Origin of the sequence: Butyrivibrio sp. VCB2001 (assembly GCF_000423965.1) — a bacterium.
Classification (GTDB): Bacteria; Bacillota; Clostridia; order Lachnospirales; family Lachnospiraceae; genus Butyrivibrio.
In genome coordinates this window covers 1-49,467 of the sequence record NZ_AUIZ01000023.1, presented here as the reverse complement: position 1 = coordinate 49,467, position 49,467 = coordinate 1, and the positions used below count along the sequence as shown (strand labels likewise).

General features: G+C 42.5%; 67 protein-coding genes, 7 tRNA genes and 1 pseudogene. 3 read left to right on the top strand and 72 right to left on the bottom strand.

The window, feature by feature from the left end:
• Positions 1-394: 394 nt before the first annotated feature.
• The 13 genes from G589_RS0116220 to thpR all read right to left on the bottom strand — a co-directional run bounded on the left by G589_RS0116220 (position 395) and on the right by thpR (position 7,206).
• On the bottom strand, positions 395-694 hold the full coding sequence (locus G589_RS0116220; protein ID WP_026522872.1) for a hypothetical protein: 300 nt from the start codon (positions 692-694) through the stop codon (positions 395-397).
• A complete protein-coding gene (locus tag G589_RS0116215) occupies positions 691-1,233 on the bottom strand; it encodes a TIGR00730 family Rossman fold protein (RefSeq protein ID WP_026522871.1) in 543 nt (180 codons plus the stop codon). The genes G589_RS0116220 and G589_RS0116215 overlap by 4 nt, the downstream gene beginning before the upstream one ends.
• Before the next feature lie 131 nt (positions 1,234-1,364).
• Positions 1,365-1,709: a phenylpyruvate tautomerase MIF-related protein gene (locus G589_RS0116210; protein WP_026522870.1), complete on the bottom strand. Its 345-nt coding sequence runs from the start codon at positions 1,707-1,709 to the stop codon at positions 1,365-1,367.
• Complete coding sequence (locus G589_RS0116205; protein ID WP_155832568.1) at positions 1,679-2,449, bottom strand: hypothetical protein; 771 nt, start codon at positions 2,447-2,449, stop codon at positions 1,679-1,681. The genes G589_RS0116210 and G589_RS0116205 overlap by 31 nt, the downstream gene beginning before the upstream one ends.
• Positions 2,450-2,663: 214 nt before the next feature.
• Positions 2,664-3,125 (bottom strand): HD domain-containing protein, encoded by a 462-nt coding sequence (locus G589_RS0116195; RefSeq protein WP_026522868.1) that lies wholly within the window; start codon positions 3,123-3,125, stop codon positions 2,664-2,666.
• Positions 3,126-3,172: 47 nt separating this feature from the next.
• Positions 3,173-3,769, bottom strand: a complete 597-nt coding sequence (locus tag G589_RS0116190) for a class I SAM-dependent methyltransferase (RefSeq protein ID WP_035776413.1) — start codon at positions 3,767-3,769, stop codon at positions 3,173-3,175.
• Between the two features lie 271 nt (positions 3,770-4,040).
• Complete coding sequence (locus tag G589_RS0116185) at positions 4,041-4,379, bottom strand: hypothetical protein (protein WP_026519909.1); 339 nt, start codon at positions 4,377-4,379, stop codon at positions 4,041-4,043.
• Positions 4,380-4,401: 22 nt separating this feature from the next.
• Positions 4,402-5,001 carry a DUF1349 domain-containing protein gene (locus G589_RS0116180; protein WP_026522866.1) on the bottom strand — a complete coding sequence of 200 codons (600 nt, stop codon included), beginning with the start codon at positions 4,999-5,001 and terminating at the stop codon, positions 4,402-4,404.
• Positions 5,002-5,004: 3 nt separating this feature from the next.
• On the bottom strand, positions 5,005-5,292 hold the full coding sequence (locus G589_RS0116175; RefSeq protein ID WP_026522865.1) for a hypothetical protein: 288 nt from the start codon (positions 5,290-5,292) through the stop codon (positions 5,005-5,007).
• Between the two features lie 3 nt (positions 5,293-5,295).
• Entirely contained in the window at positions 5,296-5,766 is a 471-nt protein-coding gene (locus G589_RS0116170) for a MazG nucleotide pyrophosphohydrolase domain-containing protein (protein WP_026522864.1), read from the bottom strand.
• A gap of 2 nt (positions 5,767-5,768) precedes the next feature.
• Positions 5,769-6,110 (bottom strand): arsenate reductase family protein, encoded by a 342-nt coding sequence (locus tag G589_RS0116165; protein ID WP_026522863.1) that lies wholly within the window; start codon positions 6,108-6,110, stop codon positions 5,769-5,771.
• Between the two features lie 11 nt (positions 6,111-6,121).
• The gene (locus G589_RS0116160; RefSeq protein ID WP_022770689.1) at positions 6,122-6,685 is read right to left on the bottom strand and encodes a rhomboid family intramembrane serine protease; all 564 of its coding nucleotides are present in this window, start codon (positions 6,683-6,685) and stop codon (positions 6,122-6,124) included.
• Positions 6,686-6,693: 8 nt separating this feature from the next.
• A complete protein-coding gene (gene thpR, locus G589_RS0116155; protein WP_026522862.1) occupies positions 6,694-7,206 on the bottom strand; it encodes an RNA 2',3'-cyclic phosphodiesterase in 513 nt (170 codons plus the stop codon).
• Between the two features lie 598 nt (positions 7,207-7,804).
• Between thpR and G589_RS20370 the strand changes: the two genes are divergently transcribed.
• Positions 7,805-8,248 (top strand): isochorismatase family cysteine hydrolase, encoded by a 444-nt coding sequence (locus G589_RS20370; RefSeq protein WP_051192481.1) that lies wholly within the window; start codon positions 7,805-7,807, stop codon positions 8,246-8,248.
• Between the two features lie 7 nt (positions 8,249-8,255).
• Here the strand turns inward: G589_RS20370 and G589_RS0116140 are convergent, their stop codons facing one another.
• The 16 genes from G589_RS0116140 to G589_RS0116065 form a co-directional block, all read right to left on the bottom strand.
• A complete protein-coding gene (locus tag G589_RS0116140; RefSeq protein WP_026522860.1) occupies positions 8,256-8,666 on the bottom strand; it encodes a peptide deformylase in 411 nt (136 codons plus the stop codon).
• 60 nt (positions 8,667-8,726) lie between these two features.
• On the bottom strand, positions 8,727-8,954 hold the full coding sequence (locus G589_RS0116135; protein ID WP_026522859.1) for a DUF6485 family protein: 228 nt from the start codon (positions 8,952-8,954) through the stop codon (positions 8,727-8,729).
• A 12-nt stretch (positions 8,955-8,966) separates the two neighbouring features.
• Entirely contained in the window at positions 8,967-9,287 is a 321-nt protein-coding gene (locus tag G589_RS0116130; protein ID WP_026522858.1) for a rhodanese-like domain-containing protein, read from the bottom strand.
• A gap of 14 nt (positions 9,288-9,301) precedes the next feature.
• Entirely contained in the window at positions 9,302-9,964 is a 663-nt protein-coding gene (locus G589_RS0116125; protein ID WP_242826467.1) for a hypothetical protein, read from the bottom strand.
• A 6-nt stretch (positions 9,965-9,970) separates the two neighbouring features.
• Positions 9,971-10,423 carry a rhodanese-like domain-containing protein gene (locus G589_RS0116120; protein WP_330366744.1) on the bottom strand — a complete coding sequence of 151 codons (453 nt, stop codon included), beginning with the start codon at positions 10,421-10,423 and terminating at the stop codon, positions 9,971-9,973.
• Positions 10,424-10,651: 228 nt separating this feature from the next.
• Complete coding sequence (locus G589_RS0116115; protein WP_026522855.1) at positions 10,652-11,035, bottom strand: VOC family protein; 384 nt, start codon at positions 11,033-11,035, stop codon at positions 10,652-10,654.
• Positions 11,035-11,823 carry an SDR family oxidoreductase gene (locus G589_RS0116110; protein ID WP_026522854.1) on the bottom strand — a complete coding sequence of 263 codons (789 nt, stop codon included), beginning with the start codon at positions 11,821-11,823 and terminating at the stop codon, positions 11,035-11,037. Before G589_RS0116110 ends, G589_RS0116115 begins: the two co-directional genes overlap by 1 nt.
• Positions 11,824-11,825: 2 nt before the next feature.
• Positions 11,826-12,740, bottom strand: a complete 915-nt coding sequence (locus G589_RS0116105; protein WP_026522853.1) for a nucleotidyl transferase AbiEii/AbiGii toxin family protein — start codon at positions 12,738-12,740, stop codon at positions 11,826-11,828.
• Entirely contained in the window at positions 12,727-13,344 is a 618-nt protein-coding gene (locus tag G589_RS0116100) for a hypothetical protein (RefSeq protein ID WP_026522852.1), read from the bottom strand. The genes G589_RS0116105 and G589_RS0116100 overlap by 14 nt, the downstream gene beginning before the upstream one ends.
• Before the next feature lie 113 nt (positions 13,345-13,457).
• Complete coding sequence (locus G589_RS0116095; protein WP_022770929.1) at positions 13,458-13,766, bottom strand: glutaredoxin; 309 nt, start codon at positions 13,764-13,766, stop codon at positions 13,458-13,460.
• Positions 13,767-13,772: 6 nt separating this feature from the next.
• Positions 13,773-14,558 carry a GNAT family N-acetyltransferase gene (locus tag G589_RS22300; RefSeq protein ID WP_242826465.1) on the bottom strand — a complete coding sequence of 262 codons (786 nt, stop codon included), beginning with the start codon at positions 14,556-14,558 and terminating at the stop codon, positions 13,773-13,775.
• Positions 14,524-15,240 (bottom strand): suppressor of fused domain protein, encoded by a 717-nt coding sequence (locus G589_RS0116085; protein WP_026522851.1) that lies wholly within the window; start codon positions 15,238-15,240, stop codon positions 14,524-14,526. The genes G589_RS22300 and G589_RS0116085 overlap by 35 nt, the downstream gene beginning before the upstream one ends.
• Before the next feature lie 109 nt (positions 15,241-15,349).
• Complete coding sequence (locus G589_RS21445; RefSeq protein ID WP_051192480.1) at positions 15,350-15,748, bottom strand: flavodoxin family protein; 399 nt, start codon at positions 15,746-15,748, stop codon at positions 15,350-15,352.
• 14 nt (positions 15,749-15,762) lie between these two features.
• The gene (locus G589_RS22020; RefSeq protein ID WP_022770933.1) at positions 15,763-15,918 is read right to left on the bottom strand and encodes a hypothetical protein; all 156 of its coding nucleotides are present in this window, start codon (positions 15,916-15,918) and stop codon (positions 15,763-15,765) included.
• Between the two features lie 149 nt (positions 15,919-16,067).
• Entirely contained in the window at positions 16,068-16,445 is a 378-nt protein-coding gene (locus G589_RS0116070) for a zinc ribbon domain-containing protein (RefSeq protein ID WP_026522850.1), read from the bottom strand.
• Between the two features lie 871 nt (positions 16,446-17,316).
• Positions 17,317-19,074, bottom strand: coding sequence for an EAL domain-containing protein (locus G589_RS0116065; RefSeq protein WP_196811900.1), 1,758 nt, complete (start codon positions 19,072-19,074; stop codon positions 17,317-17,319).
• 203 nt (positions 19,075-19,277) lie between these two features.
• On the opposite strand from G589_RS0116065, the gene G589_RS21440 reads away from it, so the two are divergent.
• Positions 19,278-20,069 carry an immunity protein Imm33 domain-containing protein gene (locus tag G589_RS21440; protein WP_051192478.1) on the top strand — a complete coding sequence of 264 codons (792 nt, stop codon included), beginning with the start codon at positions 19,278-19,280 and terminating at the stop codon, positions 20,067-20,069.
• Here the strand turns inward: G589_RS21440 and G589_RS0116055 are convergent.
• The 16 genes from G589_RS0116055 to G589_RS22015 all read right to left on the bottom strand — a co-directional run bounded on the left by G589_RS0116055 (position 20,064) and on the right by G589_RS22015 (position 28,030).
• Positions 20,064-20,792, bottom strand: a complete 729-nt coding sequence (locus tag G589_RS0116055; protein WP_026522848.1) for an AAA family ATPase — start codon at positions 20,790-20,792, stop codon at positions 20,064-20,066. The two genes, G589_RS21440 and G589_RS0116055, sit on opposite strands and share 6 nt — an antisense overlap.
• A gap of 23 nt (positions 20,793-20,815) precedes the next feature.
• Positions 20,816-21,124 (bottom strand): TIGR04076 family protein, encoded by a 309-nt coding sequence (locus tag G589_RS0116050; protein ID WP_026522847.1) that lies wholly within the window; start codon positions 21,122-21,124, stop codon positions 20,816-20,818.
• A gap of 1 nt (position 21,125) precedes the next feature.
• On the bottom strand, positions 21,126-21,311 hold the full coding sequence (locus G589_RS0116045; RefSeq protein WP_026522846.1) for a hypothetical protein: 186 nt from the start codon (positions 21,309-21,311) through the stop codon (positions 21,126-21,128).
• A 488-nt stretch (positions 21,312-21,799) separates the two neighbouring features.
• On the bottom strand, positions 21,800-22,351 hold the full coding sequence (locus G589_RS0116040) for a flavin reductase family protein (protein WP_026522845.1): 552 nt from the start codon (positions 22,349-22,351) through the stop codon (positions 21,800-21,802).
• On the bottom strand, positions 22,348-22,953 hold the full coding sequence (locus G589_RS0116035) for a sce7726 family protein (RefSeq protein WP_035776425.1): 606 nt from the start codon (positions 22,951-22,953) through the stop codon (positions 22,348-22,350). The genes G589_RS0116040 and G589_RS0116035 overlap by 4 nt, the downstream gene beginning before the upstream one ends.
• A gap of 379 nt (positions 22,954-23,332) precedes the next feature.
• A tRNA-Asn gene (locus tag G589_RS0116030) sits at positions 23,333-23,405 on the bottom strand.
• Positions 23,406-23,409: 4 nt separating this feature from the next.
• Positions 23,410-23,482, bottom strand: a tRNA-Gln gene (locus tag G589_RS0116025).
• A 4-nt stretch (positions 23,483-23,486) separates the two neighbouring features.
• Positions 23,487-23,559, bottom strand: a tRNA-Lys gene (locus G589_RS0116020).
• 4 nt (positions 23,560-23,563) lie between these two features.
• Positions 23,564-23,635: transfer RNA gene (locus G589_RS0116015), tRNA-Cys, on the bottom strand.
• Positions 23,636-23,857, bottom strand: a complete 222-nt coding sequence (locus G589_RS20350) for a helix-turn-helix domain-containing protein (protein WP_051192477.1) — start codon at positions 23,855-23,857, stop codon at positions 23,636-23,638.
• 344 nt (positions 23,858-24,201) lie between these two features.
• Positions 24,202-24,286: transfer RNA gene (locus G589_RS0116000), tRNA-Ser, on the bottom strand.
• Positions 24,287-24,306: 20 nt separating this feature from the next.
• Positions 24,307-24,388: transfer RNA gene (locus G589_RS0115995), tRNA-Tyr, on the bottom strand.
• A gap of 51 nt (positions 24,389-24,439) precedes the next feature.
• Complete coding sequence (locus G589_RS0115990; RefSeq protein WP_026519933.1) at positions 24,440-24,694, bottom strand: helix-turn-helix domain-containing protein; 255 nt, start codon at positions 24,692-24,694, stop codon at positions 24,440-24,442.
• A 382-nt stretch (positions 24,695-25,076) separates the two neighbouring features.
• Entirely contained in the window at positions 25,077-26,294 is a 1,218-nt protein-coding gene (locus G589_RS0115985) for an RNA-splicing ligase RtcB (RefSeq protein WP_026522843.1), read from the bottom strand.
• 54 nt (positions 26,295-26,348) lie between these two features.
• Entirely contained in the window at positions 26,349-27,818 is a 1,470-nt protein-coding gene (locus G589_RS0115980) for a DUF2828 family protein (protein WP_026522842.1), read from the bottom strand.
• 149 nt (positions 27,819-27,967) lie between these two features.
• Positions 27,968-28,030 (bottom strand) — tRNA-His (locus G589_RS22015).
• 165 nt (positions 28,031-28,195) lie between these two features.
• On the opposite strand from G589_RS22015, the gene G589_RS0115975 reads away from it, so the two are divergent.
• The gene (locus G589_RS0115975) at positions 28,196-29,182 is read left to right on the top strand and encodes a WYL domain-containing protein (RefSeq protein ID WP_026522841.1); all 987 of its coding nucleotides are present in this window, start codon (positions 28,196-28,198) and stop codon (positions 29,180-29,182) included.
• On the opposite strand, the gene G589_RS0115970 is transcribed toward G589_RS0115975, so the two are convergent.
• The 27 genes and pseudogenes from G589_RS0115970 to G589_RS0115830 form a co-directional block, all read right to left on the bottom strand.
• Positions 29,163-29,738 (bottom strand): SGNH/GDSL hydrolase family protein, encoded by a 576-nt coding sequence (locus tag G589_RS0115970; protein WP_026522840.1) that lies wholly within the window; start codon positions 29,736-29,738, stop codon positions 29,163-29,165. The genes G589_RS0115975 and G589_RS0115970 overlap by 20 nt on opposite strands.
• Before the next feature lie 12 nt (positions 29,739-29,750).
• Positions 29,751-30,497 (bottom strand): MmcQ/YjbR family DNA-binding protein, encoded by a 747-nt coding sequence (locus tag G589_RS0115965; RefSeq protein WP_026522839.1) that lies wholly within the window; start codon positions 30,495-30,497, stop codon positions 29,751-29,753.
• Positions 30,498-30,511: 14 nt separating this feature from the next.
• Positions 30,512-30,793 carry a Dabb family protein gene (locus tag G589_RS0115960; RefSeq protein WP_026522838.1) on the bottom strand — a complete coding sequence of 94 codons (282 nt, stop codon included), beginning with the start codon at positions 30,791-30,793 and terminating at the stop codon, positions 30,512-30,514.
• Between the two features lies 1 nt (position 30,794).
• Positions 30,795-31,226 carry a hypothetical protein gene (locus G589_RS0115955; RefSeq protein WP_026522837.1) on the bottom strand — a complete coding sequence of 144 codons (432 nt, stop codon included), beginning with the start codon at positions 31,224-31,226 and terminating at the stop codon, positions 30,795-30,797.
• A gap of 80 nt (positions 31,227-31,306) precedes the next feature.
• The gene (locus tag G589_RS20345) at positions 31,307-31,726 is read right to left on the bottom strand and encodes an HIRAN domain-containing protein (protein ID WP_051192475.1); all 420 of its coding nucleotides are present in this window, start codon (positions 31,724-31,726) and stop codon (positions 31,307-31,309) included.
• A gap of 10 nt (positions 31,727-31,736) precedes the next feature.
• The gene (locus G589_RS0115945) at positions 31,737-32,777 is read right to left on the bottom strand and encodes a hypothetical protein (protein ID WP_026522836.1); all 1,041 of its coding nucleotides are present in this window, start codon (positions 32,775-32,777) and stop codon (positions 31,737-31,739) included.
• A gap of 16 nt (positions 32,778-32,793) precedes the next feature.
• Positions 32,794-33,174 (bottom strand): hypothetical protein, encoded by a 381-nt coding sequence (locus G589_RS0115940; RefSeq protein ID WP_026522835.1) that lies wholly within the window; start codon positions 33,172-33,174, stop codon positions 32,794-32,796.
• 106 nt (positions 33,175-33,280) lie between these two features.
• The gene (locus G589_RS0115935; RefSeq protein ID WP_035776405.1) at positions 33,281-33,940 is read right to left on the bottom strand and encodes a YczE/YyaS/YitT family protein; all 660 of its coding nucleotides are present in this window, start codon (positions 33,938-33,940) and stop codon (positions 33,281-33,283) included.
• Between the two features lie 224 nt (positions 33,941-34,164).
• The gene (locus tag G589_RS0115930; protein ID WP_026522833.1) at positions 34,165-34,383 is read right to left on the bottom strand and encodes a hypothetical protein; all 219 of its coding nucleotides are present in this window, start codon (positions 34,381-34,383) and stop codon (positions 34,165-34,167) included.
• 94 nt (positions 34,384-34,477) lie between these two features.
• Positions 34,478-34,804 carry a helix-turn-helix domain-containing protein gene (locus tag G589_RS20340; RefSeq protein ID WP_035776404.1) on the bottom strand — a complete coding sequence of 109 codons (327 nt, stop codon included), beginning with the start codon at positions 34,802-34,804 and terminating at the stop codon, positions 34,478-34,480.
• A gap of 99 nt (positions 34,805-34,903) precedes the next feature.
• Positions 34,904-35,737 carry a hypothetical protein gene (locus G589_RS0115920; protein ID WP_026522832.1) on the bottom strand — a complete coding sequence of 278 codons (834 nt, stop codon included), beginning with the start codon at positions 35,735-35,737 and terminating at the stop codon, positions 34,904-34,906.
• Between the two features lie 40 nt (positions 35,738-35,777).
• Positions 35,778-36,134, bottom strand: a complete 357-nt coding sequence (locus G589_RS0115915; protein ID WP_026522831.1) for a hypothetical protein — start codon at positions 36,132-36,134, stop codon at positions 35,778-35,780.
• 337 nt (positions 36,135-36,471) lie between these two features.
• Entirely contained in the window at positions 36,472-36,897 is a 426-nt protein-coding gene (locus tag G589_RS0115910) for an 8-oxo-dGTP diphosphatase (RefSeq protein ID WP_051192483.1), read from the bottom strand.
• A gap of 96 nt (positions 36,898-36,993) precedes the next feature.
• Complete coding sequence (locus G589_RS22295; protein WP_051192473.1) at positions 36,994-38,352, bottom strand: DNA cytosine methyltransferase; 1,359 nt, start codon at positions 38,350-38,352, stop codon at positions 36,994-36,996.
• A gap of 6 nt (positions 38,353-38,358) precedes the next feature.
• Complete coding sequence (locus G589_RS0115900) at positions 38,359-39,087, bottom strand: hypothetical protein (RefSeq protein WP_026522829.1); 729 nt, start codon at positions 39,085-39,087, stop codon at positions 38,359-38,361.
• Positions 39,068-39,991: a restriction endonuclease gene (locus tag G589_RS0115895; RefSeq protein WP_035776401.1), complete on the bottom strand. Its 924-nt coding sequence runs from the start codon at positions 39,989-39,991 to the stop codon at positions 39,068-39,070. The genes G589_RS0115900 and G589_RS0115895 overlap by 20 nt, the downstream gene beginning before the upstream one ends.
• Positions 39,975-40,202: a helix-turn-helix domain-containing protein gene (locus G589_RS0115890; protein ID WP_026522827.1), complete on the bottom strand. Its 228-nt coding sequence runs from the start codon at positions 40,200-40,202 to the stop codon at positions 39,975-39,977. Before G589_RS0115890 ends, G589_RS0115895 begins: the two co-directional genes overlap by 17 nt.
• Before the next feature lie 767 nt (positions 40,203-40,969).
• Positions 40,970-41,572: a hypothetical protein gene (locus tag G589_RS0115880; protein WP_026522826.1), complete on the bottom strand. Its 603-nt coding sequence runs from the start codon at positions 41,570-41,572 to the stop codon at positions 40,970-40,972.
• Positions 41,573-41,785: 213 nt separating this feature from the next.
• Positions 41,786-42,805 (bottom strand): zinc-ribbon domain-containing protein, encoded by a 1,020-nt coding sequence (locus tag G589_RS21435; protein WP_155832567.1) that lies wholly within the window; start codon positions 42,803-42,805, stop codon positions 41,786-41,788.
• A 71-nt stretch (positions 42,806-42,876) separates the two neighbouring features.
• Complete coding sequence (locus G589_RS0115870; RefSeq protein WP_035776398.1) at positions 42,877-43,584, bottom strand: hypothetical protein; 708 nt, start codon at positions 43,582-43,584, stop codon at positions 42,877-42,879.
• Positions 43,585-43,883: 299 nt separating this feature from the next.
• Entirely contained in the window at positions 43,884-45,008 is a 1,125-nt protein-coding gene (locus G589_RS0115860; RefSeq protein ID WP_026522822.1) for a hypothetical protein, read from the bottom strand.
• A 262-nt stretch (positions 45,009-45,270) separates the two neighbouring features.
• Positions 45,271-45,723, bottom strand: coding sequence for a hypothetical protein (locus G589_RS0115855; protein ID WP_026522821.1), 453 nt, complete (start codon positions 45,721-45,723; stop codon positions 45,271-45,273).
• A 32-nt stretch (positions 45,724-45,755) separates the two neighbouring features.
• Positions 45,756-45,941, bottom strand: coding sequence for a hypothetical protein (locus G589_RS0115850; protein ID WP_026522820.1), 186 nt, complete (start codon positions 45,939-45,941; stop codon positions 45,756-45,758).
• A 15-nt stretch (positions 45,942-45,956) separates the two neighbouring features.
• A complete protein-coding gene (locus G589_RS0115845; protein ID WP_026522819.1) occupies positions 45,957-47,159 on the bottom strand; it encodes a hypothetical protein in 1,203 nt (400 codons plus the stop codon).
• A gap of 153 nt (positions 47,160-47,312) precedes the next feature.
• Complete coding sequence (locus G589_RS0115840; protein ID WP_026522818.1) at positions 47,313-48,353, bottom strand: Fic family protein; 1,041 nt, start codon at positions 48,351-48,353, stop codon at positions 47,313-47,315.
• Positions 48,354-48,461: 108 nt separating this feature from the next.
• Positions 48,462-48,782 (bottom strand): nucleotide pyrophosphohydrolase, encoded by a 321-nt coding sequence (locus G589_RS0115835; protein ID WP_026522817.1) that lies wholly within the window; start codon positions 48,780-48,782, stop codon positions 48,462-48,464.
• Positions 48,783-48,786: 4 nt separating this feature from the next.
• Positions 48,787-49,116 (bottom strand): annotated as a pseudogene (locus tag G589_RS0115830) (DNA/RNA helicase domain-containing protein); the annotation flags it as partial.
• Positions 49,117-49,467 lie beyond the last annotated feature (351 nt).

Below are 49,467 nucleotides of genomic sequence, written 5' to 3'. Positions count from 1 at the left end.
ATACCTATGATTGCTAGTATAAGTTTTTCAATTGGTATTTTTCTGCTCCTAACAAAATCCTTTCCCGGAGAAACACAGAACTGATCGATGGACTTGCAAACGCTGTGTATCTCCTTTAGTAAAATATCTCTAACTTGTTTTGATTTCACGTGCACCTCCTTGAATTTAGACTTTTGCCTCTAATTTCAAGGGCCGCTTTCGCTACCTCTAAAAATAAATCTGTAGCGAAAGCGGCCGCACTTTTATGCTTACATGTCAACTGTTTTTAGAAAAAAAGACCCCTACATCATTTTCAGATGTAGAGATCTTTATAGTGTCATCTTAACTTAATGACATTGACTCCGTCCCCGGGGCTCATTTTTGATCCCTAGGGACGGAGTCAGGGGCTCATTTTTTACTCTTCGTCTTCTGTACCAAGACCGTAATACAGCATCTCGTTGTACTTGGCGTTGGCTTCCTCGGCGGCTTTCTTGTTGTGCCAGGCATCCACGTCGCTGCAGATGGCGAGCATCTCATCCACAACGAGCTCCGCTGTTCTGGGCTTGACGTTGTACAGATAAGCCATCATTCGGTCCATGGCCTTGGGGCTTCCAAGCTGCCTTGCGATTTGATCTCCAAGCTCTCCCGGAAAGCCCAGCTGCTCTATGGCTGCCACAAGTTCATCGTGCTTTCTTGTCCACTCTCTTTCAATCATTTCTTTTCACCACACAAAAATCCTGATATTTCCTGCAAATCGCCGGATATGAGCACGTCGGAAAAGAGCTCTTTTCTCCCGAACTCTGCATTAAGAATATTATCAATAACCGCTCTGAAAGGCTCGTAGTATCCATCAGTATTGTAGAAGACTATCGGTGCCTTAATTATGCCAAGGCTTGATAAAGACATCACTTCCGTAATCTCATCAAGAGTTCCGATCCCTCCGGGCAGCGCAACAAAGGCATCTGAGAGTTCGATCATCTTGTTCTTGCGCTCTGCCATAGTCTTTGTCTCTATGAGCTCCGTCAAGCCAGTATGTTTCCTTGCCTGAATCATGGCAACTTCCGGAATGACTCCGATAACCTTGCCTCCGGCTTCAATGGCCGCGTTGGATACAGCTCCCATGAGCCCTTTGCTGGCACCACCATAAACAAGCGTGTGGCCATTCTCCCCTATCCACTTTCCAAAAGCCCCGGCAGTTTCCATAAACTCAGGATTATTCCCACTGCTGGAGCCACAATATACTGCGATGTTCATCTCTTATACCTCTCTCCTCATGGTTCATCCAAAATGAGCCCTTGACTCCGTCCCCAGGGCTCAAAAATGAGCCACTGACTCCGTCCCCAGGGCTCAAAAATGAGCCACTGACTCCGTCCCTAGGGCTCATTTTAGAAGTTAGACCCGTTCCAGCCCCAGTCGTCTGAACCGAAGTAGCGGATATACATGTGATCAGGCGCAACACCAAGAATATCTCCGTAGATTCCGGTGAGTTCAGTTGTCATCTTATCATAAGCATTCCTTGGCGCTCCTCCAAAAGTCTTAACATCTACGAATGCGATGGGCTGAGAATCATCGCCCCTGAAGTACATAGGTACGTCACCTTCAATCGCAACCATGAGCCAGCTCTCGCTCTTTCCCGGAAGGATTGAGATAGCCTGTCCAAGGCGCTCCTTGAGCTGTGTTTCCTTTTCCTTTGATACTGTTACGTTAGTTTTTGTTGAGATGAATGGCATGATTTTTCCTCCTTCTTATGTTCTGATCTTATTTTGCTTAAAGCCTCTCCAAACTTTAGCCATCCTACGATTGTCAGACTCAGATAAACAATCAGAATAATCGCCAAAATATAAAGAGAATTTATAAGTAGATTTGCAAAAGAAAAAGCGAATCCAGCAAATGCATCTTGGTACTTACCACCTTTGAGTACAGATGGAAAAGAGACAACATACTGGACACAAATATAGAATGCAAATAACGGGCATCCGAAGTTGAGCAAAAAGATCTTAAATAACCTATTTATAAGATCATTGTTATACAATACTACTCCAACCGCCGCTAATATCAATGCAACTAAATATAAAACTATTATATAGTTATATACTTTGGAGACTAAAAGCGGAACGATGAGCAGCACCAAAAAGATAAGCGTGCATAGCAAAACCCCAACCACAGATCTCGCATTCTTAAAATGCGGTTCCAAAAAAGGTGGCCACTCTCCTTTCTTATAAGGATTTTCCATTCGATTTGGGTCAAGAATAATATCAACCACACACGTAAGCAGAAGTATTATTATTCCTATAAGAATGGTTATAGGCATGATTGACATCTGCTCCTCGTTTAATGAAGCCACACGCAGCGAAAAAGTTGCAATCCATACATTTGCTGCAATAACAAACAACGAATCCCAAAAAGTCTTGTTCACTTTTCTGACAAACCCCAAAACAATCCCCTTTATCACATTCAAAACTTTCATCATTATCCCCGTCACATTTTATTCACATCATTTTAAGGTTCGTTTTAAGTTGGCCATGTATTATAAAACCATCAAGAAGAGCAAAACTTCTTGTACCCCCACACTTTTCATAAACTTTCATAACACACTGCCCTTCGGACACAGGTCCGGAGGGTCCTCCCTAAAACAACGCCGCAGCACCTCTCCTGATAAAAAAGTGCTACGGCTTAATTATACATCAGAGCCCAAGCTCCTTGCACAGAGCATCATATCTTTTCTGCTCTTTTTCCTTAACAGGTTTGAATGAATCTTTGAAACAATGGTCGATGACATCAGCATCCTTTAAAAGCTCATCCATCGGACCATCTACTGCTGCCTTGTCATCATGATGATAGATGGCCGAGCAGATGATCTCGGTCTCATCAGGAGTTGTCAGTCCCAGTTTATCCAGCACCTTCCTCGCCAGCTCAGCCCCCAGATGCGCGTGATCATCGTATGATCCGCTCTTGTAAGCATGAAGATCATGGAGCATTCCCGCCATGGCAGCCAGCTCCGGATCAAGGCCACGCTTTTGGGCCAGTATCTGCGCCGCCAGAGACACACCATACAAGTGCGCGATCGCGCCGGTGCGCTTATCGACGTCATCAATCTTGTTTATCTTCTTGTCCACGTATTCTCTCAGTTCTTTTAATCTGCTCATGTTACCCCTCCATTTATATTGAATCCATGCTCTCGCAGAACAACTTATTACCGCGACACACCGATCACGCTGACCCAGTACTCCGTCTCTCTTCCGGGCCTCGAGTCCGGTCCGACCGTGTTACTCACTATTTCAAATCCCGCATTCTCAAAAAGCGGAACCACGCTCTTCTCATTAAAATCACTAAACAGCCTCTCGCCCCTCACCTTCGTTCCCTCTCCATACTTGAAGGACGCATACATTGCGCCACCGGGTTTCAGCGCCTTTCGCATCCTGCCCATAACTTCCGGCAACTCCTCCACCGGCACATGAAGGAGCGAAGCGCTCGCCCATATTCCATCAAACTCTTTTTCAAAAGAGATTTCCTCAAAGCGAAGGTCCAGCACCTCCCTGCCAATGTACTCAGACGCCCTGATCCGCATCTCCCTCGACGCATCGAAAGCGACAACGTCATACCCCGCATCCAGAAACGCCTTGCTGTCTCTCCCGCTTCCGCAGCCGGCATCAAGTATCTTACCGCCGCCTTGAACATACGCCAGGAACGCCTCCCTGTCCTCCGCCATATCAGCATTCACCGATCCGGTAAAAAAGCTGTCGGCGTTTTTGTTGTAGTACTCTACGTTATTGTCAACGTCTTTTCCCATTATCATGTCCCCAAGTCATGTACTATACTTATATATTTTAGCACCTTAACAAAGAAAAATCCCCCAAAGCGCCATGCCTTGGGGGATTAAAATTACTTGTCTTTTTTCTTTTTTTCCTGCTTTGCCTTAGCAATAAGCTCTTTCATTCCCATAACCATTGCTGTCATATTGTTTCCCCTTTCATAATACTCAGTAGTTTTCTCATCAAAAACAATATTAGCAATAGTTCTATCACATTTCTGTCACACTCAAAGCTCCTCGGGATATCTCCTCAGGATAACTCCTCGAGATATCTGACCTTCTTGCCATGGGCCAGTGCATAGTCTATCTCGGACCTAGTGCTGTCGCCGATATAGCCGCCGACATTGATGACAAAGATCTCATCTGACATGTCGATCTTGCGCTTGTGTATGTCGTCCAGCATCTCTTTTGTCTTGGTCAGTGTCCCCTCGTCCATGTTCTCCCAAACTTCCGAATCGCCGGAATGCCCGAACAGACCTACGCTTATCACGATGTTGCCTTCCAGGGTCAGTTTCTTTTGCATCTCCATGAACTGATCCTTAAAGCGAGTGCTTCCGCACAGTGTTATTACCGGATATTTCCCCTGCATTTCAAATTCCTCCCCCAATCTATCAGTCAGGCTGCTGCCCGTCGTGAGCCAGCCACTTGCATTCTGTCATCTCCATGTCAGTGAATTCTGCAGTAAAAGAGCTGTCTTCAGGCGAACATGCATAGATACCAAAGCTGATCTTGCCTGCCCCTTCAATCACGTGGCAAACCCTCATCTGCTTCCATCTTGCGCCGTCTTCCGAGCACTCGATGCAGTAATCATCTTCCCTTCTGCTGAGCCTGTACCACATCTGCTTGACGTCAGCCGGGATCTCGGTTGTCGCCCAGTCCGAGTAGCCGTGGTTGGTCACAACGCTTCCCAAATGCTGGAAGTCGTCATTCTCAAACTCAATGGAACCCTTCACCCAGTTCTCGCTGTCCAGATACATGACAACTCCGCACTGATCAAACCTGTGATGACTCTCCTCAAAGGAAGTCTTCACCACAAAGCTGAAGAACTTCTCCTCAGTCTCCATCTGGAACACCGGCGCATTGTCATTCCTGAAATGATAGTAAGTGCGCTGCCAAAGATCCGTATGAGGCATCGTAGTGATCCGGACCTTGCCATCAGCCGCTTCCCACTCTGCCGGCTCTCTTGTCCACTTAAACAAACTAAGGTCCATAAGCTATCTCCTTCCACCTATTGCCTTCAGCATTTCCATGGCCTTCTCATAAGACTCTTTCATCGAGGCAGGGTCGTTGGTCGCAATTCCCTTCTCCACTGCCTTTGCAAGCAAAGCCTTATCATCACTGATAAAGAGCACGTCGCCCTCACCACCTTCGATGACCTGCGCAGCCTTCTCAGCATCCACTCTTTCAACTTCTGCATGATGCCTCTCGCTCAGCATCGACAGCTGCCTTGTAAGAACCTCATCTTCTTTTTCCGAAAGACACAAATAAATTTTTGAATACATACTCTAAAATCCTTTTCTTTCCTTGGCTTTCTCTATCAGCTCTTTTGCCTCATTAAACGCTTCCGGGAGGTAGTCAGCCTGCCACTCTTTGCCTTCTTTCTCCTTGCGCTTGATCTCCGCCCAGGCGTCATGAAGCTCTTTTTCCGAAGCAAACTTCATGTCCCCGAACACATGTGGGTGCCTGCGGACCATCTTGTCAGAAATGGCCTTCGCAACGTCATCAAATGTGAAAAGACCTTCCTCCTCCGCCATCACAGCATGGAACATGATCTGCAGTAAAAGATCTCCCAGCTCCTCTTTCAGATTGTCCGGATCGCCGGTCTTCTCAAGAATGTTAATGCCGCCGATGACCTCCGCTGCCTCCTCGATGCATCCGGGCTTTAGGGACACATGGGTCTGCGCCATGTCCCAGGGACAGCCGTCCTCGCTGCGAAGCTTTTCCACAATTGTTTTAAGTCTTTCAATCTCGCTCATACTCACTCCCACTTCTTCCAAACTTCCGGCTGATAGCCAAGTGTCGACTGCCTGCCGTTTCTCACCACCGGGGTCTTTATCACCTGCTGGTTTTCAAGAAGCTTCTCGAGCTTGTCCTCGTCGGCGATGTACTGAATGAGAGCCACAGTGTCTTTATCCTTGGCATCCGGATCTATCATGTTCATGATCCCGCCGTTGGCACTTGCGACAGAGGTCAGCTCGCCCTTGCTCATGCCCTTTTCTTTCATGTCGATGAATTGGAATTTTATGCCGCGCTCCTTAAAGAATCGCTCAGCTTTCTTGGTGTCATTGCACTTTTTTGTTCCGAAAATCTGTATGTTCATGCGTCAGCTCCTCATTTCTTGTTAAGTCTGTAGCCCACAACTGCGCCGACAACGCCGCCTAGAATGTGCGACAGATTTGAGATGTCATCCTGCAGGAAAACGCCTTCATAAACCTGCTGCCCGATGAAGACTATCGCCACCAGAATGAAGGTCAGCGGAATCTCACCGTTCTTGAAGCTTGTAAAAGAAGTCAGCAGTATGAATGCAAACACCACGCCACTTGCTCCGCACAGCGCCACGTTCCAGAACAGAACATAGTTCACAACTCCCGTAACCACCGCAGTTATGAGGATCACCCAAAGAATCCTCTTTGAGCCGTACTTCTCTTCGAGCATCGGCCCCAGCAGCAGAATATATGAAGCATTCCCGATGTAATGCCCCCATCCGCCATGTCCCAGAACATGAGTAAAGAACCTCACGTAAGTCAAGGGATTCGTCAGCGATGAATGGTAAGTCATGAACAACAGCTCATTGCTCTTGCCCATGGTCAGGATGCCCAGGATCAGCACCGCCAGGCTTATGAATATGAACCCCAGCACAACCGGGGAATTAAATGTGATCTTCAGCTTTTTCATCTATCCTCCTAAAACGCGCCAACGTATCCAACTTCCGTATATACCATGCCATGCCTTCCGCGCTCAGATTTCATCACGGAAATCCCATTTACCCGCATGGATTCACTGTCTCCGAACTCAGGCAAAAGAGCTTTTCCTTTCACGCACTCAGCTCTTCTTATCAAAGTCACATGAGGCAGGAACTTCTTTCGGTCAAAAGGAATCTCCTCATCCAAAAGAGCCTTTCTAAGGCGCTTTACGTAGTCTCTTAAATTCTCATTCTCCTCAAAATTTGCAAAAATCATATCCTTAAAGGGCTGATATCCGCTCATCTTGATGGAGAATGACCTCAGCGGAACCTTCCGCATCACTTCCACAATCTGTTCCGGATCGTCGTACTCTCCTATGAAAGCAAGGGTCATATGCAGGTTCTCACGGGGAGTGTAGCTGCCTCTAACATCGCTCCGGCGCAGGTCATCCTGGATCTCGCTTAGGGCGTCCAGCATGTCTTCGGTGAAGGTGATTGCTATGAAAAGTCTCATTTGTGACCTCCTTGTGGGTGCGGGGGTTCGGGTTCTGCTATTTTGATGGCTATTTGGGCCTTCGGATCCAGGGTTTCTGCTATTTCGGTGGCCGGTTCGGCCTCCGGAGCCGGGGTTTTGTTATTCCGGTGCTTTTTTCGCCATCCGGAGCCGGGGTTTTGCATCACACGCCCCGATATATGTCTTCTTGGTTGGAAACGTTTTTTCGACCACCCCACAATTTCCCTCTATACAAAAAATAGTTGGAAATTTCAAAAAGTGATTTTGGGAATTAATCTTCAATTGCATCACATGACATCCGTAGGCCGGTAGTTGTGATGCAGGGAAAGCGCTAGGCATGAAGTTTTTTGAACCATGGCCCTTGAAGAGCCTTTGTAATTTCCAACTATTTTTTCATATGGAAATTTTTGTGATGCATTTTAAAAACACGTTCCAACCAACGAGGCTGTATATAATGTCTTGTGATGTACTTTTACACCTCAAACCACTACAAACGCCCCAACCAAGCATTACATTAAGCCCACACGTTATATTTTACTATTAATCACATACAAATTCATCGCCCGCGAACTATAATGATAATATGAAAGCCTTGTTAGTGATTGATATCCAAGAAAAATACCTGCCCTATTATGACGCTGATCTCCTCACAAGAATCAACGCCAGAATTTCTGCGGCTCAAAAAGATAGCGAGCCTATATTCTATTTCCGTAACATTGGAATTCAAGGCGATAATGACAGCTATGCTCTGGCCAGTGATCTTCACATAGTTTCAGAACACATCTATGAAAAGAGATTCCCCAGCGCCTTCACAAATGACTCTTTTGTAAAAAAGCTGGCGAACCTGAATATAACTGAACTTGAAATAATAGGTGTTGATGGCAACAGCTGCGTGAAAAAGACATGCCTGGACGCTGCCAATGCAGGTTACAAAGTAACTCTTAACCTGAATTACACAGCTGCCAGGAATGAAAAGATATTTGAAAAAACACTTAAAGAGCTATCTGACGTCGGTGTGATACTCATAAGCTCCAACTCATAAATACTTCTCAAATCAGTATCCCATCGAAATGATCGATCTCATGCTGAATTATCTGAGCAGTAAAATCCTTGTACTTCCCATGCTGAGGCTTAAAGTCCTGATCAAGATAGTCCACCTCAATCTCTTTATACCTGGTGCAAGGCCTTACGCCCTCAAGAGACAGACAGCTTTCTTCGGTTTTGTACTCACCGCTCTTCTTTGTAATCACCGGATTTACCATAGCGAACTGGAACGGTCCCATAGCCACAACGATGATTCTTTTCTTAACACCAATCATGTTCGCTGCCATGCCAACACAGTGCTCCCGGTTAGCTCTCAGCGTATCAAGAAGATCCTGAATAACCTGCTTATCCGCCTCTGTCGCAGGCTCTGACTTTTGCTGCAGGAACATCGGATCTCTAACAATCTTTTTAACCATCAGACTTCATTCTCCTTATCCATAGAGACCTCCTATCGTTATATGCTTGTTTCTAATTCCTTACAGCTTCCCGTCCTTTTTCGCTACCTCAACCAGCGCAGCAAAGTCCTCGTAGTACCAGTCCTTGGTCGGCTTCTCATGATCTATAGTGTTAAAGAAGCACCCGGGTATCTCTTTCCGAGTCAGGTTCTTCAATATGCACAAACTGCACCCCTGATCATGATTCACCGGATGGTTCGGGCAATCAGTAGCTGTGCATGTACAAAATTCTTTTGGATCCTTCGTCATAGTCTTCTCCCCTTATCTTTCTATCGCACCCTTGTATGATGCGATTCCGCCAATACTCTTTGCGTTGCTATATCCCATTGTTTTCATTTTGCCAACAGCCTGAACGCTCCTTGTTCCTCTCAGGCAGTACACAAAGACCTGCGCATTATGGTCTTCAATGGTTTTCTCAACATCCTCAATTCTCCCAAGAGGCACGTTAATACTCCCGGGAATGTGGCCTTCATTGTACTCATCTTCATTCCTGACATCGAGAAGAACTGCGCCGTCTATGCTCTTCATATTCTCAATCTCAGCGTTTATATCTGTCTTCTTAAATACATCAAACAGTCCCATTCGTCCTCCTCATCTCACGCCATCCAATACGTCCCGTCAGCCGCCTGATAAATAGAACCCACCTCTTCGGAAACAGTATTTCCCTCAAAGTCCTTAACTATCACCTTGTCATAAAACTTGTACTCATCAGTCGCGCAATCATTCTCATCATCCCAACCCTCTTCAATCCAGGCTTCCAGGATGACACGGTCATCTGTGATCAGCTCCACTGTCTCATTTGCATTTAGGGCAAAAGACATTTTCTCAGGATAATAGCACTTGAACACCTCCGAGTTTTGGCTAATTACATGTACCTTCTGACCGACAATCTGAAGATTGTACAGATCCACTTCATCCAAAGAAAACTTAGCAACTTCCTCAAGCTCTTTTTCCGGAAAATACTTATAAAGAGTCACGCTCTTGGAGCCATAATCAGCCTGAAGGAAATAGTAAAATCCGTCATCATATGCAGGCCTTGAGTAGATCACATCCCTCTTTTTCTCAAATGGTGTGTAGACATTTCCGGTTTCAAAATCGTAAAACTTGATCACCGAACCCTGATAACCGCCACGCTCAGCATATTCTATAAGGTCATACATATCCGCAGTATCAGACATAGCAAAGGCGAGCCTGTCCTGGCCCAAAATCTTCTCGATATATAGTCCGCTGACTTCTTTAAACCTCTTAATTGCTTCCACTTTCATCTACTCCGTAACAACTTCTCCGGTCCAATCCACGATTCCGCCAAACTCAAAAACATTTTTGTAACCCATATCAAACAGTTTCTGAGAAGCTTCCTTGCTTCGCCTTCCGGTTCTGCAATACACCAGAATCACCTGGTTCAGATCAGGGAGCTCCGCCGGCTGCGTATCCGTTATGCTCTCATTAGGAATGCAGATTGCCCCGGGGATATGACCTGCTTCAAACTCATCCTGCCTGCGAACATCCACTACCACATGGCCGTCATCAAGTTCCATCATTGCCTTCGCCATTTCCTGATCAATCTGAATGTAGCTGTCAGCACTACTATTTTCTGCCAAAAAGATGGATGTCGGTCCATCTGCTCCACCGATAATATGAACTTCTTTCTGGCCACAGCCGGCAGCTTCCATCGAAATGAGCAGTACCACAAGAATAACAATACTCTTCATTTTCATCAGACTAACACTCCGTTAATTATTGAAAAAAAAAGCGGGTGTCTTACCCGCTAATTGGTGGACCCGGGTCTTTCGACCAGCCCCAAAAGCATCACTGCTCTCTTCTTGACTAAATGCTACCATTATGTACACCAAAAAACAAGCATTCGTTATTAAATGCTTCTTAACATCTTCTTAACAGTCAAATTTGCTCAAAAAGAAGTCTTATAATACTCCCTCTCACAATCCCTAAACCGTAATCTCTATCTGGTTGCCTTCAACAGCAACTATACAGCTCTCGTAATAGCCATCACCTGTAGTACGTGGGCCACTTACAACTTCGTATCCATCCGCCCTCAAGCGTTCCGTGAGCTCATCAACCTTGCCCTTACTTCCAACCGAAAACGCAATATGCGCATAGCCCGTTCTATTTAAAGGCTTATCCGCATCAATAATTTCAGGCTTAGTCATTAGTTCAAGTCTTGCGCCGCCTTCAAAAGAAATGAAGTACGACCTGAAATCTGTCTTCACATTATGATAGCCGTCATTTGATTTTCCGCCCAGGTACTTAACAAAAAAGTCCCTAGCCCTCTCCAACTCAACCACATACATAGCTATATGCTCAATTTTCATCAGCTCAACCTTCCATCATCTCTGGCGCATCTCAGCAGCCCTTCCGATACCTCGCTAAACGCAACCCCAAACTTCCTGACCTTACTGCAGTCCATCCAAAGATTGTGCAGCGAAGGTGCATCCTCCACTTTGACATCAAGTCTGAGAGAATCTACAAAATCCTTTGTAACTTCATACATACTCTTAGTTGTCTCACTGCCAAAGTTATAAGCCCCGCCCGGAAGCTTCATTACGTTCTCCATGTTTTCAGCAACCTCTTTTACATAGGTAACTCCTCTGAAATTGCCGGAGCCAAAGCTGACCGAGCCGGTTGCATTAACCACATTTCTGTAATAATTAGGTCTTCCTTCTCCGCAGTCATACATCCACTCAGCGCGCAGCATTACTGCATCAGGGCATATATCAAGGACTCTTTCTTCCATCTCAATCTTGTGCTTAGCATAAGTATTCGCCGCCTTTACGCGCTCTTCCGTGTATGGTCCATCATCCTCAAGCCCCGTGTAAACCTGATCGGAGCTGAAGCATATGAGCTTTCTGCCCTCTGCTGCTCTTGCCAGATAAACAGGTAACAGTACATTCGCCCTGTACGAAGCCTCAGGATCTTTCTCGCAAGTCCCAATATCAGAAATCGCAGCCGTATGAATTATCGCGTCCGCTCCACTCTCACTCACCACACGCCTCACATCATCCTCTGAAACATCCCGTAACGACGGAGCTGCCACAACATCCTTGCATAGCTCCATTATTTTACTTCCAACAAAACCCTTCGCACCGGTTACTAAGATCATAATTAAGTACCTTTCTTATACTCAAATATATCCATATCTGCTATAACAGCTATTCCCCTTTGAATTGCCTCGTTATATGGTACATCCTCATAAAGAAGCCTCTTAGTGATATTATTATAGTCTGACTCATAAAACCTGCTTGTGATAATCTCATGAAGCATTTCAGGAATATCATATTTAAGCTGAGCTGATGGATTATTCTTAGATAACATCCTATCATCTCTGACATCATCTATAAGTTCATCTAACTCTCTATTAATATCAAGATGCGGAAGAATCTTGGCTATATCATACAAATGCCTGGAATCCCTATCCTGCATATCCTGAATTCTATAATCGCATATAGCAAAAACCTTATCTACAAATGTCCTTTCCAGCGATTGAAGATTCATTGTTACAAAATCAGCATCAAATGGTATCGGCAATGTTATATTATTCTTTTGACAGAAGTTTCCCACAAAGCTGCAAATCACATGCTTTTCAACAGGATATACAGTTTGGTAAAAACTTGTTTCTACAATCAGCTCAAGTGGAATATCACTAAAAAGAGAATCGTATTCATATTCATATTTATTATAGCTATGCCTAGATTGAACATCCTCCGGGTTCTCTAATACCAAACCAAGTTCATCCGCAATTCTCTCTATTTCATTCTTGGACTTTCTTTTATCAGATTCCGTTGCCTTTACGTTCATCGAAAGGTCAATATCCTCAGAAAATCTGTCTATCAATCCATATCCTTTTGAAAGGGATGTGCCACCTTTGAACACAAATGGAAGCTCCGTTTTAGATAATCCCATCAGAAACATGGATTGTATTGTATCTTTCTCAATCATCTGCGGAGTTCTGTTCACTTCACGTGATACAGTTTCAATTATCTCCTTCCACTCCTGCTTATACCCCTTATACCAACTCACCCATCAATCCTCCTTCATAAATGTTTCTATATACCTTGTCCGGATAAAATGGGAGATACTCCTTTACAACAGAAAAATCCAAACCTGTATTCTTCACATATTTCTTCAATTTCCTAAGAAGCTCACCACCTTTGAGCTCACTGTACTTATCTATATTTGTCATAAGATCAAGAAACTGTAATGCACATTTATTGCGCTCAGTTACAGTGTCAACCGGTTTATATACGATAATGGTATTGCCATCAAAATCCTGCTTTCTCTGCTTGGTAGTAGCCTCATTACTGCAAATCTCATAGCATGAGGGGTTCTGTGTAGTAAAGCCGTACTTATTCGCAAGCTGAAGTCCTGTAATGTACCCTGAAACCACTCCATTAGCATTTAAGTATTTTTTATCCAAATACTTATCCACCGATATCCTACCCTTAGTTCCAAGTATAGTTATGTATGGCAAATAATAAACACCATTATATAGTCTTTCCAGCTTACCTTCGTCAACAAGTTTTTTCATCTCCTGACGAAGATAATCCTTAGATTTTCCCGGAAGTTCATCTATAAAAATAGGCTCGCCATTTGTATAGTTTTCAATAATATAATCCATTACCATTGTGTCGCCTCATATATTTGAAATTATCTATTTCACTTTTATGATACAACACCACATCAAGCATTTCAAGTGGCATAAAAATAGCAGCATTTCTGCTGCTATTTCATCCTTCTTCAGCACCCTTTCCCACTCTTATGATCCTCAATCGAGCAGGCACCTTCCGTTCCATACTCAACAAGTCCCACAACTGCCGGATCTAGCGTAATGCTGCCGTCTTCAAGAACAAATGCCGGGATCCCGACATCACCGATCTCCTTGGAGTGGTCAAAGGCCGGATTAGTATCGCGAAGCCTTGTGAAAGCACTCATATTCCTGATGTTCTCACCGATGTTAATGTACTCAAACTCACTCTCGCGCCCAACGATCTGCTCATGAATGTAGTCGCAGTATGGGCATGTAGGCATTCCGTAAATCTTGATCATCCTCGTTCACCTTATCCTTTCCAGCAATTCTTTGTTCCGCTCCAGCGCATCATAGATCCCATCTTCAGAAAGCACTCCGCGCTTCAGGTCCCCCGGCAGAAGCCCCTCTTCGTCAAGCGCAAAGTCCGCCTTCCAGTCAGGACCCGAGTAATACTCCGAAAGCTCTTTTACCTCAGATTGATAGTCAAGCAGGTCTTGCGGACGTTCCCCGGCTGCATCCATCCTTCTCAAAGCCTCGTCCAGAATCTCTTCCATGGCCGTGATCCGCGCAACAGCCGCCTCGACGCCCTTGTTAGCCGCAGAGCCACGGCACCTGCGCTCCATCTGCACGTGCGGAATTCCGTCCTCCAGAAACTCATCCGAGATCACTTCGAAGCCCTCTTTTGCATAATATCCGATAGCATACTTCTGGGCCTCGAGATAGATTCTGTCTGCGTCAAAAGACCTTTCGGCAACCTCCACGCCCTTTTTAAGCAGCTTTCTTCCCAGCCCCTTGCCGTGTTCGAGGGTGACCACTCTGCCGATCTGGGCGACCTTGTTCTCTTCATCCCTCATGAAAACGCGAAGGCAGCCGGCCACTCGCCCTTTATCATTCCAGCAAAAGACATGGATGGCGTCCTGATCCCTGTCGTCCAGGTCCTGATAAACGCAGTCCTGCTCGACAACAAAGATTTCTGCTCTCGTCTTTAAGATCTCATAAAGCTCTTTTGTGCTGAGCTCGTCAAAGTGCTTAACTATCAGTTCCATAAGGTTCTCCTCAAACCACTGACTCCCTGTGATAATCCGTAACATCCGACTGCAGCTTGTTGTAAAGCGCTTCAACAGAAGCTCTGTCAGACAATGTCTTAAGCTCGGCGTCAGTCATTCCAATGAGCTCCAGGAACTCAACTTTGCCGTTAGGGGTATCGATGGTCTCAACTGTAGGATCCTTGATCGTGATAAATCCGGTCAGGTTGGACTTCCTGTAAGCATCAATGCCCTCTGTCTGTCCGGTGTAAAGATACTCAAACGGCTGGAACACGTCACCGTTTTTAAATACCATTCTGGCAACCATCTGGAGAATGCCACAAATGCACCTAATCTCAGCCTCTTCATCTTCAAACTGGTTCTTCTTGAGTTTGAAGGTCAGCTCGTAGCCGTAACCACTGATATCAGGATCTTCACATTCCTTTTCGTATATCTCGGTAAGTCCGAAGGATACAAAGTGCCAGAAATCGCCGCCATCGTAAACGCTGATTCCATCCAGCGGATCATCTCCACCCATGATCCATTTGATGATCGTTCCATAATGTTTGGGATTGGTCTGTCCGGGGTAAACCCTCAAAAACTCTTTCTCAATGGCGTCCCAACCGACTGCCTCGGCCTCTTCAGCTTGTGGCTCAGGCGCCTTGGCCTGCTCTGGTGTTGTCGTCGGCTCTGACTTTGGTCCTTCTTTCAGTTCGCCTTTTTTAAATAACTTGTCAAAAATTCCCATTTCATTCCTCCTATTCTACTAACACATCATACTATATTTCCGAGCAGAAGAAAAAGCCATGTAACGGCATATTTGCAAACCGAAACATGGCTTTTGTACCATCTCAATATTAGCAATTCTCCGCGCCAAACTTCTTGGCTGCGTCGATCTTTCCATCTATGTTCAGCATGTGCGCATAGAAATAATCCTCGGAGACTGTGATTCCCTTGCTCTTGAATATCTTCTTAAGCGCAAGCACTGTTCTCCTCGACCAGTTAGATGTGGTGAAAAGAACTATCCGACCCACCATAGCGGGATCCAGATTCTCAGCATACTCCCTAAGCTCAGGCGCCATGATATTTGCATATGGAGCTCCGCCCAGGAAAAGAATGTCTGCCTTCTCGGTAAGCTTTGGCTCATCATCTATACTGACTGCCTTTGTTCCGGCGCCCTCAGCTATTGCCTCGGCAATTCTTCTGGTGTTGCCGAACTTTGTTCTTGAACAGTAACGAACTTCTATCTTACTCATTGTAGCTACCTCTTTCAATCTTCTGTTCTATGATTCTTAACCCAGAAATGACTTGCAGGAGCTTCAGGCATTGGACTGCCTGTGATAACAGCCTTGATCACTCTCCTGTGGATTCCGATCATTACTCCGAAAACAAATGCGCATGCTACTAATAAACCTGTATTTTTCAATTTAAGTTACCTCCTACTTGTCGTTCGCGTCGTTTGCGTTATACGTTATGTGCAATATAATTGCGTGCAATTGTTATTATAATATAGTATCAAAAAAAATCAAGCCCCCGACTTCAAAAAAGTCAGGGGCTCTGTAAGCTCTTATATCTTCAGAATCTAGTTCCGCACTTGGGGCAGAAATCAAAATCTTCCGTTGTCTCATATCCGCACTGTCTGCACTTCTTGTATCCGACTGAATAGCCTCTGCCCTCCATTACTCTGGTCAGATGACTCTGCTGAATCTCAACCTCTTCGCCTCTGGCGATAGCCCTTCCGATCTCCGGATCAAGCTCGTAAACCGTTCCGCAGCAGCTGGTCTGCACATAGTAGCGCTTGTTCCATTTGAACGTCGGTATGAAGAAAAGCGACAACACCGTATATGTCATGAACACGTTGAATCGCCCATATCTTCCACAGATAGCGCAGGTCACAAGCTGGTTAAAAGTAAAGTCCTTCCTGCCATCAGTTATTCCCATGATAAAAAACATAACGTCACATTACTCCTATCCTAGATTCTTGGTGAACAGACCTATTATTGCGATTGCGAAAAACAAAACTGCCACTAACATTATAATACGCCTTAACCTATCGTTCTGCCACAATCCTCTTCTGCCGCCCCCTGATTTCAGGGATTTGTAGCATGAAATGCCAAAACGTCAAGAACAGAGCAAGTGGGCAAAGAGCGCCCATTCTTGACGTTTTGGCATTTCATGCGTTTAGGTCACTAAGGGCCGGCAAAAGGAGATCCCGGAAGGGATGCGCGCTGAGATAGGGAGAACCCCTTGTGCAAGTTTTTTCTTAGAGTATAGGCAGCCAACTACTGTCCTGAAGGGGAAATTGCATAGATACCGTAATGGAAATGGAGTGATTCACGGAGGACTACTGTCCTGAAGCAAAAACTTTATACATACCGTAAGCGAAATTGAAGTGATTCACGGAGGGCTACTGTCCTGGAGCAAAAACTTCATACATACCGTAAGCGAAATTGAAGTGATTAACGGAGGGCTACTGTCCTGGAGCAAAAACTCTTAATATACCGTAAGCGAAACTGAAGCGATTCACGGGGGACTACTGTCCCTGCGCAAAAACTCTTAATATACCGTAGCAAAGCTTGAATAGGTGCATGGAGCCTTACTGTCCCAGAACAAAAACTCTTAAAATACCGTAGCAGAGCATGAAATGGCGCATTAAAACGAACCCCAAGAAGTGGACACAGCAAAAATATAGTTTGGCAGTACTTTGAGCAAGTGATCCGGCTTGTGGACACAAAACTGGCTGTACATATATAAATTCCCCTCCCCCACGCAAAAAAAGAAGCCCACACTCACGTGGACTTCATCTCATATCCATATTATCGGCTCATCTTTCCAGTGTTTCCCTGTAATCCTTCTCTCCAGTCTCTTCCCTATAGCTCTTCTCCCTCTCATTCCTCTCATCTTCCGACTCCCACTTAGGAATAGGAATATCCTTGTGGAGTCTGTCCAGAATAGTATCCAGGCTCTCAGGAATGTGGTAATAGTATCCCTGGCCAAGCTCGCACCCGGCCTCTAAGAGGAACTGCCTTTGCTCAGCAGTCTCCATGCCTTCGCAAAGGGTATGGATTCCCAGCTTGTGGGCGACATCGATCATAGCCTTGATTATGAACCTGTTAGCTCCATTTCTATTATCAAGGTTCATCAGAAGGTTCATGTCAAACTTGATCAGATCTATATCAAAATTACTGAAGACATTGAGGGATGAATATCCGCTTCCGAAATCATCCACCCAAAGCTTGTAGCCATTTTCACGGATCTTGGCCAGCTGCTCATAGAACTTGTCCGTAGCTGTTGCCAGTCCCTGTTCCGTGATCTCAATATAAAAGTAACTCTTATCTACGCCATACTTGCTAATATCATACTTATCATAGATCCTGTTGATCTCGCCAACCACATCTATATAGTCAAAATCCTGACGCGAGAAATTAATAGAAACAGGTAAAAGAGGAAGTCCCTCCTCGTAACGGATCCTTATCTCTTTACATACCGTTTCAAACATATAAAGATCCATCTCATGCATCAGATGATACTTTTCAAGAGCAGGTATGAATTCAGCCGGATTTATAAGTCCATGCACAGGATCCATCCATCTCGCCAAAGCCTCAAATCCCATACCATTGCCGGTTTCAATGCGCAGAAAGCACTGGTAAAAGACCTTTATCCAGCCCTCTTCCTTAGCCTTATCAAAATTCTCAATTACGTATCTCTGGTGATTGTAAAGAGTATCATCCTCTTCGGTGTAGAATCTGTAGAACTTATTCAGGTCCTCACCCACAAGTTTATTGGCTCTTACAGCATGGTCAACAGCTTCTTCGAGCGTAACGTTCTCATTGCCCACAAATATTCCGACATTCAGTCCAGTCGTTGTGCCATAGGCTCTTAATTTAATCTCAGAATTTACCTTCTCAATTTTGCTGATAATATCTTCTTCGCCATGATATTCATCAACAATACTAAAATGATCGGAGAAGATTCTCGAAACCATTGCATGAGGAAACTCAGCAGCAAGAACATTACCAACGAGAACAAGGAGGTCGTCACCTCTTTTTATCCCATATCTCCTGTTATAGGACTGCATGGAATCAATGTCCACGTAAAGAGCCACAGGAGTTCCGCCACCTGCGACAATTTCCTGTATCTTATCGGCGCCATATTTGTTATTATAGTTAATGTTTGGCAGATTGGTCAGCGCATCGATATAGAATTCATCATTTTGGAACAGCTTGTACTTATTTGATATTTCCAAAAGACTCTGTTCATGCTTTTGAACGTCGTTGTAAACTATGAAGGCTACATCAGTTCCATCTTCCATGGTCTGCCAATAGCCGATTCCATGAATAAGGTGATAACCGTCATCCAATCTGACTCTGAACGTAATGTCATAGTCGGTTTTCTTATCAAGAAAATCGAAACTGATTGCCTTAAGCTTTTCTTCCTCCGAAGGATGCACCCTGTCGAACAGGCCATCTTTCAGCTTGTCGCCGTAATAGCTATACAACTCTTCTCTTGATATATGATTCTGCTCAAGAAAGCCATCGGAAATAACAAGCGGCTCAAATTCACCGCTTGCACCCGGCCCCATTATGATCAATGGAATCCTAAGATTCTCATATGATTTTTTTATTTCATCAGAGAGTTTATGCAACAAACTTTCTCCTTAAGAATATAGTCATGCAAATTTATTTTACATTAAAACGATAGCAATTGCCTAAAATATTGATAAAATATTCCTAAACAACTGCAACACCCCCATATTTAAGCCAAAGAAACGAGGAAATTTTTAAAATGAACAGAATTCTTACAGAACTCAAACAGATAATGGACAACTGCCTTGAGACCGACCTCCCAGGCGTAAGCAGGTCAAACCTGGAGGATAACGGCGCTGTCTTTTACATGAACGGAAACAACGGCACGGAATTCGACTGGTATGTTAACGAGAAACTGTCCAGCTTCATGATATTCTACAACGACAAGGAAAACCTGGGCGCAGTAAAGGCGACCATCTATGACCGCGGCGAAGTGGTGGTTTATACTTATGGATCTCAGGGAAAAGAGCTTGTGAATGAAACCCAGACTTCTATAGATGCTACAGAAAAAGAGATGCTGGAGCTTGCTGTGCTCCTCCGGACAGAGGCAGACGATAAGCTCATCTGGGACAAAAACATCGAAGACATCAACACCGATCACGCTCCAAGCAGCGATGCGGTAAAAGAGTTCCTGGCCCACGCAGAGTTCTATCAGGACATGATTCAGCGCAGAGACATGATGGGTCAGATTGCATATGTTTCAAAAAAGATCCTGGAAGAAGGCTGGAAAGTCGGCTACATGACCCGTGATGAATCAGTCCAGGACAATGACAGCGGATGGTGCTTCATGGCCGGCAACGAGGATGATGCTTACAATGATGATTACAGAAACATCGCCCTGATGAGCATAGCCGAAGTCACCCGCCTTGATCCTGATGTCATGGCTCATATCACCGAGCCTGTAGGCACTGCTCTGATAAGGGTTTCTGCGGATACTTTGGAGATAGACCACAACGACAAACCAATCTTCTGCCAGAAAAGAGAATCATAAAAGTCTTTTAAGAAGCTGCTCCTTATTCTCAATGAACATCTTCGTTATCTGATAGCTGTCCGTATCCTCATATTCGATCGGGTGGATCTGCCCCTCATCGAAGCTGAGGATCTCCGCCCCGGGTATGCCAAGGAGAATAGGAGAATGTGTAACCATGATGAACTGTGAATCTTCTTTCGCACAGTTCACAATCTCCAGGAGCAGGGTCAATTGTCTTTGCGGAGACAAAGCAGCCTCCGGCTCATCCAAAAGATATATCCCCTGTCCGCCGAAGTTATCCTGAACCAGTTTCAGAAAGCTCTCTCCATGGGACTTCTCATGATACTGCTGAGGTACACCACCCCATTTGCTGTACTCCACTTCAGCGGAAGCCACGTTGTAAAAGCTCTCCGCCCTCAGGAAGTATCCCCACTTCGGCTTTCTGATTCCTCTGGAGAGTCTTATGGCATCACACAGCTCTGAGTGTGAATCATATGTTGAGAAGCTGTAGTTTCTGGTTCCACCTTCCGGATTGAAGCCATAACTGACGGCAATCGCCTCCAGCATCGTAGACTTGCCACTACCGTTTTCGCCAACAAAGATCGTGATATTCTTGTTAAAAGACAACTCCTCCAGCCCTTTAATTGCCTCAATCCCGCGAAGGTAGCTCCCCTCATCTATTTTGTTCCAATCTATGCTTACGCCCTGTATCGGTAAGCTCATTCTTTCATCTAGGAAATCCATTTCCGGACAGCTCCTCCCAATGCTTAGTCCTCATCTATCGTCTCAATCAAGAAACTTACCGGTCTGAATCCGTCGTTACAGGAAATCATCGCAGACTTGGGATTCTTCATCCATCCGTCATAGAAATTCTCTCCGCCATGGGCCAGAGTCATCACAAAAGGAGAAACTGTCTCCCAGGCGCTATCGCAGAAACCTTCCGGCTTTTCCCAGCCATTGCAGACAAAGATCTGGCCAAGCTCCATTGAGCAGGCGTGCTCTATTGGATTTTCATACTCTGCCATAAGATCCTCATAGCGAGCGATCTTCTTAACAGTGATTCTCACTTTTTTCATCTCATTCTCCTGATGGCCACTCTGAGCCAACATCTAAGCCTTGTTCCACAAGCCAGTCGTCTTCAGCTGATACAAGCTTCTCGTTACCGGCTTCATCGACAAGAGTTACTGACACCTTAGGTTTCTGTCCAGGCTGGAGCTCCTCGCAGCCATAATCTCCATCAAATATCTGCTTGATCTTCCACATGTTTCTTTGTACAAGTCCTCCTACATGATCAGTCCTTTTAATTATATGTCAAAATGGGGGTTCGGTGCTATGTGTAATACACCGAAGTCTTTGTTGGGCTCAGTGATTTTTATATAATTTCATGGGGCGTCGGATTAAGAAGTATATATGTCTCTATTAGGCCGACTTTTTTATTGAAAAATATCTTTCTTAACTTCTCGAGAGACACTATAGTCGGACTGACCATACTCCATAGAATCACAAGTCCGATAAATTGGCCATTTCCATTACATTTTCATTTGATTTCAAGCCAAAAAGTCGGACCAGTTTTCCGAATATATGCAGCTTAGTCCGATAAATGGGCTATTCCCCTTACATTTTCATTCGATTTCAAGCTAAAAAGTCGGACCAGCTTTCCGGATATATGCGTCATAGTCCGATAATGAGTAATAGCCGTTCTACTGTAATCCAAGAAATGGGCTACCGAATGCGGTAGCCCATCTTTTTCATTACTTCAGCTTTGCGCCATCTTTGAAGGCATTTCCAACCTTTTCTCCGATTCCGTAATATCCGTTACCGAACGGATCAAAACTTATAGGTCTTACTTTTGTGATATCGACAGCACCATCTGTCACTACGCTTTCATCGGCAGAGACATTTACGATCTCTCCAAGAAGGATGCCATCTTCGAAGTTCTTAACCTTGCACTCAAGAGCAACGGGCAATTCCTCAATTAATGGAGCGTCAACAAACTCGCTCTTTACTGCGTGGAATCCGGCCTTTTCAAATTTATCAGGTACTTTTCTGCCTGATTCAATGCCCACATAATCGCAAGGGATTACCTGCTCTTCTGTGGCAAGGCTCACTGTGAAAGCGCCTCTTTTTGCAAGATTGTCAGTAGTCTTGTGCTCGGACAAACTGATCGTTATTTCCTTGAAGTCAGTGGTTATGCCCCAGGCTGCGTTCATCGCATTTGGTACTCCATTCTCATCATAGGTTGAAATGATAAGGACCGGCTGTGGGTACATGAGTGGTTTTGCTCCGAAATTAACTCTGCTCATTTGTTTCCTCCTTTACGCTTGTTCTTTCTATATGTCTCGATTTCTTCCGCTATCGTGTTGTAGTCTCTCTCAAACAGTTCCTCGTATGCCTGCTTCCATAGGACATCGCCGGGGATTTTTTCAATGAGCTTTTCCTGTACAAAGAGCTTGCTCTTTTCTTTATATTTTGGAAGATCATTTTTCTCTAAAAGATGATTTAACTCAGTCCTCCAAAGTATGGATATCTTTCTCTTGTCTTTTACTCTGGGATTTACATCCGCCTGCCTCATCACGTAAAAGTCCGGCGCTCCGTTCTCGTCAGCTTCAACCGTGATGATACCCCACCAGTCGGGAACATGCTCTTTTACATGGGCTGCGTGCGACGAGCCTACCACGATGATGTTGCGGTCGTAATACCAATTGTAGTTCTTGACCTGCTTCTCGAGCCTGGCATAGGTATCAGCATCGCTTTTTATCTCGATGCCATACAGGTAATCCGGCGTGATCATGACAACATCTGCCCTAGCGCTGCCGGTTCTCTTCTCCTCCAGGATCCTTACTTTTCCAAAAGAGCTTTCGAGGAAATCAAACAGTGGCTCCCTGATATCTTTGTCATAGAATATGTCCTTACTCATCTTATCATACATAGCTCCCTGAATGTGCCAGGCGACAAGCCTTTTGGCATTACCACCTTCGAAGCACTATAATTATTGTATCAAATATTTGATTCACAGAAAGGATATCTGCCATGAGTGAAAATAATTCTGACAACAAAAATAGACACAGCATAACTACAGGAGCTGCTACTCTCATATCTGTACTTGCTGTGCCTGTTACGCTTCTGGCCAGTTTACTAATCTCTAACAAGAAACGGAAATAGTCCCAGGAACGGGTCGCAGGCATCCGGGGGATGCCACGCTTGCGACTCCGAGCTCTGCGAGGGATCCCATAACCTTCCGCGTATGAAGCGGATGCTCTACCTCTTGAGCTATCCTGGAAAAGCGGACACAGTGGGACTTGAACCCACAACCTCCCGGTTAACAGCCGGGCGCTCTGCCGATTGAGCTATGTGTCCAGAACTACGGTAGCAGGACTCGAACTTGCAATAACCTGAGTCAGAGTCAGGTGCTCTTCCAATTGAGCTATACCGCAGTAGTGCCGCCTATGGGGCTCGAACCCATGACCTACGGTTTAAAAGACCGTTGCTCTTCCAACTGAGCTAAGACAGCTAAGAGACATAGGTGGGATTCGAACCCACGATGGCGGAGTTGCAGTCCGCTGCCTTTCCAGCTTGGCTACCATGTCTTAATCGACTGATATAATTCGTTCAATAGGAACCTCAAGATATACAGAGAGAGCTACAATCCTATCAATACTCGGAAGGACTTCTCCTCTTATGTATCTATACACAAGTGAAGTACTCGTTCCCAGGTATTCTGAAACCTCTGTAACTGTATGTCCGCTTTCTCTGATCAGTTCCCTGATCCTAATTCCTGTTCCTTCAATATCAATCACCGGATAATCCATTTTTCTAATCTCCTTTTCGCATTAAAAAACCACTTAACTCTTGCAAGCTAAGTGGCTACAGATCTCCAATGACCTCATTTATTCTTAATGCTCCGGATCATCCATCATTTTCCAGATCCAGGACCACTTTCCACCAACTTGCAATTTGCATAACTAACAAAGCACTTCTGATTTTTGCAGAACTGCATAAACTGTTTGTTATTAAATTGCTGGTTGATAGTTACGTAGTACATTTACAAAAAATCCTCTTAACTTTCTGCTGCTCACCTGCAGCTCCATATCTTTGTTCTGATTGTATTATCGTCCAACCAGAACGGTTTGTATAGTGTCATCAGATGACACAACGCCGTGAATAGGGATCGAACCTATCTTCCCGTGAAGGAAACCGCTGATTAGCAATCAGGTGCCTTACCACTCGGCCATCACGGCTAATGCGTTATCGCATTAAGTGGGCAAGATGGGTGTCGAGCCCATTACCTCCGAAGAGAGCGGATTTACAGTCCGCCGCGTTTGCCGATTCGCTACTTACCCTTGCTCCCGGAGCCGCGCCGAAAGCGCAGCTCCTCTATCCAATTTAATCGTTCAGGCGCCTACCTGCGCCTGAAAGCCGTTATCAACGATGAGTATGTCATCAATGGGAACGTTGAAGACCACCGCCAGCACAACCAGGTTGTCCAGGGTTGGCATCGCTGTTCCCTTCTGCCACTTGTAAATGGCCTGTGGTGTTGTAAATCCAAACATCCCCTGCAGGTCTCTAACGGTCAGGCCTGCATCCTTACGCAACTTGGTGATATTCTGCCCGGTTGCCTCCATATCTATTGCCGGAAATGTTACCATTTTTCTGCTCCTTTCCACATGTTACCGAAATCAATTAAAAAACCGCCTACCTTTCATCCAAGGTAAGCGGCCGCCTAAACATGTTAATCTATCTGCAAAATCCTGGTCTTATTCCCACCGGGTTCGCATGTCAACAACATCTTCTCGCATTTGCCTATCCTTAAATGAAAGCATGAAATATAATCCACACTCTGAATATTTTCCAAGTGTTGACTGATAACTTTCACTATAGAGGCAATAACTGCGATTCATTGTTGTCATGTTTTTTCCTTTCCCGAAGCACGTGTTCTGCTCCGTTTATCACTTTCTATATCGAATAGTAACACCAAAAAACTTACCTGTCTATTATACCCGTAGTATAAAATCCATCCAAAGATCCATCTCAGTTCGAAGCCTTGAAATTATATATAGGCTTCATCACATCAATTATCTCCACTGACTCCTTGATCACATCGATGATATCCTCCAGTGACTTGTACGCCATTGGCGCCTCATCGATGGTCGCCTCGCAGACAGAAGAAGTGTAGATCCCCTTCATGGACTCCTTGTACTCCTCCATTGAGAGGTTGTTCTTAGCTGCAGTTCTGGACATGAGTCTTCCTGCGCCGTGAGGAGCTGAGTAGTTCCACTCAGGATTTCCCTTGCCGATGGCAAGGACAGATCCATCCCTCATATTGATTGGGATGAGCACCTTCTCGCCCTTGTGAGCCGCAATAGAGCCCTTCCTGAGGATCATCTCCTCGGTATCAATGTAGTTATGAATTGTGTGAAAAGACTCTCCGGCTGAGAGAGCGGTCTTTTGCAAAAGAATCTCTGCCATCTTCTCACGGTTTCTCCGAGCAAATCTCTGGCATATCTCCACGTCATGGAGGTAGTCCTCGAGGTACTGGCCGGATAAGTAGCACAGGTCCTCAGGCATAGTGGATGGATGCTCTACGTACTTCTTGTCATAAAGCTCTTTTAACGCCGCCTGGATCTCAGTGCGTCTGCCCTGCTCCTTGTACTCCTTTATCAGCTGCTCTCTTGCCTCAAGATAGTCTCCTATCCCCTTGGCAAGGTCAACTGCCAGGGTCTGATACAGCTCAGCCACCTGCTTTCCGAGATTTCGAGAGCCTGAATGTATGATCAGATACTGTGTTCCATCCGCAGCTCTGTCGATCTCAATGAAGTGATTTCCGCCGCCAAGTGTTCCCAAAGATCTCTCAAGGCGCTTTGTCTCCTTGAGCTGGCGATAGCAGCGGAGCTCAGTAAGATCGAACTTCTCGACTCTTCCCTCCCAGACCTCTCTTCCTGAAGGGATGGTGAAAGCAGCCATATCAAACTTCTCAAGGTCAATGTTCTGCTTGCCAAGATTGACAGTATACATTCCGCAGCCGATGTCCACGCCGACAACGTTAGGTACCGCCTTGTCTGTGATTGTCATTGTTGTTCCGATTGTGCAGCCCTTGCCCGCGTGAACGTCAGGCATGATCCTGATCTTTGACCCCTCAGTCATAGGATAGTCACACATTCGTCTTATCTGCTCTATTGCCTCGTCCTCAACTACCTTGGCGTAGCAAAGAGCAGTATTTACCTTACCCTTTATCTCAATTGTATTCATTGTATCCTTCCAATCCGGCAGGAAGCGCTCACACTCCCTGCCACTTATCTTAGCTCACGCGGCGATCCTTTCATAGCGCGGAGCTGAAAGGACGCTCATCATGAATTTATATGGTTCCAAATTACCGTCTTTTAGCATTGAAAAGACCTGTGGGCTGCAGCCTGATACCAGCGCCACGCCCTGATCATTCATCCTGACAGGCTGCTGCATATTGCGGCTGTTAACATTCCAGAAGATCACCTGAGGAAGCCTGTAGCCTCTTTTCTCAAATTCTCTTTTGGCATTTTCAAAGTTAGTCGCCTTTGCATCGCCGGCACAGTAATCAAACTCCATATCAGAGATTATGTACAGCTTCTCCGGCATATCAGACTGTCTGAGCCTGTTTTGCACTGCAGTCTGAAGTAAAAGCATAAATGTCTTTTCAATATTCGTATTGCTGCACTCATTGAAGCTCATGCAGTAACGCACTTTTTCAACTATGTCTCTGCCCTTGATCTCGATGAGTCTTGGGTTTGTAGAGAAAGTTATGAAGTGGTTATGGAATGCGCCGGTATTTCTTTCTGCAAAGTAGATGCCCAGTGACTGCGCCACTGCTGCAGGGCTTGGATTAGCATCCCAGTACATTGAGCCTGAGCCGTCCACCACAACAAGAGAATTGTCTGCGCCGGCGTAATTCTCAAGCGCATTCCATGTTGCATCCATGGCACGTCTCTCGGCTTCAGAGAGCTCTTTTCTCCTTAATACAGGCGCGATAACATCATAAGGTGATAGCGTACCGGTATGCATTACTGAAGGATCTTCAGCTGCCCTTTGGATAAAAGCCTCATACCTTTCCTTGTCGTTTCTGATGAATGCCTGTCTGTATTTGTACAGAGCCTTTGAAGGCTGCTTCGCATAGTCAAAAGAGTAGTCTCTCTCGCGGAGGTTGTTCTCTATGATCCTGATTTGTGCTCTGAGGGCAGACAACGCCCTGCGGTACTCAGCATCAGTCATCTGCATCGCTCTTGCTATCTTCCTAGCGTTTCTGACAGCTTCTTTGTTGCTTGTATTTACTGAAGGAAGCCATTTAGCCAAAAGAGATACTCCGGCATTTTCCTTATCTGCTGATAGCGCAGCCATATCGGCTTTGAGCGCTTTGTCAAAATACGCCAGTACTTCTTTTTCTACCGGTGTACCAAACAGCGCCAAAAGATCATCGTATCTGCCGTACTCAGCAACGAACTTGATATTCTTTCTAACTGATTCAGGCTCGCACTCAGCCAGGTATTTAAGGATAACCTTGAAGACTCTTCTCTCGCCAAGGCCACCTCTTATGTCTCTTGCGAAGAAAAGCATCTTCATGGCAAGATCAGCATCCTCGGCATAAGCTCTTGTGAATCTGGCTATGATATCTTCATCAGATGCGTGTCTGAGCGCACCGATTGTTGCAAAGAGATCCAGGCAGTCGGACTTTGTTGAAACGTAAGTTGCTGCGCCGTTCTCTGTATATGTTTTGTTTGCTTCTCTCTTTAAAAAGTTTAACATCTTTATTTCCTCTCTTTCAAAACTAGGTGCAACCGGGTTATAGTGCCCGGCTCACTCGCCCTGCTATGCAGGGACGCGATTTCAAGTCGCGGGATCAGTATTAGTTGCTGTATGCACCTTTTCATACAAGACACATACACCCCGAAGGGTTGGAGCGGGATTCGGACCCGCGTTTCCGGATACATGATCCGGTGCTTTACCACTAGCCATCCTGTATTGATTGCTGTCTGTGTCTTTGTTGTGATTAAATCATAGCGCTTTCGATTGGAGATAAAAAGATGCAGATTGACTCCTTATCGCAACCCCAATATAATGTAATATATACAGCAATTAGCCAATAATCACATCAATTTACAACCCCAATTAAGAGGCGCACCATGACCGAGAAATACAAAATCTATCTTTCAGACGACACCAGAACAAGACTTATAAACGACGCAGAACTCTTCGAATTCACCAAGAAGGACGAGTCCGTCAACCTCAACTCATTCCTCAAGACCCTGATTGTCAATTACTTCGACCGCTACAGGCACGACAGTGAGAACCTTCTCACCAACATCAAGCAGGATCTGACCAGCATCACCTCAATCAGCGACAAGGACGCTGCCCTCCTGGCGGACAAGATAATAAGCACATACATCAAAACCGACTCTCTGCAGAGCAGCAAGAACTCCGCCCTCACTCTTACCGTAAGCGGATCTTCTTATGAGATCCTGAGGATCATCGAGAACAACATGTTAAAAGACACTTCTCTGTCCCAGTACCTTAAGGACATGTTTAATTCGTATCTGTCCATTCCGAGAAGTGAAAGAGAAACAATCATCTTCAAAGACACCTATGAGGATATCTCCAGAGCACTTAAAGAGCACAGGATTCTCTCTTTTACCAACACATCCTCCGATGAAGAAAGAGCTTTCCGGGTTGAGCCATATATCATTGCCCCATCCAAAGAAGAACAGTGCAACTACCTGCTATGTAAGGACAGAAAGACCGGAAAGCCAAGGACATTTAGAATATCACGCCTTAGAAGCGTCTTCGTAACTCCCGACACCTTTCCCGTGGACTCAGACATACAAAAAGAGCTCCAGGAAAAAGCTATCCGGAGCCCTCATTCAGTGTCATTAACAGTCCAGGCAGTTGTTCGCCTGAACAAATATGGAGTTAAAAAGTTTAAGGTGATCACCAAGAACAGGCCCATCGTTTCAAAGATTGAAGGAGACCTGTACTACTTTGACTGGCCTGAGCTTCAGCTGGAAGAATACTTCAAGCGTTTCGGCAGAGATGCCATAGTCATCGAACCTGCATCTCTCAAGGAGAAGATCAAGAAGTTCTATTACTATGGTCTCAGGGAGTATAGCAAATGACTTGCTTGGCAAAAGACAAATGGGCTTCCTCTGTAAGATGTACCCCATCGTAACACAGTGGAAGCTCCCACTCACATGCATTCAAAAATCCAAGCCCCAGTTCACTTGCTATAGCTTCATACACTGTTCCAAACTTCTGCGACTCACTGACTATCTCAGGATCAGTCCAATCTCCAAGACTCATCTTGGGCGGAGCCACTAACACCATGTTCTGAACATATTCAGGAATATAGCCACATAGCGCCGAGAGAAACTGACGCATGCTTGCCCCAACTTTTTCACATGATGCCGGGGACATATTCAACAGGTCATTTGAACCAAGCATTATGAAGATCAGATCCGGGCTCCACTCTTTGATACTCCTGCCAAGTGAAGCGATAGTACTATCTGCGCACGGAATCGAAAGCCCGTTATATCCCTGATTGTTCACCTCGTACTCAGGCATCAGGTCAATCACACCGGTCCATCTGATATCCTTGGGGTATCTTCCCATTCCACCCATTCTCGGGTCAAAGCCATATGTATTTGAATCACCAAAAGCATATATCTTCTTCATATATAAGTCATCTCACTTAAGCGCAGCACTGAGACTGTGGGGAATGCCTCTCGGTCCTCTGACTGCATAGATTCCATATTCGGACTTAAGTTTCTCAAACGTGAATGCATCACGCTTATAACGCTTCAATAGCTTAATCTTCATCAGCGCAGTTATCCTAAGGTTCTTGTCCTCGTAATCATAGGGAATGTCCACCTCAGTAACCTTGCACTTGTAAAGGATTGCAGACACCGGAGCACCAACATACATATAGACCGTATCGCCCTTGATAATTCCTGCTCCCTGCTTCCAATCAATCTCATCAGATGCATCGAACGCCCCTTCAATATCGTAATACTTGGGATTCGCAGGAACTATCCACTCCTTGGGCTGCCTGAACTTATCTTTTTTCTTCTTCGACGCAGTATCCAGGAAACTTGCATCTATCATTCTGCACACCTGATCCAGCTCCACACTTCCATCAAGCATAATGGTTATCCAGTTCCGCTTGTTCATGTGATAGCCGGGCAGATATCCCTCCTGTTGCAAAAGAATGTCTCTTAACATCAGGTCATCGATCTTCACATCAATGATGTCAACGCGCTCTTTTCCGAGAAGCCCAAGCTTATCAGCCTCCACGTCCATGATGATGGCAAACCACTTCCGATTATCATCATGCCTGAAAACTGCATACTCAGGATAGCTCTTCCAAAGATTCTCCGGAGAAGCCTTATATTTCTTCTTAATGTACTTTGTCACTTCTTCTTTAAAAGAGCTCATGGCATCCCCTCACATCAGTCGCAATCAAAAATCGCTTTGCTCTCGAGTCTGTTTCCGTATGTCTCTTTCCACTTTTTGTGTACTTCAGATGCATCGAAGTTATTAAGTCCCTCAGTAGAGAGATTCATTTCGATCATGATGCTGTATCTGTTCTCTCTTGTGCTGTTGGATTTGTGGATGATAAAAGACTCTACTCCCGGAATCTCTAGTGTTTCATTAAACAGCTCCTTGATCTCCGGATAGAGATTCTCTGTATCAGATCTGTCTTTAAACTTTGCAATAATGAAATGTTTCATATTATCTACCTCTTAGTATTCTATAGCCTCCGAAGTCATCAACTTCCCAGACTTCTATATCGTCCAACAAATGCCCCTTCTTATCACAAAAATACTGCGCCAGTGTAATCTCTCTCTTATCATGGCGATCCAATTTTATGGCAATAATCTTTCTTGCCTCAAAGGGGATACTTCGCATATATAATACAGCCTCATCAAGTGTTGCCATCTTAGCACTAGGAACATTACCACTCTTAGTCCATGTGTAACACTTACATTCAACAATTATCTTCTCATCTATAGATGCCATATCGAACTTATGTGGCATTGGAGGATTGCCTATCAAAACAGCTTTTTCTTCCACAAACCTGCAGCCAAAATATTCTTCCATAAGCTTTCTTACAACTTTTTCAAATTCTTTCCCTACTTTTGGGTTCTCTGAATTCGTATTCATGACATATTCTCCGACTTAACTCACACAAGTCTTACCTTTTTAATAATTACAATGATACTTGTTCGCAATGCTGGTTCCTATCAATCCCTCATGTAAACATCTATATAGATCTCGATCCAGGAATCATCCTCATCAAGGTTTTCTCCTATATCCCCACCTTTGACGATTCCAAATAGTTCCTTCCCGGCATCCATCAGGTGATAAAGAACCTCATTCTTCACTCTGGGGATGTAACCCAGTTTTTTGTCCCTAGGATCCAAGACCAGAATAGCCTTTTCATCATACTTGTTCTTTGGCTCCAGCCTCAGCGTAACTCTGTCACCCTCTTTAAGAGACCTGGCCTGTTTGTAGATTGTCTTAACATGCATAGCTCCGTTGATCATGGTGTTCATTAAAAAGATATCTCGGGAAAACGGAAGTTGTGTATCAATCCCATGTTTATTAAGAATACTGGATGTCAAAGCATCATTTTGAATATTGGTAAGCTCATTGTTTGCCATAGTATGTCTCCTATGAACTCTTCTTTCGTTTACGTTTCTCAGCTTCTTTCTGATTTTCTTCTGCCACTTTGCTCAGTTCCAGGACCTTCTCCTGGAGCTCGATAATCTTGTCAGCACAGGCCTTGTTAAACTCAGCAAGTTCTTCCTGTCTTCTTGCAACAGCCTCTTCATCAGCAAGGAAATCCTTCTCGTTATACGGGAAGCTGTTCTTGATCTCATCGATATGAATAATCAATATCTCAACCTTCTCAGCCAGCTTAGCTCTTAGCTCTCGAAGCTTAATGATATCTTCCGGTGTATCACTGTATTTCTCAGTAATCTCTGTGTCATCAATCTGATCAGCGATATCCCGGAGCGTCTCTAAATCGCCTTCCGAATAAGCTTTCTGCGCTTTTCTAAGCAGCTCCATTTCAGCTTCTGTAGCATCCGGGTTCGCATCAGGATGAAGCTTTTTCATTATTGATCTGTATAAACGCTTTAATTCCTGAGCCGGAGTCTCATTTACTCTGTCAGGGCCCAAGCCTTCGGATTCATCCTTTTCGGCCTCAGTGTTTTTCTTAGAATCATCTTCCTTCTTGCCATCGGCGCTAGCGTCTTTACCCCTTCCATCTCCTTTGGCCTTGCGCTCTTCCTCGGCCCTTTTCTCGTTCTCCTTATCTTTCTTGGCACGGCGCTTAGCATACTCGCTGTCGCGCTTCATGTCCTCAGCCTTTTTATGAAGGTCTTCCTCGTACTCCTTGTACTCAGCCTCAACCCTCTTCTGAACATCCTCATACTTCGCAGCTTCCTGGCGGTTTATGGCAGCTTGCAAAAGCTCAATAGCACGCTTTAGCCTGGCAATCTCAAACTGATAAGCCCTAGCTTGATACTCAAGATTTCCAACCTTTTGGTCATACTCTGCCCTGAGCTCAACGCAGACATGATTTTCCAGATCATCTATCTCCTCAGCCAGCGCTGCCAGCTTAAGTTCAAGCTCAAGTATTTCCTCTATGAGCTTGTCATATTCACTTATAACCGGGACAATACCCGCATTATCAGCACCCTTTTTCATTTAAAGAAATTCTTCCTCAATAATTGTCGTTCCAGTAATCTTCAGCTGCGTCATAAGCTTCGTCTTCATCTTCATAGTCATCTTCGTAATCGTAGAACTCTTCATACTTGTCATCGGCGAAATCCTGTGCAGATTCGTAATCATGCACATCGTAAGGATCATAGCCCTTCTTTGTCTTTGAGCTGCTTTTTGACTTAGAACTCTTACTGCTTGATGACTTTGATTTGGAAGAACTCTTGCTCTTTGATTTAGACTTTGTTGTTTTCTTCTTTGATTTCGATGAAGAATAGGTGGTCGTCGTCTTTTTACCTGCTGCCTCTACAGTTACAGAAGTCATTCCAACTGCTGTTATCATCATCATTACTGCTACTAATATACTCACGAATGCTCTTTTCATAATCAATACCTCCATCTCAGTTGAAAAGATTTGTTTGTTTGTTCTGATGATATTAGCATGCCATACAATGAGTCCTATAATCACACCTTGTGGGTAGACGTTTGACCTATGAAAACTTAAAAACAGTTTTGTTCAAATAATTGCCGACTGCAGTAATAGTAGGTCCAAGCAGAAAAACCATCAGTATGGTGCATATTTCGACCCGTCCTCCAAGTAAGAAACCTATAAGCACGATAGTGCCATCAAAACATATTCGTATATATTTGAAAGGCACCTTTTTAAGAACACGGTTACTTAGGATAATAGGAACAGCATCATAAGGGGCAACGCCCATGTCTGCGTTCATATAAAGAGACGCTGCCACAACAAAGCCAAGCAGAGCAATTATAAAGATCACACCTCTATAGGGCCAATTTTCAAAAACAAAATCAGGTATTATCTTTGCCCATATCCACCTGCAAAAATCAGAAATATATCCTATGAGCACCATATTTGCCACAGTTCCCGGGCCAATCTGGTGACGGTCAAATAAGATCACAAAGATAAAAAGGATTGAATTGAGTATAACCTGCCAAGTCCCAAAAAGAATTCCTAGCCGCCGGGATATTGTAAGATTCATGAAAGTACACGGATCTGTTCCAAGGCTTACATTGATCAGGAACGATAAGAAAATTCCCATAAGTACAACGCCCAAAAGCATCACTATGAATTTCTTTTTAAAACCTTCACCGTGAAAATATTCACTTATCTTCTTTTTTAAATCCATTACAAAAATCCTCTTTAATAACAGATTACACAAATAGTTCACAACATTTTAAGTTTTGATTAAAGTTCAAGTTCTATGATTAGTTTATCAAGAAGAACAAAGCTTCTTGTACCTCACACATAGACTTTTTCATAACACAATTGCCGTTCAGCTCCACTTCTGGACGGCTCCTCCCCTAAAACTACGCCGCAACATTTTTCATATAAAAGATGCTGCGGCTTCAGTTATGAAATCTTTTCAAAATAAGTCTCATACTCTCCGCTCTGAATCTTTCGCATCGCTAAAACCTCCAGAGCTTCAACCATCCATTTCATGTTCGTACAATGCCTAACTTCTGCAAATGCTGCAGCCTTAACTCTGTAACTATCATATTTATAACGAATTGTCCCATAATTACTTCCGCCCGAAAATCGCGGATATTCATAAAACTCTTCTTTACTCATCTTCTATACCCCAGGTGCAATTTAACTTGACAACCGTCAGCAGCTTCTATAGCGCTACCCACCGAAATATTTAGCGCTTACTTTGTAATCATTATTATACAAAAACATTTTCATTCTTATCAATCAACAACTGTACTGCACCAAATAAATGCCTGTAAAAAGGAAGAAGAGGACTTTCGTCCTCTCCTGTCATGTTATGTACAAGGATGTCATCGATGTGACATCCGAACAATATGCTAAGTCTTACCAGATTGTCAGCGTTTGGTAAGCACTGACCGCGCTGCCATTTGTAAATGGCCTGCTCCGATTCGAGTCCAAGTGCACTTGCCAGATCAAACACTCTAAGGTGCTTTTCTTTACGTAGCTGCTTGATCCTATCACCGGTCGCCTGCATGTCTACAAACACATCAAAAATATCCATGGTCGCCTCCTCGTATATAAGCTAAAAGATTATTAACGCCATCCCGTTTGCCTATGATATCACAGATTTGATTGGAAATAAATAAACCAGTGGTTTAGATTAATAATTGTCGTTCCAGTAGTCTTCAGCTGCGTCATAAGCTTCGTCTTCATCTTCGTAGTCGTCTTCATAATCGTAAAACTCCTCGTACTTGTCATCGGCGAAATCCTGTGCTGACTTGTAATCATGCACATCGTATGGATCATAAATCTTTTTACTTGAAGAATTATTGGAAGGACTTGTGGTAGTAGAATTCTCGCTCTTTTTCGAACCATATTTATCGGCAAACTCATCTAATTTCCCATCCCAATAACTATACTCATAAAACTCTTTCACCTTAGTGCCGGTTACTGTAACAGTCATGTTTCCGTACGATGGGAAAGTATATGTATATCTTGTGTCATAGAAATAAAACTCATAATCATGATACACATATAATGATTTACCTCTATACATAATGGTGTAATCATATGCTTTATTCTTTTCAAAAAGCGCATGATATCTGGAATTGTTATAGTACTCGTTAAGCCTGGGCTTCACCTTTTCCATGATCTGATTGCATATTCTGCAGCGCTCTCTTATAGATAAGCTTTCAAAACCTGCATCCATCTTGACTTTAACCACATCAAGATTTGTATGAAACCAATCATGACTGAGATTATCATCATCAAATTTGACACTGACACCAAAAGAAGAAACATGGTCGCCTTCTTTAATAGTGTATATTTGCGAAGCATCCATATTATCTCTGCTTTCCTCTCTTGCAGCATCAAAATCGTTGAAGAATTGCTCCTTTTTAAAGCCTGATATCGACTTGACCAGGATACAAATCAGAGCGCATATCCCAATGACCAGTAATATTTTTCGCTTTCCTATTTCTTGTTTCTGTTTCATATATCCCACAGTCCAGTCTTTTTCTGATTCAGATAGTTACTCATTCAAATAGCGAAGAGATTACTTCGACTACAATTATTAACAAAGCAGCTAAAAGTTTATTGGGAATAAAGATTGCAAGAGCGATCCAGATTCCGAATACAGTGAGTCTCCTTTTCCATGCATTCTCTCTTACTCGGCGCCTTAAATCATCCATATCATCATTCAGTTTCTTACGATCTTCAGCTGTAGAATGCCAGCTTCCACCAACTGAACCACTATCGCCAAAGTCATCCTCCGAGCTTGGTTCGTCTAACTCTTTATAAAATGTATCATAGATGTATGCAGCTTCATTACTGTCTATATGTCCATCATGGTTCAGATCAAATGGAGTGTTTTCAAAATTATCGTATGCCATAACTTCCTCGCTTTCTCATGGTTCTTTGAGCATTTATGCTCAGTGTTATTTTGACATTGGAATGCATCACATATTCTGGTATGTTTTGATAGACACATATTACCAGGGGAAAAGTCCAATAATCCGTCACTAGTGCCGCACCTACGTTCGCATTTAACACTTGTCACTTAGCGTAATAGCGTAATAAGAACTCGCCCTCATTTAACCCACTAAATATATGCAATAGCAAAGGTTACGAAACACAACCATTCGGTCGTGTTTCGTAACCTTATCACATTTCGTCGTATCCATGCCCTATCACAATATAATTATCATTATTGATGATAAACACAAAATTTTATCCTATAAGTTTACCCTTATATTTCCCATTTTCTATTTTAAAGAAAAACTCGCTGTAAGTTTTTCCTTCAAAAATCTCAAGTAATTCCCTCATATTCCATATCAAATTAGCATCTTCTATTTGACTTCGATCAAGCCAAAAAACCCTTCCTTCCTCTGAGGATTTTAGCTCACCTTCAAAGTCACACGTTTTATATAACAAAACAATGTATCTGGTTCCATCTTCTTGAATCCAATCTTTAAATCCACAGGGGATAGGATTTCTTATAGTTAATCCCGTCTCTTCCTTCATTTCTCTTATCACAGACTCGGTCAATGACTCTCCCGATTCAATATGTCCTCCAGGAAAAACTAATCCTCCAGGATATTTTGTCCCCCTTTTCTCCTGTACAAGGACCTTATCAACGGTATAAATCAAACACATATTAGTTAATTCAATCTCAGCTCTTCTATCTTTCACCTTTATATCTCTTTTCTCATATAGAAAACAGCCAACACGATGTTTGCGTTGGCTGTTTTTTTATTCGTTTACTGCCATCTTATGAATTCTAGTCAACTTCGCCATACCACTATTCTCACCACGTGGTTGCCTTAATGAACGCTTTTCAATTTCTTCTATACTCATAGTTGAAGAAATAGATTTCAACACTTCTCTTAATCGCTCATTCAACTTTGCATTTCTAGAATCTGCTCTTCTAATAATACCTTGACAAGCCACTGGAGAAATATAGTTTTCTTCTGGCGCATCTGGAGAAATAATATCTTTCATTTCACCATAAATACAATGTTCAGGTCTAACGGAACAGTTAATTGCCAAATCTCCTCTTTTAACTATCTCTTTGCCTAAGTTATAATAATCGTATCCTTTATCAATCAGATTCATTTGACCATCATCTAATACCATAGGATTTTCAAAACCATTTGAAAATCTACTACCTAACCACTTCACCACTGGAACAGCCCAAGAATTTCCAATAGCTGTATATCTTGCGGTTCTCTTTGCCCCATTTAAATCTGTATAACCTTCTGGGAAACCCATGAGCCGTTCACATTCCACAGGCGATAGTCTTCTAATTCTTCCATCCTGCACAACAAAAAGTGAACCATTTAATGCTGCTGCATTTCCATTCCATTTTGTCCCATACGCTGCATATAAGCAATCCGTATATTCTCTAAACACCTCGTAATAATGTCCATCTTTTTCAAAAGCCAGTTCCTGCGTCGGGAAATAATCTATTCCTTCATCAAATGAAGTAATGTGGTGTTCAAAAAGTACATTTTCTGGTGCAAAATCCTTTCCACCAGCCAAAACATACAACCTCTTTCTTTGCTGCGGTAAGCCAAAGAATTTTGCGTCAATTACTCTCCATGCTACATTCCTCTTTGGACCTCTAATCAAACCAGCCCGAGGCCATTTTCTCTCTTCGATTGGAGTGTCTAAACCAGCCAAACATGAAACCAAACAACCAAAAGCATTAGTTTTATCAGACAAAACCCCTTCAACATTTTCCCAAAATACAACTGATCTATCTTTTCCTTGCTGTTCACGAATTTTATCGCTAGCATCTATTATATCTACAAATTTAAGCGTCAAGTTCCCTCGATCGTCATTAAGTCCGTCCTGAAATCCTGCAAAAGAAAATGCCTGACATGGAGTTCCACCGCAAATCAAATCAGGGGCGGTAACTTCCCCACTAATTATCTTTGAAGGAATATCTGTCATATCTCCCAAATTTGGGATATTTCCATATTTTTCTTTCAACACTTGAGAAGGGAAATCAGCTATTTCAGAGAACCAATCAAACTCATATCCCATCGGCTCCCATGCAACTGATGCTGCTTCAATTCCAGAGCACACACTTCCAACTGTTTTTATCATACACAATTACTCCTTTTTATTATTTTCAATAAAAATATTAAGCTCATCTCTCCATTTATTGATATCATACCACCCACAACCTATGCAGCCCTTTTTCGCATCTTCACCTATTTGCGGACAGTCATCTGGCCATCTTATATTACCTTGATAAAAGAAATCTATACCCAAGAATGAACCTCGTTGCCCAGTTTTCATACATTTTTCGCAAGCCCGGGACTTAAGCAAATTATGATTACCAGATGAATCTTTTTTTAGCAACTGAAACTTTTCTTGAATTTGTTCTTCTGGCATATCTACTGGATTTTCATCCTCTATATCTCCGTAACGTTCCATAGGGAATCGATGATCAATAACCAACTCTGACGCCTGTCTAGTACGTTGTTCAATTGAATCGATATAGTGATAGTATGCCAATATACGATTTGCTAATTTTGTTGGTAAATTAGATGCAGCAGTGGATTTTTTAAACTCTCCAGTCCACTTATCAAAGGTTTTTTGACAATTACAATTATTACATCTATCTTGCTTTGTTACTATTACAAGCCCAGGTCTATTCTTTGTTCCCCGCTGCAAGCCTTGAATTCCACCGCCTCCTGCTAGCTGTTCTGATGAAATATCTTTATATGAACAAGATCTGCAATGCCATTTCTTATCCTTAAGTACTGAATATACCATCCACTGATATGTATTATGATTCAATTTTTCTTCATAAGCCTTAACGGTTATTTTTTTCATTTAGTCGCCTTCTCCACTCCTGAATATCATACCAGGGGCATCCTTCGCATCCTTTTTCGGCATCCTTACCTTTTTTGGGTATAGATTCATCCCAATGAGCGTCACCTTTATAGAAATAATCTATCCCAAAAATAGTTCCTCTCTGACCAGTTTGATAACAATTTCGACACACCTCTCTTTTTTGCTGATTTCGTTGGTTGGTTAAGAGTTGGAATTTACTCCTTATCTCTTCATCAGTCATCTTATCAGGATTTTCAGATTTAGTGTTGTCATCCCACCGAATCTCTGAAAACTTGTGATCAGGCAAAACATTTCTACTTGAAACATTTTCGTAGACATCTACCCCACCCAAAACGTTTATAATTCTCTTTCTCAACGCGGGTGACCATGTTTCATAGCCATTTCCAGCAAGCTCTACCCTCGGAATATGCAACATCATTAGATGCGTAGTGTTCTTCCCACAATGAGAACAATATCTTTTTGTATCTGTTGCTATCGTATATCCAAACTCCTTTAAATCCTGTATTCTTCTAGCAAAATTAGGATTTGAAGGCAAATCATGGTTCACGCATTTCCACTCACCATCTCTTAATGCCTCAAATATTTCTTCGGTTACCCTCGCATTTCTATCACTCCAAAATTCATCCTGATCTTTGTTCCACTTATCAAGATGACCTGGGTTCATTTGATCATAAACCTTGTTCATATATGTATATAGAGCAGGCTTATCATTATAATCAACACTAACACCAGTCCTTCGGTATTCGATAGGCAACCATCCATCCCAAACCACCTGAGCATCCTCATAATTAAACACACTCGCTATATACACTTCAGAAGCTTTACTATGCTCATGTATTGGGTTTGCCTCGTTAATCTTAATATTCTTATTTAAGTCTGACATTCTCGTCCCCTCCTACGTTAAAAGAAATCAAATCGTCTATACAACATGAAAAGAAATCACAAAGTTTAGCGATAGTTTCTAGAGATACCGACTCTTCCTTCCCCATCTTAGCAACAATATTTGAACTAATACCAACTTGTTCAATAAGGTCTTTCTTCTTCATTTTGTTGTCAATTAATTTCTTCCATAGACCATCATAGTTTACTTTCATAAATAACCATCCAGATATTTAGCACAAACATACAATATATTGATAATAGGTTGATAATTCTCCTCTTAACAAAGTATATTATAGTAACCCTTACTTATCAACATATATTCATCAACAATCCAGATTAAATCACAATATTGTGATTTTTTTTTGCATAAACGTTAGTCAATCCTTTTATCAGAAGTAAAACGACCATAAAAGTACTCATAAAGATTACCTACTATATCTTGTATTTGATTCCTCCTTTCATAAATATCTAAACTCGTTTTATCCTACTCCTTTCATAAAAATCCCCCTATTCATAAAGAAAATCTTGAAATGTTTAGAAATTTAACTCCCGATTCACCCACAAAAAACAAAACAAAATCTGCCATCCACCACACATCGTCCAGCCCATCTTCAAACTCCACCCCAGCAGCCTGTCTTCTTCTCTTTCCCTTCTGTGCTCATCCCGGCGCCGGTTGAATTCCCTACGTTCTTTCTTACTCATATGCAAAAGTAGCCTACATCTCATCATCTGAGAGTAGTCTGTCTATATAATTTGCTTCTTTTAACAAGTAGCCTGCTACCATATTCAAAGCTCCATCGTTTCGATTGTATCAGTTCCACAGTCCAGCTTTCTTCCAAACCCATATGCATGAAGTAGGTATAAATATCACTCCAGAAGTCAAAAAGCAACAATATGCCAAAACACCATGTCGTGTAAATAGGCCAATAATTCCAATTACAAATACTATTACTGATATAATCATTATTTACACCTCCTCTTATCGCCATAGGCTTTCTTTTGGGTACAACTCGTCCAGCAATTCTATATTCTTACAATTATATTTCTTGATTTCATCGCGAATGTTCTGCTCAAAATGCGTATAAAATCGCTGAATATTCTCAGTATCATTTCCCGGATAATTCTGCTTCGTCCCGTAATACTCATCTAATCCGATTCTATAAAGAATTGCTTTAGATATCCTTTCATCCGCTTTTTCAGCAACTCCCATAGCATAGGCATAAATAATATCAAATGACTGCTCTGCATTGAATACCATGCGGTAAACATTCGGATCCTTTAGTCTGATTATTCCCAGAGCATCATCTTCAAATCTCTGGTTAGCCAAATCCTGCTCCGTCATCGGTTTATGTTCTTCTTCAATTACCCCAACAATATCCTTATCCCAAACATCACCTAATAATATCTTTTGTCCACATGAGCATTTCACTGTTATAGCAACTCCCAGAGATGTCGGCACGAAGGTATACGCATACTTATCTGCCACTGGTCCTACAGGACATTTTCTGTGTTGTATATCAAACCTTTTAAATTTCTCCACATCCGCTTTACTTATTGAAAACTCATTCTCCGAATTACTCATTTCATTCCTCTCCATAAATCTTTCATTGAAATATCAGTATCTTATTCTAGGTGTCAGTAAAACAGAAATGAATTACGCGTTATATTGCAGTCTCTAGGATAGCCTCTATCTTGGGCCATAAAACGGACTTAGTCCCATAAATCCCAAAACCATTTTGACCATTTTGAGAACAGCTCAAGCGCCTTGTTCTTGCAATCATTTATTGCATTTGCCCTATCGTTTGCAACAATTCAAAGAATTATTCATATGCCCCCCGAGTCTTGTGCCATCTTCAAGGTGTCCAGACGTTTGCAGTTTACCCTTGCAGCATTTTCCAATTTCTGATTTTCCAATCCCATACGCTTTTGCTGCTGATGTTTGCGAATCAAAATGCTCACCTGTAGTAATGCAAACTACCTTTTTAGATATCTTTCTGGACACTATAACCGCTTTTGCTTTAGCAGCACACTTTGGACACCCAGAACCCAAATGAGTCCTATTATATATGCTCGTACTCCACTCGTGCCCACAATCTCTACACCTCCACCAGACTGGGTTATTACTATTCTCTACTGTTAGACATTCTGGCTCAATCTCCTCATTTTTCTCATAGTTCCATTCCTTCATCAATTCTGGGTGCTGAGACTTAAAATCGTTATATCCCTCTACTATATGTTTGCCAGCACAACAAGGGCATCCAGATCCAGCAACTCTATTACGCACTTGCGCAGCCCATCTATATCCACACTTCTTGCATATCCAATTAACCTTCTTGTTGCTCTTCGGATAAACCATTTCTGGTTTTAGATTTCCATTAGCATCAAAATCCCATTCTTCAATAAGTCCCGGTGCGTATGCAGATAATGACTTTTTTTCTAGATCATCATAGTAACTTCTTGCAACTTCACTTTTAATTTGGGATAAGTTCTCAATTGGAAGGCACATATTCCCAGTTAATTTATTCAATAACTCGCGCAATCCGTCAAAGGTCCTCAGCAAATAGTGATATTCTTCATAATCCGGTTGATCGGTATTTATTACGTAACAACCATCATTAATTACTGGACAGCCCTTTTCTCTTATCCTTATCACTTTTATTCCATTTTCAAAAAGCACACGGTCCTTTTCTATGTCTTTCTTGACATCTCTGTGCCAACGTTCTCCATCATATTCGATGCCCAATTTATAAAAAGAAAGATAAATATCAAGGATAAATATCAAGCTTCTATGACTCTCCAGCTTTATTATGTACACACAACCTATCCAATAAAAAAGGACACAAAAAAGGACGGCATCTAGTGTCGTCCCTCTGTAATGACTCGCTGTCAATTATCGTATGACCATTTATCTACTAATTCATGTTTTGTTATTAATTTGTTATAGCTAACGTCCTGTTTCAAAGCTTGAAGTTTTACTGATAATAAATTATAAAGATTATCCCTCTTTAAATATATACTTTCCAAATCCTCTCGCGTAAATATGAGTATATAACGTTTTTCGGCCAAGGCAATTTTCTTAATAAGCCCCAGTCCTGCATTCCACCCTTTTCCTGTAACTCCATACCATGCAACCATTATTCCTAACTTTGTATCCGAACAACTCATTAGAGAAATAAACTTGCCAATATATGTAACATCAACCTTACCTATGTAGTTTTTACATTCACATAAAATAGTATTCCCCAAGTCACAAAACTCTTTTGAAACACCAGAAGTATTGGCCCTTAATGTCCATTTAATCAAGAGATCAATTTCATTAGAGCTTGTCCTACAATTTCTAACGACTTCAAAGATTCCCGGCAAAGCTTTTACAAACAAAAACTCTACTAAATCTTCCAACTTATTACCTTTATCTTTTGTCGTTGTTGGAACAGAAAACACTTCGTCATATAACTCACAGTATTTATTGTAATCATCTTTACTCATTTGAATACAATGCGAATTCTTTTTAAAACAAAAATCTACAAGATCAGAAAACTCTAGGCCATGATTATTGAGGAGTGTGTTTATGTCTCGTTCCAGATTATCTGCCATATCACAACACCCTATAAATAACAACTGCATGCTCTAATGGACTAATCACCTCTTCATCACAGTGTTCACAATACACTTCTTCAGGTACTTCTGTGATTGTTTTAAAAAACTGTCCCGTAAATCTTTGGCACTTAGGACAATATATTTCCAAGTATTGTTCTATCAATCCATTCGCACATAGTATTTCCAACGCTTCATAAACGTCCCTAATGTCATATTTGAGTTTACGATGAATAGCAGCAGGATACACCCAATCATTCTGATTGTAATGACTCATGAAATCAATAAATGCATCAACATCAATATTTAATTTGTTCTCCTTTAGTAAAGGAGCCACTTTCACAAAGATATTTGATTGCATTATTCATACGCTCCATTCCAAGATCATTACATGTACCTGTCATATGTTGAAGTAATGTATATTTTTGGCTTAGGTAATCAAACGTTATTTTGACGATATAGCTTTGAGATTCTACTGCATTTTCCCATTTAATATAAATATACGGATAACTAGCAGTAGCCTCTATATCATTAAGATACTTAAGAAGTAGCTCCTTTATCTCATTAGATTTATCAAATAACTCTTCATTTTCATCTATCAGTTCTCTAAGTTCCCCAACAAAAGGAAGAACCGCGTCCCTACCTTTTGCTGCCTTTAATTCCGCTGCACCACCTGATTTTAAATCCATCATCTGCTTATACATTCTTACAGATGAATCCGATTTATCATTAACAACATCTATAGCATTCTCATGTTCACAGAGAAATATATCTAACTTAAGCGAATCCCTAAGCCAGTGTAGACAATAATTTACAAAATTGGGATAAACATCGGAGTCTGCCTGCTGATTGGTATATTTCAAAGCATCATATCTTATCTCAATCACTTTTAAAGCCTCGTCAAAATATAGCAGCACAGGGTATCTATAGTCAACTTGTTCATATGCATCGCCTTTGAAATAAGACTTCTGCATTACAAATTTCACAAAGAACTTCCCATTCTTTTCATACCACATCGGTGTTGCATCCTGAATTGACGTTCTTAATATGTAGTCTGGAGAATAGTTGTATTCATCAAACTTAGCGATTCCTAATTCTTGCAATAATTCACAAATTGATTTGTTTGAGTCATAAAAAAATGGAACCGAATACTTATATAGTTTTTCATATTCCCATTCTTCATAGAATCCCATAAAATCAGGGGTCATTGTAGTTGACGAAATAATAATATCAGGATCATTTTTTTCAAAAAACTTTGGCTCATTATTATCAAATGATATCTTCGTCTGGGTATCAAAGGTAATCTTCCCATCGGTTATTAGCTTTTTGCAAATCTTTCGTTGAGCTTTTTTCGAATATCCTGAAACACTCTCCCTATAGAAGTTCATATAGGTTTGCTCATCCATTGCTGCACGTGTTGTCATCTATCATCCTCTCTTATAGAATAATCGATTAAATTATATCAAAAAGAGTACTTTGGTGCACTACCTCCTACATACTTCGTCATGTATTTTTGCATCTTTATAACTCTCTACAAGTCCTGACAGTGATTTCACATCTGCTAGGGACTTATCTTTGTTTACAAGATTGAATGACATAGTCTACCTCGACTTTCGTTAGCTCCTAGTCCCATATAACAATTTCTGTTGCTGAATAAAACGCATATTTACTGTTAGGACACATTAACTACTCTTCATCAGAAACCATAAGCATATTATTCCTGCATTCCATGCATTTATGTTGATACCTCGCATATTCCTTATAGTGTTCTATCAAATCGAAGCTAGTAACATAAGCAGCACTTTCGAAAGGCATTCCTACAATCCATCTCCCATGTTCGATATCTTTATAACTCTCATCATTCGGCAGGTACATTGTAAAATCCTGCCCCTGAGAAAGCTTGCCACATTCATCGCAACACAATGTCACATTTTCTGCGTTAATTGCTCCGTTAGGATATTCATCCAAAAAACCTTTTATCTCTTTTCCGAGCTCACCATCTTTAGCCTTTTGAACAGTTCCCTCATAAATAACCGAGAACAAGAAACCAGCGCCATTAGCTGACATAAAAGAATAGTCACACTTTGAACATCTAATCCTTATCTTTTCAGCTTTTTTAATTGTACAAATGATACTCATCTAATTGGTTGTCTCGCAGGCAATAAATGTTTTTACATATCATCCAACTCATCCTCAAACTCCAACCACCCCAGCAATCTGTCTTCTTCTCTTTCCCTTCTCAGCTCATCCTGTCTGCGGTCAAATTCTCTGCGTTCCTTTTTGCTCATTCCGTTTGTAACTTTCTTGAGCTGCTCATCTGTTAATCTGACGTCTTTATCTTTTCTTCCAAACAACATGGCTTATACCTCCTATTACTTACATTTTAATTCATTGCAAATCTGCAGCAAAGCTTCCCTGAAGGACTCCTTTGTAACCTTAAGTTCACCGGATCTGCTTCTGGCATCGATGGCGATTGGCATGCCTTCTGTGTTCTTGCACTTCTCCACCAGGCTGCTCCAATCCCCGAGGTTCTGGACCTTGTGTGGGCATGCGCCGAGGATCACTGCTGAGTACTTTTCAAGCTTGCTTCTGCCGGCGAAGTTCACGACCTTGTCATAATCCACTTCGTATTCGAAGTCATCCTTCTTAAAGCCGTACAGTTTGGCTATGCCATTCATTGTTTTAACATCAAGTGCTGTGGCGCCCAGGACGAGGATCTTGCCCCTTCTTCCTAAAAGGTCGTGGCCGTCCGTTAGCTCTTTTACCTCAGAAGGCTCAGTGTTATGCTGGCCGTTAAAGCTTCGAATCTCGACCAGTGCCTGCTCCAGGTCCTTATTTCTCTTCTCGAGTTCCTGAAGTTTGGCCTTGTCTTCGCCGGCTTTCTTCAGCTCCGCGAGAAGCTCGTTTATGTAGTCCTGCATATCATCGATGGTATCAAACAGAAGGCCCACCGTAATTTCTTTTTCCGTAAAAGACATATCGTAGGCAGGCTCATGTTCTTCCGGAGCCTCCACTTCAGGCTGAATCTCCTGAACTTCTTCTATCGGGTCATCAAACTTGATGTTCAGCCGATTTATCAGGCTCTCCAGTTCAGAATAGCCGGACTCGCCGTTGCACATCATGATCAGGTACTCCTGCTCATTGTCTATATGGCGGTGGTTCCTGTCAGCGATCTTGTTCTGATATTTGTTCTTGAGGCTGCTGAGGTTACGGTTGATGTCCCTTGTATTCTTGGGGAAATAGCTCTTGATGGCGTTGGCCAGAACATCCATGGTCCCGAAATAATGGCCGGTATAGCCGCCGAAGTTATTATTCAGGAGCGAGATCATTATGGAATTGCCGTTATGATCGACGTATCCGCTATCGAGCCAGAGATACACGGTATCCCGATCCGGCTGCATTTTGCCGGTGCACTTTTTGTCGATGTAGTATTTGGTCGCTTTTTCTTCTGTTATGAATTTTCTGATGGTCTCGGCGTCGGAGATTTCCTTGCCGCTGATGGTTCTGATGCCATCTATAACGCTGTCCATATCGTCAATTACTATGCCATTCTCAATAACGAATTCTCTCATCATAAGTTCCTCTCTTTCGGGTGATTAATAGGGTTGGGGGTTCTATGATGATATTTTCCGACAAATGGTATCCAATAAACTACCTTTAATGGTGAACGGAGGTTCGAAAAAAGCCCGTCCCATTCCTGAGACGGACTCTAATCGAAAAGCCCTTAACTACTTTTTCATATATCTGGCATCTCTAAAAGACCCTATTTTAACAATCTTATTTTCTTTTATCATTTTGCTGAGGACAAGCTCTACTGTTTTAACACTGATATCAGGCACCTTGTCCAGGATATCACCCTTTGAAATAGGGACTATGGCATTTAAGAGAATCGCCTCTACTCGTTCCGATTTCTTTGCTTTCTTTAATTTTATATCCATAAAGGACTCATCCAACTCTTTGTAACATCTATAAAGAATCTGCATGAAATTCACCATAAAAGGAGTGTAATCATTTTGGTTCTCATGCCATTTTGCAGAAGACTGCTCTAATGCATCATAGTAACTTTCTTTATACTTGTTAATCTGTCCTTCAATAGATATATATCTTCCTATATCATATCCTGATATATACAGAAGAAGTACTGTGAGTAGCCTCGATACTCTTCCGTTACCATCAAGGAATGGATGAATACAAAGGAAATCGACAACAAAGCATGGAATAAGCAATAGATCTGCAATATTTGAATTCTGTCTTGCGTCATAATATGCCAAAAGAAGCTGCTCCATAGCTTTAGAAGTTTTTTTTGCCTCAACAGGCTTAAATCTGATATGCCTGGTTCCATCAGACAGATATTCCATGATCATATTGTCGTGAGACTTGTATTGACCAGCTTCAGCGGGATTTACCTCTGATTCCATCATTCTATGAAGTACTTTAATTGTATCCTCAGTCAGATCCATATGATCATAATTCGTATGGATTAGATTCAGCGCCTCTTTATAACCGGATATTTCTTTCTCATCGTGAGTAACAGGGATAGCACCGTTTACAATATCTCTTATTCTGTCATCAGTAGTTACTATACCTTCTATAGCATTACTTCCTTTTACTGATTCCACAATTGCTTTCTGCCTCAGTTTTTCATAAGAATCTGCATATTGAAGCTTTCTGAATTCTCCCTTTGCACGCAAATCCGCTATTATTGCAGATAACGATGCTATGTTGGCAGGAATGCTGGTCTCCAAAAAACTATAATCAAATTTTCTCATATATTTCCTCACATAAAAAATTTACTACCTAAATTTTATATTTTTTTAGGTAGTAAATCAATGTTAGTTTGCAGATGGATGAGGCAATATTTGTACGTAAAATTTCTTTTACAGTTCAGTGTACTTCTTGCTGCTGCCATAGCTCTTTTCTATCGGGTACTTCTTAGCATTCTTCTCTATCTTTTCCATTATGGCGTCTTCAATACTAATGCCCATTTTGTCTGCGAGCTGGATGCAGTAGTTCATGACATCGGCCAGTTCCTCTTTGGCTGCTTCTTTGTCGTAATCGGGGCTCCACTGGAAGCACTCGAGGAGTTCGGCGGCTTCGATGGAGATGCTTTTGGCCAGGTTTTCCGGGGTGTGGAACTGGTCCCAATTGCGGTCTTCGGTGAACTTTATGACTGCCTTCTTTACTTCGTTGAAATCCATGGTGTTAGTACCTTTCTACATAATTTAGAAGATGATCGCGGAGGTTATCGTCACACACATATATGTATGTACCTCTGATACCTCTTGTCATCAGGACATAGTAAATATTCTTTATGTACAAATCCAGTTCTGCGTCAGTTGCCGATTGCTTACCACGCTTGTCAAAATAATTATATCTGTCCACATATATCTTTTTCGTAATCGGACTGTACTTAATGTCTTCTCCAAGTATTACAAATGCATAGTTCAAGTCGTAGCCTGCACTTGTGTGGATACATCCGACTTCATCGATTGCGCCGTCGCTGTTTATCCAATTGTTCAGGCAGTGATTCCATCTTTTTTGTACGTTCTCCTACTATTAGTATTAGTCATAGTCTTTCTTTACCTTTTCAATAGGTTCGACTATGCTGTTTAAGATGCTGTGGATTGGTTGTTTTCTCCTACCGCATAGACGGTTTACACAAGGCTCCAACCACAGTCTCTTTGTTTATTTGTTAATCAGTTAGTTACCGCATGACGGTTTATCAAGAAGTAGGTTACGATTGCAAGGAGCCCTGTGGATCTGAAACAGTATCAATACTATTATTAGGGAGGTCCTATATGATCTATGTAGGAATTGATGTCGCTAAAGACAAACACGATTGCATTATCAAAAACTCAGTTGGGGAAGTTGTTTTCAAAACAT

Coding starts and splice junctions, on each gene's coding strand:
- G589_RS0116220 (WP_026522872.1), bottom strand. CDS start 694: ATGATTGAAAGAGAGTGGACAAGAAAGCACGATGAACTTGTGGCAGCC.
- G589_RS0116215 (WP_026522871.1), bottom strand. CDS start 1,233: ATGAACATCGCAGTATATTGTGGCTCCAGCAGTGGGAATAATCCTGAG.
- G589_RS0116210 (WP_026522870.1), bottom strand. CDS start 1,709: ATGCCATTCATCTCAACAAAAACTAACGTAACAGTATCAAAGGAAAAG.
- G589_RS0116205 (WP_155832568.1), bottom strand. CDS start 2,449: ATGATGAAAGTTTTGAATGTGATAAAGGGGATTGTTTTGGGGTTTGTC.
- G589_RS0116195 (WP_026522868.1), bottom strand. CDS start 3,125: ATGAGCAGATTAAAAGAACTGAGAGAATACGTGGACAAGAAGATAAAC.
- G589_RS0116190 (WP_035776413.1), bottom strand. CDS start 3,769: ATGGGAAAAGACGTTGACAATAACGTAGAGTACTACAACAAAAACGCC.
- G589_RS0116185 (WP_026519909.1), bottom strand. CDS start 4,379: ATGCAGGGGAAATATCCGGTAATAACACTGTGCGGAAGCACTCGCTTT.
- G589_RS0116180 (WP_026522866.1), bottom strand. CDS start 5,001: ATGGACCTTAGTTTGTTTAAGTGGACAAGAGAGCCGGCAGAGTGGGAA.
- G589_RS0116175 (WP_026522865.1), bottom strand. CDS start 5,292: ATGTATTCAAAAATTTATTTGTGTCTTTCGGAAAAAGAAGATGAGGTT.
- G589_RS0116170 (WP_026522864.1), bottom strand. CDS start 5,766: ATGAGCGAGATTGAAAGACTTAAAACAATTGTGGAAAAGCTTCGCAGC.
- G589_RS0116165 (WP_026522863.1), bottom strand. CDS start 6,110: ATGAACATACAGATTTTCGGAACAAAAAAGTGCAATGACACCAAGAAA.
- G589_RS0116160 (WP_022770689.1), bottom strand. CDS start 6,685: ATGAAAAAGCTGAAGATCACATTTAATTCCCCGGTTGTGCTGGGGTTC.
- thpR (WP_026522862.1), bottom strand. CDS start 7,206: ATGAGACTTTTCATAGCAATCACCTTCACCGAAGACATGCTGGACGCC.
- G589_RS0116140 (WP_026522860.1), bottom strand. CDS start 8,666: ATGGTTAAAAAGATTGTTAGAGATCCGATGTTCCTGCAGCAAAAGTCA.
- G589_RS0116135 (WP_026522859.1), bottom strand. CDS start 8,954: ATGACGAAGGATCCAAAAGAATTTTGTACATGCACAGCTACTGATTGC.
- G589_RS0116130 (WP_026522858.1), bottom strand. CDS start 9,287: ATGGGACTGTTTGATGTATTTAAGAAGACAGATATAAACGCTGAGATT.
- G589_RS0116120 (WP_330366744.1), bottom strand. CDS start 10,423: ATGAAAATGAAGAGTATTGTTATTCTTGTGGTACTGCTCATTTCGATG.
- G589_RS0116115 (WP_026522855.1), bottom strand. CDS start 11,035: ATGAAAATTGAGCATATAGCTATGTATGTGGTTGAGTTGGAGAGGGCT.
- G589_RS0116110 (WP_026522854.1), bottom strand. CDS start 11,823: ATGATCTTAGTAACCGGTGCGAAGGGTTTTGTTGGAAGTAAAATAATG.
- G589_RS0116100 (WP_026522852.1), bottom strand. CDS start 13,344: ATGGTAATGGATTATATTATTGAAAACTATACAAATGGCGAGCCTATT.
- G589_RS0116095 (WP_022770929.1), bottom strand. CDS start 13,766: ATGATCAAGATTTACGGAATGCCTACATGCCCATACTGCGACTACATT.
- G589_RS22300 (WP_242826465.1), bottom strand. CDS start 14,558: ATGTTACGGATTATCACAGGGAGTCAGTGGTTTGAGGAGAACCTTATG.
- G589_RS0116085 (WP_026522851.1), bottom strand. CDS start 15,240: ATGGGAATTTTTGACAAGTTATTTAAAAAAGGCGAACTGAAAGAAGGA.
- G589_RS21445 (WP_051192480.1), bottom strand. CDS start 15,748: ATGAGTAAGATAGAAGTTCGTTACTGTTCAAGAACAAAGTTCGGCAAC.
- G589_RS0116070 (WP_026522850.1), bottom strand. CDS start 16,445: ATGTTTTTTATCATGGGAATAACTGATGGCAGGAAGGACTTTACTTTT.
- G589_RS0116065 (WP_196811900.1), bottom strand. CDS start 19,074: ATGGGGCCGGGTGCAAGCGGTGAATTTGAGCCGCTTGTTATTTCCGAT.
- G589_RS21440 (WP_051192478.1), top strand. CDS start 19,278: ATGAACAGAATTCTTACAGAACTCAAACAGATAATGGACAACTGCCTT.
- G589_RS0116055 (WP_026522848.1), bottom strand. CDS start 20,792: ATGGATTTCCTAGATGAAAGAATGAGCTTACCGATACAGGGCGTAAGC.
- G589_RS0116050 (WP_026522847.1), bottom strand. CDS start 21,124: ATGAAAAAAGTGAGAATCACTGTTAAGAAGATCGCTCGCTATGAGGAT.
- G589_RS0116045 (WP_026522846.1), bottom strand. CDS start 21,311: ATGTGGAAGATCAAGCAGATATTTGATGGAGATTATGGCTGCGAGGAG.
- G589_RS0116040 (WP_026522845.1), bottom strand. CDS start 22,351: ATGAGCAGAGTTAATTTCGGAGCAAAACCACTCATGTACCCACAGCCG.
- G589_RS20350 (WP_051192477.1), bottom strand. CDS start 23,857: ATGGATTATCCGGTGATTGATATTGAAGGAACAGGAATTAGGATCAGG.
- G589_RS0115990 (WP_026519933.1), bottom strand. CDS start 24,694: ATGGTAACATTTCCGGCAATAGATATGGAGGCAACCGGGCAGAATATC.
- G589_RS0115985 (WP_026522843.1), bottom strand. CDS start 26,294: ATGAATACAATTGAGATAAAGGGTAAGGTAAATACTGCTCTTTGCTAC.
- G589_RS0115980 (WP_026522842.1), bottom strand. CDS start 27,818: ATGTTAAACTTTTTAAAGAGAGAAGCAAACAAAACATATACAGAGAAC.
- G589_RS0115975 (WP_026522841.1), top strand. CDS start 28,196: ATGACCGAGAAATACAAAATCTATCTTTCAGACGACACCAGAACAAGA.
- G589_RS0115970 (WP_026522840.1), bottom strand. CDS start 29,738: ATGAAGAAGATATATGCTTTTGGTGATTCAAATACATATGGCTTTGAC.
- G589_RS0115965 (WP_026522839.1), bottom strand. CDS start 30,497: ATGAGCTCTTTTAAAGAAGAAGTGACAAAGTACATTAAGAAGAAATAT.
- G589_RS0115960 (WP_026522838.1), bottom strand. CDS start 30,793: ATGAAACATTTCATTATTGCAAAGTTTAAAGACAGATCTGATACAGAG.
- G589_RS0115955 (WP_026522837.1), bottom strand. CDS start 31,226: ATGAATACGAATTCAGAGAACCCAAAAGTAGGGAAAGAATTTGAAAAA.
- G589_RS20345 (WP_051192475.1), bottom strand. CDS start 31,726: ATGGCAAACAATGAGCTTACCAATATTCAAAATGATGCTTTGACATCC.
- G589_RS0115945 (WP_026522836.1), bottom strand. CDS start 32,777: ATGAAAAAGGGTGCTGATAATGCGGGTATTGTCCCGGTTATAAGTGAA.
- G589_RS0115940 (WP_026522835.1), bottom strand. CDS start 33,174: ATGAAAAGAGCATTCGTGAGTATATTAGTAGCAGTAATGATGATGATA.
- G589_RS0115935 (WP_035776405.1), bottom strand. CDS start 33,940: ATGGATTTAAAAAAGAAGATAAGTGAATATTTTCACGGTGAAGGTTTT.
- G589_RS0115930 (WP_026522833.1), bottom strand. CDS start 34,383: ATGAGTAAAGAAGAGTTTTATGAATATCCGCGATTTTCGGGCGGAAGT.
- G589_RS20340 (WP_035776404.1), bottom strand. CDS start 34,804: ATGGATATTTTTGATGTGTTTGTAGACATGCAGGCGACCGGTGATAGG.
- G589_RS0115920 (WP_026522832.1), bottom strand. CDS start 35,737: ATGAAACAGAAACAAGAAATAGGAAAGCGAAAAATATTACTGGTCATT.
- G589_RS0115915 (WP_026522831.1), bottom strand. CDS start 36,134: ATGGCATACGATAATTTTGAAAACACTCCATTTGATCTGAACCATGAT.
- G589_RS0115910 (WP_051192483.1), bottom strand. CDS start 36,897: ATGTGTTTGATTTATACCGTTGATAAGGTCCTTGTACAGGAGAAAAGG.
- G589_RS22295 (WP_051192473.1), bottom strand. CDS start 38,352: ATGATAAAAACAGTTGGAAGTGTGTGCTCTGGAATTGAAGCAGCATCA.
- G589_RS0115900 (WP_026522829.1), bottom strand. CDS start 39,087: ATGAAAAAAATAACCGTTAAGGCTTATGAAGAAAAATTGAATCATAAT.
- G589_RS0115895 (WP_035776401.1), bottom strand. CDS start 39,991: ATGTCAGACTTAAATAAGAATATTAAGATTAACGAGGCAAACCCAATA.
- G589_RS0115890 (WP_026522827.1), bottom strand. CDS start 40,202: ATGAAAGTAAACTATGATGGTCTATGGAAGAAATTAATTGACAACAAA.
- G589_RS0115880 (WP_026522826.1), bottom strand. CDS start 41,572: ATGAGTAATTCGGAGAATGAGTTTTCAATAAGTAAAGCGGATGTGGAG.
- G589_RS0115870 (WP_035776398.1), bottom strand. CDS start 43,584: ATGGCAGATAATCTGGAACGAGACATAAACACACTCCTCAATAATCAT.
- G589_RS0115860 (WP_026522822.1), bottom strand. CDS start 45,008: ATGACAACACGTGCAGCAATGGATGAGCAAACCTATATGAACTTCTAT.
- G589_RS0115855 (WP_026522821.1), bottom strand. CDS start 45,723: ATGAGTATCATTTGTACAATTAAAAAAGCTGAAAAGATAAGGATTAGA.
- G589_RS0115850 (WP_026522820.1), bottom strand. CDS start 45,941: ATGTTGTTTGGAAGAAAAGATAAAGACGTCAGATTAACAGATGAGCAG.
- G589_RS0115845 (WP_026522819.1), bottom strand. CDS start 47,159: ATGATGAGAGAATTCGTTATTGAGAATGGCATAGTAATTGACGATATG.
- G589_RS0115840 (WP_026522818.1), bottom strand. CDS start 48,353: ATGAGAAAATTTGATTATAGTTTTTTGGAGACCAGCATTCCTGCCAAC.
- G589_RS0115835 (WP_026522817.1), bottom strand. CDS start 48,782: ATGGATTTCAACGAAGTAAAGAAGGCAGTCATAAAGTTCACCGAAGAC.